The following is a 57,040-nucleotide window of genomic DNA, read 5'->3' on the forward strand; positions in this document are numbered from 1 at the left end:
GATCCGTGCGCTGCGGGCCCGCAGCTCCTCCCGGGGGCCTTCGCCGCCGCAGTACAGGACCAGGTAGGCCTCGACACAGTCGAGGGTGCGGCTGAGCGCCTCGGGGTCGGTGCAGTGGGTGTCGATCAGGGCGGCGCCGACGGCCTTGCCCTGCGCCGCGTCGAAGACCCGCTCCTGGAGGGCGTCCCGCAACCTGCGGGCCAGCGGCACCAGTTGCAGCTCGAACTCGGGGCGGGTCAGCGAGGTGGCCGTCACCGGGAAGATCGCGCGGCTCCAGATGGTGGCGAACCTGCGGAGTCTTCCCTCCGGTCCGTCCGGTTCGGCGCTCAACGCTTTTGTCCCACACCCGCGAACCCCGAGAAGGAGTAGGGGTCCTCCTCCTCGGGCGCCGTGTCGGGCCGCCAGTGCGGCATCGGCACCAGGCCGGGTTCCACCATGTCGTACCCCTCGAAGAACCGCGCGATCTCCTCGCGCGAGCGCATGATCAGTGGATTGCGGATGTCTTTGTATACACCGACCGTCCCGCCCGCTTGCTCGGGGGTAACCGGAATCCCTTCGTACGACGCGTGGGTCAGGACGAGCAGGCTGCCGGGCGCGAGGGCGTCCCTCAGCTCGGCGACGGCCGCGCAAGGATCGTACGCGTCCTCGACGAAGTGCAGGACGGCGACGAGCAATAGAGCCACCGGGCGGTCCAGGTCGAGGAGGGAGCCCACCTCCGAACTGCCCAGAATGTCGCGGGGCTTGCGCAGGTCGGCGTTGAGGACCGCGCAGCGTTCGTCGCCGTCGAGGACGGCCTTGCTGTGGGCGACGGCGACCGGGTCGTGGTCGACGTACACCACGCGCGCCTCGTCGCTGGCCTCCTGCGCCACCTCGTGGACGTTGCCGAAGGTGGGGATGCCGGAGCCGATGTCGAGGAACTGGGTGACGCCCCGGTCGACGGCGTGGCGGACCGCTCTGCGCATGAAGGCGCGGTTGGCCTGCATGACCTTCGGCAGGCCCGGCATGAACTCCATGGCCTTGCGGGCGGCCTCCCGGTCGACCTCGAAGTTGTGCGAACCGCCCAGGTAGTAGTCGTAGATACGGGAAACGCTGGGCATCGTGAGATCGATGCCGAGCGGGGCCCAGGCGGGACGCTCCATCAAGACTCCAAGGCATAGGGGGCACAGGGGCATAGGGGGTGGCGCGGGCGATCCGATGTTCGAGGGTGAGGCTACTGATCGTCCGCCAAGGGGGCGAGTCAAAACGGAAATCCGCCGTCCGTTCTCGGTCACCGCCCTTGGCACGTGCCCTGTCCCACGCCGAGGACCGGCCCGTCCCTCCTGGTGAGGGGGACGGGCCGGTCGGCCGTGCTTCCGTGGGGGGCTACTTGGGCGCGCCCACCGCCTTGCCGTCGGGGCTCGCGGCGTACCAAGTGCCGCCCACGCCCTGGCCGTTGGTGTCGCCCGGCTTCTTGTCGCCCGCGAAGGTGTACAGCGGCCAGCAGCCGATCGTCTGCTGTTTGCCGCCGTCCGGGCGGTCGTAGGTCATATAGCCCTTCGTCTTGATGCCCTCGGTGTCCGCCTTGTCGACGGGGGCGACGGCGGGCCACTTCTCGGCGCAGGCGCCGACGCAGTTGGACTTGATCGGCCAGGCCGAGTCCTTCGTGAAGCGGTAGACCGTCATGCCGTTTTTGTCCACGACGATCTCGCCGAGTTCCGGGTCCTTGCGGGTGGACAGGCCCGCGGGGTCGGCGGGGGCGGTTCCGGCCGTCGCGGGTGAGGCCTTCTTGCCGTCGGGGGCCGCCGCGTACCACGTGCCGCCCACGCCCTGGCCCTTGGCTTCGCCGGGCCCGGCGTCCTTCGCGTACCGGTAGACCGGCCAGCCGTCGATGGTGAGCTGCTTGGTGCCGTCGGCGGCGGTGACCTCGCCGAGCAGCGACCCGTCGACGCCCGGTGCGGCCTTGGCGCCGCTCGCGGCCACCGCCGGCCAGGTCTTGAGGCAGGCCGCGTCGCAGGTGGACCGGGGTGGCTGGGCGGTGTCCTTGTCGAAGCGGTAGAGCGTGCGGCCCGCGCTGTCGGTGACGACCTCGCCGAGCTTCTTGCTGTCCCACACGGCGAGTTGTCCGGCCGGCTTCGCCTTGGCGGCCGCGTCCTTGTCGGCGGCACCGGAGTCGGCTCCGTAGCCGTCGCCCGCGCCGTACCCGCCACCCTTGGCCGGGGCCTCGTTGCCCACGTTCTGGCCGTTCGGGGACTGCTCGCCCTGCTCCTGTCCGCACGCCGTCGTCAAGGCAAGCAGGGCCGCAGCCGTCGCTACGAGCGAGGCGCTCCGCCCGGCCCGCGGGGCTCGCCCACTTGGATGCCGCATCTGTGACTCCCGCTGTCCGCTGGGGTGTTGTGGCGCCTGTTGCGTCACACCTGGCCCTAGATACGGGCCGGGGTGACCCTCGCGTTCAACGGGCCCGCGCATTTCTTCGCGCGGCGGCGGACGTGGCGGCGGGCGTGGCAGCCGGGCCGACTGTGCGGCGCTCGGCCGAGAGGGGGCGCACTGCGTCAATCCCGCGGCAGCGACACATCCCCCCTTCGGGGGAAGTGGGAGCGTTCCGGCGTGCCTACAGCGGCCGGCGCCCATTATCTCGGTCGTGCATGGAACCTCGCCGACCTCATCCCCGCCAGGGCGTACTTCGATGGTGCCGCCGTCCGCTCGCGGGGCGGGCCCGGCGGTGTCCGGCGCGTGCGAAAGCGAGGCGGAGGGCCGCCCCGGAACCGGCGGCATCGGGGTGCTCCCGACGCGACCGAAGGCGATTCCCCCGTGCCGTTCGGGCGGGCGGGGGAGCCTGCCAGGGGTCGCCGGGCGGGCAGGGCGTCCGAAATACGCCCTGGTCACCCGCGTATGGGCACTCCTGGCGCTAACGTTGCTGCTCGGCACCTGCGCCGCCGCCGGCACGGCCGTGGCCTCCGACTGCGGGTACGCCTCGATCGACCAGGGCGGCGCCTCCTCGGGCGGCAACATCGCCGTGGCGGGCGACGGCGACTGCTGGGCCGGCCCCACACACCGGCCGAAGCCCCCGCCACCCGCTCCCCCGCATCCGCCGCCTCCTCCGCCACCACCCGCGCACGCGCCCCCGCCCCCGCCGCCCCCACCGAAGGCGCAGGCCGTGCAGCCGCCGCCGGCCGCTCCCGCAGCGAAGCCGAGTCCCGCTCCGCCCACGCCCAAGCCCACCCCGTCCAGGTCCGCCCCGAAACCGCCCCCCGCGCCGGGGCCGCCCGCTCCCGGCAGAACAACCAAGCCATCGCCATCCGTGACGTATCCGGCGTATCACCCCCCGCCGCGCACGCGTCCGCCGCGGCGCGGCCCGTCCCTCGTCTCCCTCACCCTGCTCATCACGGCGCCCGCGGTGCTCGCCGTCGCCGCGCTCCGTCCCCGCTGACCGCCGGAGGTCCCCATGTCGGAATGGCTTGTTCTCACCCTCGCGATGGTGGCCGCTTGCGGGGTCGTGCTCATCGTGACGCTCCTGCGCCACCGCAGGACCGGCGCGGACTACGACGCGTCGGAGACCCCGGACGTCATCGAGTACATGACGATGATGATCGGAGTCGTCTACGCCATCGTGCTCGGCCTGGCCATCGCGGGCGTCTGGGAAGCGCGCGGTGCGGCCCAGGAGCACGTGCGGGTGGAGGCCCAGGCGCTGCACGAGGTCTCGGAGCGGGCGCGGGTCTACCCGCCCGAGATCAGGGACCGGATCCGCGCCGATGTCCACACCTATGTCGGCCATGTCGTCACCACGGAGTGGGACGCGATGGCCGACAAGGGGCAGCTCACCGACCGCGGCGCCGATCTGCTCGCCCGGATCCGCCATGACGTCACGGACTACGAACCGAAGTCCGACTTCGAGGCACAGGCCTACCAGCCGCTGATCGACGAGGTGGCGGCCGCGGACGACGCGCGCAGCGCCCGCGCGGACAGCGTCGGGGCGACCATGCCCGGCGTGGTCTGGTTCGGCCTGATCATCGGAGGTCTGGTGACCATCGGCATGATCTTCGCGCTGCAGATCCGCCGCACCCCGCGCGAACTCCTGCTCGCCGGGCTCTTCTCGGCCCTGTTCGCCTTCCTGCTGTTCCTGATCTGGGACTTCGACGCCCCCTACAGCCGTGGCATCGCGGCGACGGCGGAGCCGTTCAGGGCACTGTTCCCGGGCATCGGCGGCTGAGGCGCCGGGACGCGACCCGCCCGTTGGCCGTCAAACGTGCTGCGTCGCGGCCCGGTCCGGCGCATTCTGGTGCCATGGCCTGGCAGACACCGATCGTCGTCCACCCGCCCGCCGCCGACGGCGGGCGGCGGATCACCGTGCGCGGGCAGGACGTCGGCGTCGCGCACGACGACCGCGACCTGGAGGAGTTCCTGCGCCGGGCGGGGCTGGGCGAGGCCGACATCGCGCTGGACGACCCCAGCCTCGTCGAGTGGCGCGGCGGCCCGCACGCATGGCCGCCGCGACAGCCCTGAGAACGGGCCCCGCACCCCTCAGTTCGCGCTTCGACCTGAGCGCAGTCGGGCGCGCAGGACCGCCGCACCGTCCCCCTCGAGGTCCTCGCAGGCCGCCGCGCGACCCGCCATCCCCATCACCAGCGAGAGGGTCGGCCCCCGCAGCAGATCCCCCGAGCCGGTGGTGAACGGCCCGTCCGTGGCCTCGACCCGCAAGCCCGCGATCGCCGTGTTGCTCGCGACGGTGAAATCGCGGCCGGCGAAGAACCGGGCCACGGCGGTCGTGGTGGCCACCGGGGTGTCCTCACCAGGCCCAGTGGCCGGCGGATGTCCTCGCCGTGGACGACGATCTCGCCCAGCCAGGCCGCAGTGTGTCGCGTCGGTCCGGCGGGCCCGGCGACGACTGCGCGAAAGCGCCGCAACGTCTCTTCGGGCGTAGCACCGCGGTGCTCTGCGAGCCGCCGGTCGTTGTGCGCGTCGGGGTCGAACCGCGCGGCCAGCATGCTCAGCAGCCAGCGCCACATCCCGGTGCCGGCACCTGCCGTCAGATGGGCCACGACCTCCTCCACGGTCCAGCGTTCACACAGCGATGTGGTCGCCCACTGGGCCTCGCTCAGCTCGGCGAGGTCTTGCGCGAGCGCCGACCGCTCGACGTGGATCGCCCGTTCCAGAGCCTTCCGAGTCTCCGAAACGTGTGGTTCAGCCATGGGGCAGCCTCCAGAGAGCGGGTGTCCTCCATCAGACTCCTGTCGCCGCCCGAACTCATCGGCCGCACCCGCGCGGCGGGCCCATGCGACCGGCAGTCGAACCGCCCCCTTGCCCGAACACCGCGAGTGGCACCCTCGGGTGCGCCACGCCGTGCCGTTCCCCTGTCCGGCGTACCGGATTGCCCCGTTCGCACGACACCGCTCGCGACCGCACGGGGGCCTCCCTAGCGTTCCGGTCATCGAGGTGCATTCCAGGCGTCGGCGGAAGAGGTCCGCGGCTGCTCCTCGGGGACCCGGAGGATCCACCATGCACGCGATACGCGTGGCTTCGGCCGCTCTGCTCAGCGCAACCGTCCTCACCCTCACGATCCCGCCCGCCTCGGCGGCCGTCACGGGCGACGACACGAACAACAACATCACCTCGTTCGGCTTCCGCGTCACCCCTTCCACCATCGCCGCGGGCGGCCAGGTCACGCTCAGCGTCGACGGCTGCGACGGCGACGCCAAGGTCACCTCAGGGATCTTCGACGACGCCCACATCCCCAAGGGTCAGACGTCCACCACGGCCCAGGTCTTCTGGGAGGCCAAACCCGGGGCGATGTACGAGGTGACGTTCGCCTGCAAGGGCGAGACCGGGAAGACCGACCTGACCATCGCCACGGGCCGCCCCGACGACAACGGCCGCCACGACCCGAACCAGGACCACCGGCAGAACCAGGTCCACAAGGGCGTCAAGGCCGGCGTCGGCGGCAGCCTCGGCGGACTCGACCTGCACGAGATCGCCATCGGCAGCGCGCTGATCCTCGGCACCCTCGGCGTCGCCTACCGCAGGACACGGCGCCGCACCGGCGAGGACGGCGCCTGACCCGCTCCGGCACGACGCCCCGGCACGGCTTCGCCCCCGGGCGTCTCCAGGACCCGGGGGCGAAACGGTGCCGTGCGACGCGGGGAGAGGGAGCCGGGCGGGGCGGCGCGGAAGGGGGACGCGCCGGAGCGCCCGGCGGCTCGGACCCGTCTCGCGGAGCGGCTCAGGTCCGGTTCTCGGAGCGGCGGCGCATCCAGAACACCCCGCCGCCGACCACGGCGGCCGCCACCAGGGCACCGCCGATGGCCATGTCGGTGCTGGTCGCCCCCGAGTGCGAGCTGCCGCCGAAGCCACCGCGCACACCGCCGTGGATGACCGTGAACGCGGCCGGGCGGGTGAGCGTCTTGCCGCCGCAGTGGGCCGTGATGTCGTAGGCCCCGGGGGTGGCGTGCCGGTGGATGACGGCCGTGGCGCTCGACGTGCTGCCGCCGGGGATGGCGTGCAGGTGCGTGTCCGGGAAGGCGTGCGAGGTGATCTTGCCGCCGGCCTGGCAGGACGAACCGTCGACCGTGACCGTCAGGTGCCCGCCCCGCGGGATCACGCTGGGCATGGCCACGATGTTGGTGGGGTCGGCCCAGGCGGACGCGGCCGGGGCGCCGAGCCCGACGACCGCGCCGGCCGCGGCGGCGACCGCGAGGGCACGAGTGGTACGCATACGAGAAGTACGCATGGAAATCCTCCGCGGAAGGCGCCCCGGGGGTACCGTCCCCGGTCGATCGGCGAGAGCGCCTCCCAGACTGACCCTCAGATGCGGCGCCCCGGCCCGCATTTCGGGGATCGGCCGTCCTGGTGAGCCGACACGCCGGGGCATGTCCGCGCGCGGGGCATCACCGCAGGTCACGGTCCGTCAGAAAAATCCTGGGCGGGGCGACTCGGATGGCGCACCCCGGCCGGGACGCCACCCGTTCGCGCCCGCCCTTTCGCATGCCGCGCGCACCGCGCTTAGCGTTCTCGTACGCGCAATGGACGCGGCGCGCCCGCCGCGTTGAGAGGGGATAGAGAATGCCTTCGTCCCATCCGGCCGACGAATTCGAGTTCCACGTTCCCCAGGAGGACGAAAAGCAGCGCAAGCGCGCCCCGTGGGGTGCGATGGCACTCGTTCTGCTGACCGGTCTCGCGCTGATCCGCAACGGTTCGGGGGAATTCGACGTGGGCCCGCCGCAGCCGGCGTCCGCCGCGGCAGCGGACCGCGCGCCGGACGCGGCGGCCGACGCCCCGGCCCCGCTGACGTTCTCGCCCGCCGAGCGCGTGCGCATCAAGGGCATCCAGGTGGACGCGCCGGTCATCGGGGTCGGGCTGGACGCGGAGGGGTGGGTGGACGCTCCACCGCCCGAGGACCCCAACCTCGCGGGCTGGTTCACGGGCGCCGCCTCACCGGGCGAGCAGGGCACGGCGGTGGTCGTCGGACATGTGGACAACCAGCAGGGCCCGGCCGTCTTCTACGGCCTCGGTTCCCTGAAGAAAGGGCAGCACATCGAGGTCAGGCGCAAGGACAAGAAGACCGCCATCTTCAAGATCTACGGCATCGAGGTGTTCGACAAGAGCGACTTCCCCGGAAAGCGGGTCTACGGAAACAGCGGTACTCCCGAATTGCGCGTCATCACCTGCGGCGGTGGTTTCTCCAAGCAGTCCGGTTACGACTCGAACGTCGTCGTCTTCGCCCGGCTGACCGCCGTGCGCTGACCCGGGGGCGCAGGAGCGGGTGGCGCGTCACACCATGTGGCGGCCCGGCACCGTGATGCGGTAGCCCGAGTCGAGCAGTTCCGGCAGGTAGGTGCGCAGCGCGAGGACGCTGCCCGAGCGGTCTCCGCCCGCGTCGTGCGAGAGCACCACGACGCCGGGCGCCGCGCCCGCGCGGACCCGGCGCACGATGGTCGCCGCGCCCGGCTCGGTCCAGTCGAGGGTGTCCACGGTCCAGGCGAGCGGTTCCATGCCGAGTTCGGCGCCCAGTTGGAAGGTGTTGCGGTTCCACGCCCCATAGGGGGCCCGGAACCACTCGGGGGGTTCGCCGGTCACGTCCTCGATGACCTCGCAGGTGCGCTCGATCTGCGCGCGCGTCCTGGCCCGGCTCAGCTTCGGCAGCAGCGGGTGGCTCCAGGTGTGGTTGCCGATCAGGTGCCCGTCGTCGGCCATCTCGCGCAGCAGGTCCGGGTGGTCGGCGGCCATCTCCCCGCACACGAAGAACATGGCGCGCACGTCGTGTGCGCGCAGCGTCCGCAGGATGTGCGGGGTGTAGGTGGGGTCGGGTCCGTCGTCGAAGGTCAGCACCATGGAGCGGTCGTGGCCGGGCATGCGCAGGATCGGTGCCTTGCGGACCCGGGGCAGGGCGCGTGCCGAGCGCGGGGGGCCGTGGCCCGCCATGGGCTGGAGGCGGTACGCGGAGGGCTTCATGGCGCTGCGGGCCGGCGGCCCCGCGGCGGGCCCGCCGCTCGGCGCGAGGGGCGCGGGGTCGGCCGTGCGGTCGGCGCCGACGCATCCGGCGGTCGCGGCGAGGCCGAGGGCCGCGGCGGTACGGAGCATGAGCCGACGCCCCGGGGTCAGCTGATCGTCTTTCATGACTAATCCGTCGCACGGTGGGCGGCCCCGGCGGCACACCAACACCGGGGCGGCCTCCGAAAGCACCCGATCAGCCGCCTGGGAGCGGTCGGACGCGACGGACCGGGGGACGGGCAGCGCGGGGCCGCTCTCCGTGGCGCGGCGCCTGCCCGCGGCCGGTCGGCGGGGCTCCGTTAACCTCACGGGGGTGAGCGAAGACCAGGTCCACCAGTTCGAACGCGGCACCGACGGGCCGAAGGTGATCGTCGTCGGGATCGACGGCTCCGACTCGTCGCTGCGGGCCGCCGCCTACGCGGCGGGCCTCGCCCGGCGGCAGCGGGCCCTGCTCGCCGTCGTGTACATCCAGCCGGTGCTCGCGGCGGGCGCGGCCCTCGGCGTGCCGGTCGCCGAGACCACCGACGAGATCGCCGAGGGGCTCATCGCGGAGATCCGGGACGCGGCCGAGCGGGTGAAGGACATATTCGACGTCCGTTGGGAGTTCCACACCTTCCGCGGCGACCCGTACAGCGGTCTGGTGACCGCGGCGGACGAGCTGAAGGCCGACGCCGTCGTCGTCGGCGCCTCCGAGCAGGCGGGCCACCGCATCGTCGGCTCGGTCGCCGTGCGGCTGGTGAAGGCGGGCCGCTGGCCGGTGACGGTCGTGCCCTGATGCGCCCCTGCCGAATGAACCCGGCCGCGCGAGGGGTGTGGCGTCTTCCGTAGGGGCGCGGGCTGGGCCATCATGATCCGCCATCAGCCGACTGCCGTCCGCGAAGAGGTGGAGCTCATGGCGGGACTCCGGATGGGGCAGGGCGTCCTGCGCCGCAAGCCCATCGAACACATCGAGGAGACAGAGGCGGGGGCGGGCGGCGGGCTGACCCGCTCCCTCGGGCTCTGGCAGCTCACCGCGATCGGCGTCGGCGGCATCATCGGCGCCGGCATCTTCACGCTGGCGGGCACCGTCGCCCACGAGAAGGCGGGGCCCGCGGTCCTGATCTCGTTCCTGGTCGCCGGGGTGGCGAGCGCGGCGGCGGCGTTCTCGTACGCCGAGTTCGCGGGCCTCATCCCGAAGGCGGGCTCCGCGTACACGTACGGCTATGTGGTGCTCGGCGAACTGGCCGGCTGGTTCATCGGCTGGGACCTGCTCCTGGAGTACACGGCCATCGTGGCGGTGGTCGCGATCGGCATCTCCGGCTACTTCAACTTCCTGATCAACGACATGGGCGCCGAGCTGCCGAAGTGGATGCTGGGCGCGCCCGGTACCGGCGACGGACACCGGGTCGATCTCTTCGCGGCGCTCCTGTGCCTGCTCATCGCGTATCTGCTCACGCTCGGCATCAAGAACGCGGCGCGCTTCGAGATGGTCGTGGTGGTCCTGAAGGTCCTCGTCGTGCTCGTCGTGATCGGGGTCGGGTTCTTCCACATCGACACGGGCAACTACGAGCCGTTCTTCCCCTTCGGCGTCAGCGGCGCGTTCACGGGTGCGGCCACCGTGTTCTTCGCCGTGTTCGGCTACGACGCCATGTCGACCGCGGCGGAGGAGTCCAAGGACGCCCAGCGGCACATGCCGAAGGCGATCCTGTACTCCCTGGCCGTCTCGATGGTCCTGTACGTCCTGGCGTGCCTGGTCCTCACCGGTATGCAGGGCTACAAGGACATCGACCCGGAGAGCGGCTTCTCCACGGCGTTCAAGTCGGTCGGGCTCGGCTCGCTCGCCGACGTCATCGCCGTCGGCGCCATCATCGGCATCCTCACCGTGATGTTCACCTTCATGCTGGGCGTCACGCGCGTGTGGTTCGCCATGAGCCGCGACGGGCTGCTGCCCAAGTGGTTCGCCAAGACGCACGAGACGCGGCACGTGCCGACCCGCGTGACGTGGATCGTGGGGTTCGCCTCGGCCGCCATCGCCGGGTTCCTGCCGATCGGCGAGGCGGCCGAACTGACCAACATCGGGATCCTGCTGGCGTTCGTCGTGGTGTGTGTCTCGGTGATCGTGCTGCGCTACAAGCGGCCCGAGCTGCCGCGCACCTTCCGCTGCCCCGGGATGCCGGTGGTGCCGGCGATCGGGGTGCTCTTCTCCGTCTGGCTCATCACGTTCCTCCAGTGGCAGACCTGGGTGCGGTTCGCCGTCTGGTTCGTCATCGGCCTGGCCGTGTACTTCGGCTACTCCTACCGCAAGTCGGAGCTGGCGAAGGCGGACCGGGGCGCCCGGTAGCGCCCGCCGCTACCTGCCCATCACCAGGCCGTCCTTGCCGGCGCCCCGGCCGAGGACGACGCGGCGGATCCGGTCGCGGACCTCGCGGACGTCCGCCCCGCGGCGCAGTGCCGCGTTGAGGTCGACCACGCGGCCGGCGTCGGTGTCGAACCACATCGGGAGGAACTCCGCCTTCTCCACCTTCCACCGGCCGCCCGGCGCGGCCGGTGGGGCGAAGGTGAAGCGGCCGACGGAGTTCTGGTTGCCGCGCGGGTCGTGGGCGCCCTCGTGGTTGCTCATGCTCCCGGCGATCTGGTCGCCCATGCCGTAGATGATCCAGGTGCCGCCCACCTTCTCGTACGCCTGGGGCACGTGGGCGTGGGTGCCGATGATCAGGTCGATGTCCGGCCGTTTGCCGGTGCGCGACGCCGTGAGCCGCTTGCCGAGGCGCAGTTGGCGCCGGTCGGGGGCGGTCTGCCACTCCGTGCCCCAGTGCAGGCTGACGACGACCACGTCGGCGCCCGCCTTCCGGGCCGCCCGCGCGTCCTTGACGATCTTCGTGCGGTCGATCAGGTCGACCGACCACGGCTTGCCCTTCGGCAGCGGGTGGCCGTTCGTGCCGTAGGTGTAGGCGAGGTGCGCGACTTTGGCGCCGCCCGCCCGCAGCCACGCCGGTCTCCTGTCCTCCGCGGCGGTGCGGGCCGAGCCCGCGTGCGCGACGCCCGCCCTGTCGAGCGCGTCCAGGGTGCGGCGCACTCCCGCCGCGCCGTCGTCGAGGGTGTGGTTGGAGGCGGTGGAGCACGAGTCGTACCCGGTGGCCTTCAGGGCGCGGGCCACCTGGGGCGGTGACTTGAAGTCGGGGTAGCCGCTGTAGTCGCCCCGGGGCCCGTAGACGGTCTCCATGTGGCAGATCGCCACATCCGCCGCGGAGACGATGCGTTTGGCGCCCGCGAACATCGGGACGAAGTCGTAGCCGTCGCCGTCCGCGTCGGCCCGGGCCCGGCGGATGATCGAGGAGTGCGGCAGGACGTCCCCGGAGGCGACGAGCGTGAAGTTTCGGCGCTGGGCCGTGCCGCCGCTCGCCGGGGAGTGGGCCGGGGTCGCGCCGGGGCGGGAGGCTTCCCGCCGGGTGGCCCAGTCACCGACCGCGCTGCCCGTGTCCGCCGTGCAGGATGCCGTGCCCGCGATCAGCAGGGCCGTGGCGGCGGCCGTGGCCGGGCGGCGTCTTCGCGTCCGGGGTGGGGGCTGCGGGCCTCTTGTGGTCCGTGTGCTGCGTGAGTTCTCCGCGCGCTGGCTCATCGATCAGGCTCCACGAATCTAGTCCTATCGGTCGATATGACTAGATGCACGGCTCTCTCGGTGAATCAAGGACCCTTGCCCCCGAGTCCCCGAAAAGGAGTCAAATCGCTGACCCCTGTGACGCGAACAACACACGGCCGCTCACCTGCGTGGAAACCGGGGCCCGGGTCAAGGCTCCGTAAAGCGCCTTGCTCAGCACCCCCCGCGGGTAATCGGCTGTCCTCATCCGTGTTCCGGATCGGGGCCGGAGGCCGGTGACGCGCACGGACCGGAGGAAGGCGGAGCGGGATGCCGTACGAGAGCAGAGGCGGCACGGAGGGGCCCAGGGGCGGCGACCTGAGGGTGCCCATGGCGTGGTTCTACGCCGAGTACATCGCCGACGAGTTGTTGCGCACCGGCGATCTGATGCCGCCCACGTCCTTCGAGTACCGCGCGGGGCGCGACGCGCTCGCCCTGACGATCTTCCTGTCGGACAGCGGCGGCGAACTGTCCGGGATCCGGGTGATCACGCAGCTGGAGACCTGGCTCTCCCTGACCGAGTACGACCAGGCCTGGCTGGAGTGGGTGCGCGGGCGCCTGGAGCTGGCCCTGGACGACGCCGCCGCGGCGGGCGGGCCGCACCCCGACGTGGAGCTGGCCGAACTGGCCTGGCGGTGGCTGGAGGAGACCGAGCTGCTCGCGCCGGACCTGGACGCCGTGCCGGGCGGCGGGGCGCTGCCGGGCGAGGAGGACGGGCCCAAGGTGTGGACGCCCGCGTGGCGGCTCGGGCTGCCGCTCGGACATCTGGCGATCCACCTGTTCTGAGGGTCCCGGCCACCCGCCCCCTCACTTCAGCAGGCGCGACAGTCTCCGGTCCGCCAGCGGCTTTCCGCCCGTCTGGCAGGTGGGGCAGTACTGGAGCGAGGAGTCGGCGAAGGACACCTCGCGGATCGTGTCGCCGCACACGGGACAGGGCTCACCGGTGCGGCCGTGGACGCGCAGGCCGCTCTTCTTCTCCGCCTTCAGGCGCCCGGCCGCCACTCCGCGCGAGCGCTCCACCGCCTCGGTCAGCGTGTCCCGCAGCGCCCCGTACAGCCCGTGGACCTCCGCCCCGGTGAGGCTCGACGTCAGCTTGAAGGGCGACATGCGGGCCGCGTGCAGGATCTCGTCGCTGTACGCGTTGCCGACACCGGCGATCAGGCCCTGGTCGCGCAAGGCGCCCTTGATCTGCCTCCGCTCCCCCGCGAGGAGAGCGGCGAACCGCTCCTCGTCGAAGTCCGGGGCGAGCGGATCGGGGCCGAGGCGGGCGATGCCCGGGATCTCCCGCGGCGCCTCGGTGACGTAGACCGCGAGGCGCTTTTGCGTGCCGGCCTCCGTCAGGTCGAAGCCCTCACCCGTCTCCAGGGCGACGCGCAGCGCGAGCGGGCCCTTGCCGGGGCGCGGGGTGGCGTCGGGGAGCGGGTCCTTCCACTGGAGCCAGCCTGCGCGCGCGAGGTGGGTGACGAGGTGGAGCCCGCCCGCGTCGACGTCCAGGAACTTGCCGTGCCGCGTCACGGCCGTGACGGTGCGGCCCTGGAGGGCGGTGAGCGGGGGGTCGTAGGTCTTGAGGACGCTCACCGCCACCGGCAGCACGCGCACGATCTCACGACCGATCAGATGATCCGTCAGAAAGCCCCTGAGGGCCTCGACTTCGGGCAGTTCCGGCATGGCTCTCCCTCAGACCCGCTCGTCCCTGGCGGGCACGATGAACTCGCACCACACGCATTTGCCGCCGCCGCGCGCGTCCACGCCCCACACGTCCGTGAGCCGGTCCACGAGGAGCAGCCCACGGCCCGAGACCCCCTCCTCCCCCGCCTCGCGGCGGCGCGGCAGGGCGCTGGAGGAGTCCTCCACGTCCACGCGCAGCCGCCGGTCGGCGCCGCTGAGCACGCGCAGGGTCACGATGGCGGCACCGCCGGTGTGCATCAGCGCGTTGGTGATCATCTCGTCGGCGACCAGCTCGATCTCGTCGGCGCGCCCGCCCGCGCCCCAGGCGCGTACCGCGGCCCTGATCATGTGGCGGGCCTCGGTCAGCGCCTCCGGGTCGTTCTGCGCCACGTGCTGGCGCAGCCGGCCGGCCGAGCGGGGCGCGTCGATGGCGTGGCGGCGCAGCAGGAGCAGCGCGGCGTCGTCGTCGCCGCCCCGGCCGTCCACGATGCCGCAGAGCCGGTCGGCGAGCTCGGACAGGTCGCGGGGGCCGCCGGCGGCGAGTTCGGCCAGTGCGCGCATGCCGTCGTCGAGGTCGGCGCCGGGTACTTCGACGAGTCCGTCGGTGCACAGCAGCAGGGTCTGGCCGGGTTCGAGTTCGAGGGTGGTGACGGGGTAGTCCAGTCGCCCGAACTCGGCGGAGAGACCGAGCGGCAGACCGCCGTCGACGGGCACTCTGCGGCAGGAGCCGTCGGTGAGCTGCAGGAGCGGGTCGAGGTGTCCCGCCCGTACGAGCTGCACCGCGCCGGTCGACAGGTCGGTCTCCGCGTACAGGCAGGTGGCGAAGCGTTCGGTGTCCAGTTCGTGCAGGAAGCTGGAGGCGCGGGCCATGACGGTGGCGGGCATGTGCCCCTCGCTGGCGTAGGCCCGCAGCACGATGCGGAGCTGGCCCATGACGGCGGCGGCGTGCGTGTCGTGGCCCTGGACGTCTCCGATGACGGCGCCGACCCGGCCCCCGGGCAGCGGGATCACGTCGTACCAGTCGCCTCCGATGTCCCGTCCGAGCGCCGCCGAGCGGTAGCGGACGGCGATCTCCGCGCCCGGCACACCGGGGATGGAGCGCGGCAGCATGGCCTGCTGGAGGCTCTGGGCGAGGTCCTTCTCCTGTTCGTAGAACATGGCGCGCTGCAGGCTCTGCGCGATGCTGCTGCCGAGCGCGACCAGGACGTTGCGCTCCTCCACGGTGAATGCGCTCTTGTGCTGGTAGAGCAGTCCGAGCGCGCCGATGGGGCGGGCCTGCGCGATCAGCGGCAGATACGCGGCCGCGGTGATGCCGAGTCCGGCGATGTGCGGCCACAGCAGCGGGTAGGACCGCGCGAAGTCCTCGGCGGACTCGATGTAGCGGGGCGCGAGGGTGCGCACGACCTCGCTCATCGGGTACGGCTCGTCGATGCGGGTCACCAGGGTGCCGGGCACGAAGCTGCCGACGGGGCCCTCGGCGACGAGGCGGATCCGTCCGGCCTCGACCAGGCCCATGACCAGGTTGGCGGCGCCGAGGTGCGCGAGGCCGTGGGTGTCCTTGAGGACGTCGATGACGTCCTGCACCGTGCGGGCGTGGGCCAGTGCCGCCGTGGTGCCCTGGACAATGCTGGTCGTGCGGCGCCGCTCGGCCTCCTCGTCGACGCGTTCGCGCACGGCGGGCGGGCTGTCGCCCAGCTCGCGGGTGGCGTCCCTGACGATGCCCACGATCCGGCGGGGGCGGCCGGTGGTGTCGCGTCGGATGCAGCCGTGCGTGTGCGTCCAGCGCAGGGCGCCGCCGCGCAGGCGCACCCGGAAGTACGCGCCGTAGGTCTGGCTGCCGTCCTTCAGGGCGTGCGCGACGATCTGGTCCAGGCGGTGCGCCTCGACCGTCGGGACGCGCGCGGAGAGGGTCTCGGGGCGTCCGTCGTACTCGTCGGGGCGCACGTCGAAGACCTCGTGGGCGGTGGCGTCCATGGACATCTGGCCCGTGTCGAGGTCCCAGTCGAAGCAGCCCATGCGCAGCGCGGCGCCGTACAGCTCCATGAAACAGTCGGCCGGCGCCGCGGCCGGCTGCGCACAGCGGCAGTGCCCCGCCGGGGGGTGCGCACCGGTGCCCGCGTCCATGGGGCCACGCTAGGCGGAGCCCCCGGCGCGCGCATGTGGGGGCGGCCGCTCGGCGTCACGATGGAGAACCGGGTCACCCGCCGTCACAATGGTGACGTGGAGTGGTTCACGGCGGATGCGTACGGACTGAGCCGGTCGATCTTCCAGCGGGGGCTCGCCGCGCTCTACCTCGTGGCGTTCCTGGGAGCCGCCCTGCAGTTCCGGGCGCTGCTCGGGGAGCGCGGGATGCTCCCGGTGCCCCGGTACGTGGCGCGGGTGCCGTTTTGGCGGGCACCGAGCCTGTTCCAGCTCCACTACTCGGACCGGTTCTTCGCGCTCTGCGCGTGGGCGGGCTGCGCGGTCGCGGCGGCGCTGCTCGCGGGCGCCGACCATCTGCTGCCGCTCTGGGGCGCCATGGCACTGTGGCTGATCCCCTGGGCGCTGTACCTCTCCATCGTGAACGTCGGCCAGACCTGGTACGGCTTCGGCTGGGAGTCGCTCCTCCTGGAGGTGGGGTTCCTCGCGGTCTTCCTCGGCAACGACCGCGTCGCGCCACCCGTCCTCGTGCTCTTCCTGCTGCGCTGGGTGCTCTTTCGCGTGGAGTTCGGCGCGGGACTGATCAAGATGCGGGGCGACGCGTGCTGGCGCGAGCTCACCTGCCTGTACTTCCACCACGAGACGCAGCCGATGCCGGGCCCGCTGAGCTGGTTCTTCCACCACCTGCCCAAGCCCGTGCACCGGGCGGAGGCCGCGGCCAACCACGTGACCCAACTCGTCGTGCCGTTCCTGCTCTTCACTCCCCCGCCCGTGGCGACCGCCGCCGCCGGCCTGATGATCGTCACCCAGCTGTGGCTCGTCCTGTCGGGCAACTTCTCCTGGCTGAACTGGATCACTGTCGTCGTCGCGGTGGCCGCCCTCGACCTCTCCCCCTGGCACACCCCGGCGCGGTACGCCCCGGCGCCGCTCTGGTACGAGGTGGTGGTCACGGCCGTCACCGCGTTGCTCCTGGCCCTCAGTTACCGCCCGGTGCGCAATCTGCTGTCCCGGCGCCAGGTCATGAACCGCTCGTTCGACCCGCTGCACCTCGTCAACGCCTACGGCGCGTTCGGCAGCGTCAGCCGTGTGCGCCAGGAGATCGTCGTGGAGGGCACGGCGGATCCGGTGCCGCGCGAGGACTCCGCGTGGCTCGCGTACGAGTTCAAGGGCAAGCCGGGGGACGTGCGCCGCTGGCCGCGCCAGTTCGCGCCGTACCACCTGCGGCTGGACTGGATGATGTGGTTCGCCGCGCTCTCCCCCGCCTACGCCCGCTCCTGGTTCGGCCCGCTGGTGGAGCGCCTGCTGGACGGCGACCGCGACACGCTGCGGCTGCTGCGCGCCTCCCCGTTCCCGCCCGGGGCGCCCCCCGCGTACATCCGCGCCCGGCTGTACCGCTACCGGTACACGACCTGGCGCGAGCTGCGCGAGACGGGCGCCTGCTGGGAGCGGACCTACGTCCGCGAGTTCCTGGCGCCGACACGGCTCGCCGTGTCGGAGCAGAGGCGGTAGAAGCGACGCGTCGGGGCGGCGGGGCGGGGCGGGCACCGGCGATGTCATGCCGGTGCCCGTGGGGCGCCTGCTAGTCGGCGCGCCGTCCGAAGCGCAGGGTGACCAGCTCGAAGGGGCGCAGCCGTACCGCCACCGTGTCGCCCGAGAGCGCTGGGGGCGTGGCGTCGGTCAGCGGGCGTTCCAGGAGGTCGGTCACGGTGACGTCCGCCGCCGGGAAGCCCAGGGCCAGCGTGGCCTTCGCGCGGCCGCCGTACGCCTCGTGGAAGCGGACGACCACGTCCCCGCTGCCGTCGTCGGCGAGCTTGACCGCCGTGACGACGACCGCGTCGTTGTCCACGCTCACCAGGGGAGCCACCGCGCGGCCGCCGGCCAGCCGGCGCTCGGGCAGGTTGACGCGGTAGCCCTCGCGCACCGCGTCGCCGATGTCGGCGCCCGGCACCAGCGCGTGCCGGAAGCGGTGCACGCCCTGGTCCGTCTCGGGGTCGGGGAAACGGGGGGCGCGCAGCAGCGAGACACGTACCGTCGTGGTCGTGCCCGCGTCCTCGGCGCGCACCGTGCGGGTGACGTCGTGGCCGTACGTCGAGTCGTTGACCAGGGCGACGCCCCAGCCCGGCTCCTCGATGTGCACGAAGCGGTGGTTGCACGCCTCGAACTTGGCGGCCTCCCAGCTCGTGTTGGTGTGCGTGGCGCGGTAGTAGTGGCCGAACTGCGTCTCCGACGCGTAGCGCTCCGCGTGGACGTCCAGCGGGAAGGCGAGCTTGAGGAACTTCTCCGTCTCGTGCCAGTCGACCTCGGTGTCGATGTCGAGGCGTCGCGCGCCGGGCGCCAGGGACAGCACCTGCGTCATGCGGGAGTCGCCGAAGGTGCGCGCGATCCGGACCGACGCGCCCTCCCCGGCCGTGACCTCATCGGCCCGCGTGAGGTCGGTGACGGTGTTGCGGTAGAACTCGTCGACGTCCCACGCGTCCCACATGTTGGGGAAGTCGGCGTGGAGCTGCGGCAGGTTCAGCGCCTGGCCCGGGGCGACGCTCTCGCGGTCGGCCACCAGGTCGTACGCGGAGACGACCAGGCCCCGGGCGTCGATCTCGACCCGCAGCAGGCCGTTGTCCAGGACGAAGCCGCCCTGGGCGCGCGAGGTGATCGCCGCCTCGCCGTCGCTCGTCGCGGGGGCGGCGCCGCCGGCGGGCACCCCGTGGCGGCTGTGCGGCGTGGAGTTGAAGACCAGGGCGTCGGTGCCCTCGCCCGCGAGGGCGCGCTGGGCCGTGTCGATGATGCCGTTCAGTTCCCGCGCGAGCGCCGCGTAGGTCGCGCGGGCCTCCCGGTGCACCCAGGCGATGGACGAGCCGGGCAGGATGTCGTGGAACTGGTGGAGCAGCACCGTCTTCCAGATGCGGTCCAACTGCTCGTAGGGGTAGGCGTATTCGGCGCAGCGGACGGCGGCCGTCGCGGCCCACAGCTCCGCCTCCCGGAGCAGGTGCTCGCTGCGGCGGTTGCCCTGCTTGGTGCCGGCCTGGCTGGTGAGGGTCGCGCGGTGCAGCTCCAGGTACAGCTCGCCCACCCAGACGGGGGCGTTCGGGTACTCGGCCTCGGCCTTCTCGAAGAACTGCGCGGGCGTCTCCCAGCGGACGGTCGCCGACCCCTCCAGGTCGCGCAGGCGGGCGGCCTTGGCGATCATCTCGCGGGTGGTGCCACCGCCTCCGTCGCCCCAGCCGGTGGGCGCCAGGGAGTGCCGGGCGACGCCCTTGTCCTTGAAGTTCTTCGCCGCGTGGGCGATCTCGCTCCCCTTCATGGAGCAGTTGTAGGTGTCGACGGGCGGGAAGTGCGTGAAGATCCGCGTCCCGTCGATGCCCTCCCAGTGGAAGGTGTGGTGCGGGAAGCGGTTGGTCTGCGACCACGAGATCTTCTGGGTGAGCAGCCACTTGGAGCCGGCGGCCTTGATGATCTGCGGGAGTCCGGCCGCGAAGCCGAAGGTGTCGGGCAGCCACGCCTCGTCGTTCTCGACGCCGAACTCGTCGAGGAAGAACCGCTTGCCGTGCACGAACTGACGGGCCATCGCCTCCGAGCCCGGCATGTTCGTGTCCGACTCGACCCACATGCCGCCCGCCGGCACGAACCGCCCGTCGGCGACGGCCTTCTTGACCTTCGCCCACACCTCGGGCCGGTGCTCCTTGATCCACGCCCACTGCTGGGCCTGGGACATGGCGAAGACGAAGTCCGGCTCGTCGTCGAGGAGCGCCGTCATGTTGGACGTCGTACGCGCGACCTTGCGCACCGTCTCGCGCAGCGGCCACAGCCAGGCGGAGTCGATGTGGGCGTGGCCGACGGCGCTGATGCGGTGCGCGGAGGGCTCGGCGGGCGTGGCGAGGACGCCTTCGAGCAGCGCGCGGGCGGCGGCGGCCGTGCCGTTCACGTCCTGGAGGTCGACGGCGTCGAGCGCCCTGCCGATCGCGCGCACGATGTCGTGGCGGCGCCCGGAGTCGGCGGGCAACTCGTGCATCAGCTCGCCGAGCACCTCCAGGTCGATGACGAGCTGCCACACCGTCTCGTCGAGGACGGCGAGGTCCATGCGCGCCAGCTTGTACTGGGGTTCGCTGCCCGCGGTCTCCTTGTCGCCCAACCGGGTGGGAAGGAAGGGGTGGTAGTCGAGGATGACGGGGTTGGACGCGGCCTCGATGTGCAGCCGCACCTCTTCGCCGCCCTCGGCGGGGGCGGCGATCCGCACCCACTGGTTGCGCGGGTTGAGGCCCTTCACGGGGGTGCCGTCGGGGCGGTAGACGAGGCCCTCGCACTGGAAGCCCGGCATGTTCTCGTCGAAGCCGAGGTCGAGGACCGCCTCGACGGTCCTGCCCGCCCACTCCTTCGGCACCGTCCCGGTCACCCGGAACCAGCTGGTCCCCCACGGCGCGCCCCACCGCTGCCCGACGGCGGTCGGCACCGGCTCGGCGGCCAGCCCTTCGGCGACCGGCACGGGCTCGCCCGGCGCGTTCCACACCGCGACGTCCAGCGGTACGGAGGCCGGATACACGGCGGGCCTGATGCGCTCGTCCAGAACGCGCTTGAGGCGGGCTTCGACCAGGGTGCGGTCGTCATGCATGAGGATCTCCCAGGAGAGGGGGGAAGTTCTTGGGCCCGTCCGGCGGTTGAGGACGAGCGCGGGGCGCGGTCTGCGGAGGTTGTACCGGCCTAACGGACCTCCTCCGGTGTCACGATGTCCGTGATGCCCCGCGCGGCGAGATGCTCCGCGTCGGCGGTCCGGCTCGCGAGGACGGTCGTCGGCCGGACGCCGTCCCGGGTGAGGCGGGCGAACGCCTCGAACACCGGCCCGCCGGGCGCACACGCCGACCGCCGCTCCAGGGCGTCGTCCACGACGAGCGCGGTGGTCCGGGCCGCCGGTGCGTACGTACGGCCCCGCCACTCCTTGGCGAGGCGTGCGACGGCCGCCCCGGCGGGCTTGACGCGGCCGTCGTTGGTGAGCAGACCCAGGCTGTACTCCAGCTCCGGGAAATCGGCGAGGTCGCGCGAGACGTCGTGGGAGCACCACCACGTCACGCCCCACACGTCCCGGCAGTCGAGCGCGGCCTCGATCGTGTCCTCGGTGAAGGAGGCCGCGTGCTCGGCGGGGATCAGCGGCGCGGGCGCGCCGACCTCCTGGAGCCAGACGGGCCGGTGCGGGTCGAGCGCCCAGGCCTTGGACAGCTCGATCAGGTACGCGGCGTGGGCGCGGGTGGCGGTGCCGGTGCGCCCGTGGCGCTGGGCGGTGCCGTTGAAGACCCAGGAGTGCACGGCGGTCATGGCGCCGAGCCGAGCGGCCTGGGCCGGGGTGAAGGGCTGGTCGTCCTGGTACCAGGCGGCGTCGTACTCGGCGTGCAGGTGCGGTTTGCCGGGGGCGCCCTCCTCGCAGGCGGCGAGGACGGTGCGCAGCCAGGCCTCGGCCTGTCGGGGGGTGACGCGGTCGGGGTCGGGGTGGGGGCCGGTTGAGAACTGGTTGATCTCGTTGCCGATGGTCATGCCGATGAAGTTCGGCCGTTCGGCGAGCGCGGCGGCGAGGGTGCGGAGGTAGGCGGCCTGCGCGGCCACCACGTCCGGGTCGGTGAAGAGGCTGCGCCGGTGCCAGGTCTGCGTCCAGGCGGGCAGGAAGTCGAAGCTGGACAGGTGGCCCTGGAGGCCGTCGACGTTGACGTCCAGGCCGCGTTCGCCTGCCGCGTCGGCGAGTTGGACCAGCTGCTCGACGGCGCGGGGGCGGATCAGGGTGCGGTTGGGCTGGAAGTACGGCCAGACGGGGAAGACCCGTACATGGTCGAGGCCGAGCGCGGCGATCGCGTCGAGGTCGGCGCGCACGGCGTCGAGGTCGAAGTCGAGCCAGTGGTGGAACCACCCCTGGGAGGGCGTGTAGTTGGCGCCGAAGCGCGGCGTGCCCGAAGGCGCTGGAGAAGGCAAGGCGGATCCCGGTTCTGGAGGAGGAGGCAGGTGGCTCAGCCCTTGACCGCGCCTTCGCCGACGCCGCGGAAGAAGTACCGTTGGAGGCACGCGAAGAGGACGATCAGCGGCAGTACGGCGATGACCGTGCCCGCGGCGACGAGGCGTTCGTCGTTGGCGAAGGTGCCGTGCAGGTAGTTCAGACCGATGGTGAGCGTGAACCGCTCCGGGTCGCTGAGGACGATGAGCGGCCACAGGAAGTCGTCCCAGGCGCCCATGAAGGCGAAGATCGCGACGACCGCGAGCGTGCCCTTGACGGCGGGCAGCGCGATCCGGGTGAAGCGCTGCCAGACGTTCGCGCCGTCCACGAACGCGGCTTCCTCGATCTCGTGGGGCACGTTGAGGAAGGCGTTGCGCATCAGCAGGACGTTGAGCGCGGAGACGCAGCCGGGCAGCAGTACGCCGATGAGGGTGTTGTTCAGGCCCAGCTCACGCATCGTCGTGAACTGGGCGATGATGATGCCCTCGACGGGCACCAGCATGGCCAGGATGAAGACGAGGGTGGCCGCCTTGCGGCCGCGGTAGCGCAGGCGGGCCAGGGCGTAGCCGGCGAGGGCGGCGCCGACGCAGTTGGTGACCACGTTGGCGGCGGCCACCTTCAGGGAGTTGAGGGCGTAGTCCCAGACGGGGATGGTGTCGGCGACCCGCTCGTAGTTGTGGAGGGTGGGGTCGGAGGGCAGGAACTTCGGCGGGGAGCCGAAGATGTCCTCGTGCGGCCCCTTCAGGGACGTGGACAGCTGCCACAGGAACGGGCCGATCATCAGCGCCAGGACGGCGAGCAGCAGTACGTAGCGCAGGACGACCTCCCAGCCGGGCATCCGGCGGCCGTTCTCGTCGGTGATCCGGCGACCGGGCGCGGCACGCGGCGCACGCTCCTCCGCCGCCGCCACCGCCGCCACCGCCGCGGGAAGCTTCTCGGTGGTGCTCACGCGTCCTCCTTCCGGTCCGCCCGCAGCACGAGCAGCATGAGCACGACGGTGACGGCGAAGACGACCACCGAGATCGCGGAGGCGTAGCCGACCCGTCCGGTCAGGCCGGTGCCCGTGCGCTGCACGAGCATCACCAGCGTGGTGTCCTCGCCCGCGGGGCCGCCGGTGGGCCCCGCCATCAGGTACACCTCGGAGAACACCTTGAAGGCGGCGACCGCGGAGAGCGCGCCGACGAGCACCATGGTGGAGCGCACGGCGGGCACGGTGACGCTGAAGAAGCGGCGTACCGCCCCCGCGCCGTCGACCGCCGCCGCCTCGTGCAGCTCACGCGGCACGTTGGCGAGCGCCGCCAGGTAAATGATCATGTAATAGCCGAGGCCCTTCCAGACCGTGACGGCCATGGCGCTGAACAGCAGCAGCCACTGGTCGTCGAGGAAGCCGACCTTGCCGACGCCCACCGCCTCCAGGACCGCGTTGACCAGCCCCCGCTCGTCCAGCATCCACACCCAGATCAGGCCGACGACGACGATGGAGGCGACCACCGGGGTGTAGAAGGCGGAGCGGAAGAAGGTGATGCCGGGGATGTGCTTCTGGACGAGCATCGCGAGCAGCAGCGGCAGCAGGACGAGGGCGGGGACGACCACGAGGACGTACAGCGTGCTGTTGCGCAGGCCGATCCAGAACATGTCGTCGTGCAGCAGCTCACGGAAGTTGGCGAGGCCCACGTACTCGCCGGGGATCAACGTCCTCTTGTCGGTGAAGGAGTTGTTCAGGGTGCTGACGAACGGGTAGAGGCTGAAGACGGCGACGACCGCGAGCCCGGGGGCGGCGAACAGCCAGGGGCTGGTGGGGAGTTGTCGTCTGATCCGGGCGGAACGGCGGCCGGTGGGCCGCCCGTCGGCCGCCCCTGGGGCGCGGCGGCCCGCGCCCGGCAGTCCGGTGGCTGTGGTGGTCTTCATGGCTGATGATCCCTGCTCATGGCCCGGCACGGCGCCGACGTTCTCTGGTCCTGGCTCGGCACGGCGCGCCGACGCCCCCTTGGTCGTGGCTCGGCACGGCGCCGACGCCCCCTTGGTCGCGGCTCGGCACGGCGCCGGCGCTCAGCTCTGCTTCAGCAGTCGGTCACAGTTCTTGACAGCGTTGTCAAGCGCTTCCCGGGGGCTTTCCTTGCCCTGGAGCGCCTTGGCGACGGAGTTGCGCAGCTCGACCTTCATCTGCTCGCTGAACAGGACCGGCGTGTAATTCACCGCGGTCTTGATGGACTTCGCGGCGGCGACGCGGACCCGAGTCTCCTCCTTGCCGTCCTGCCGGGTGAAGTAGGGGTCGTCGAGGGAGCCCCGCGTGCTGGGGAAGATCGCGACCTTCTTGGCGAACTCCATCTGGTGCTCGGCGTCGGTGACGAAGTGCGCGAAGGCGACGGCGGCCGGCGTCTGCTTGGTGCGGGCGTTGACCATGACGCCCATGACGTACATGTTGTCCTTGCCGGTGTTGCTGATCTGCGGGGTGATGCCGATGTTCTTGTAGAGCTTCGGGGCGTCCTTCTTGAACTTCTCCAGGTCCAGGGCGCTGCCGGGGTTCATCGCCACGGCCTCGGTGAGGAACTTCTTGCCGGTGGACTCCGGGGTCGCGGTCAGCGCCTGCCCGTCCAGCGCCTTGGCGTCGTACAACTTCTTGTACCGGGTGAGCAGTTCGACACCCTTGGCGTCGTTGAACGCGAAGCCGGTGCCTTCCTCGTTCATCAGGGGCACGCCGTAGCGCCCGAAGTCCTCGATGGTGGGGACGTTGGCGAGCGTGGCCACCTTGCCGTCGCTCTTCTTCGCGAGCCGCAGCGCCTGGTCGAAGAGCTGGTCGTACGTCTTCGGGGGCTTGTTCTCGTCCAGGCCCGCGTCCTTGAAGAGGCGCTTGTTGTAGAAGAGCGGCCCGGTGTTGAGGTACCACGGGAAGGCGTAGGTGCCCTCCGTGCCCGGTATCTGGTGGCTCTTCCAGGCCCCGGGGAGGTACTCCTTCTCGTACTTGCCCGCGGCCTTGTCGAGGTCGAGCGCGAGGCCGGCCTTGGCGAGCGGGGCGACCAGGTCGGGCGAGACGTTCACGACGTCGGGCAGGGTGCCCGCGGCGGCGTCGGCGCTGATCTTGTCGGCGTAGCCCTCGCCGGGCTGGTCGATCCACTTGACGTCGGTGCCGGGGTACTTGTCCTCGAACTCGGCGACGAGGCCCTCGAAGTAGGGCTTGAAGTTGGCCTTCAGGTTCCAGGTCTGGAAGGTGATCTCGCCTTCGATCTTGCCCGACGCGTCCGTGGAGCCACCGCCGTCGTCGCCGTCGCCACAGGCGCTCAGCGGCAGCAGGACGGCGAGGACGGCGCCCGCGGCGACCGCTCTGCGGGGAATACGGGAGATACGCACGGTGAAACGGCTCCTTTGCTCGGCCCAGCGCGAGACGGCGGTGACTGCGGCCGGCCAGGCCGGGCAATCGGCGCCGAGGCAGACCCTGCATCCAACCGTGGCGCGAAGTCAATGGATTCGGGGAGGCGAAATCGAAGATCCGTCGAACTGTGCGTCAACAGGCCAGGTCAGGTACGTGCGTTGACTGTCTTGCGGTGAAGGACTAATGCGCTTTAGGGTCTGATCGCTCAAGCGCTTTAGTGCGTGGCCGCTTTTGTACGCGGCGCCAGGAAAGGGGCAAGGGGTGCAAGGCAAGCGGTCACCGGCACGCCGGCCCACCATGAAGGACATCGCGCGCCGCGCCGGGGTCTCCGAGAGCGCCGTCTCCTTCGCGCTCAACGACCGGCCCGGCGTCTCGGACCTCACCCGCGACCGGGTGCGCAGGGTCGCGGAGCAGCTCGGCTGGCGGCCCAGCACGGCGGCGCGCGCCCTGTCCGGCGAGGGGTCGGCGACGGTCGGCCTGGTCGTGGCGCGGCCCGCGGCGACCCTGGGCGTCGACTCCTTCTTCCTCCAGCTGATCTCCGGCGTCCAACAGGTGCTGGCCGAGCGGCACTTGGGGCTGCTCTTCCAGGTGGTGGAGGACGTGGCCGCCGAGTGCGCGGTGTACCGCCGGTGGTGGGCCGAGCACCGGGTGGACGGTGTGCTGGTGGTGGACCCGCGCACGGACGACCCCCGGCCCGCGCTCCTGGACGAACTGGGGCTGCCCGCCGTGGTGACGGGCGGCGTGCCCGACCCCGACGCCGCCCACCCGGGGCTGTCGACCGTGTGGGCGGACGACGCGGGGGCCATGGCGTCGGTCGTGGGCCATCTCCACGCGCTCGGCCACCGCCGCATCGTGCACATCGCGGGCCTGGCGGGGCTCGCCCACACCGAGCGCCGCATCCGCACCCTGCGCGCGGAGGCGGCGAGCCGGGGGCTTTCCGGGGTGCGTTCGGTGCCGACCGACTACTCCGACGCCGAGGGCGCCGCCGTGACCCGGCGCGTGCTGCGGTCCGCCGAGCCGCCGACGGCCCTGGTGTACGACAACGACGTGATGGCCGTGGCCGGGGTCGCCGCCGCGGCCTCCCTGGGTTTCACCGTGCCGGGCGACGTGTCGGTGGTGGCCTGGGAGGACTCGGCGCTGTGCCGCATGGTGCATCCGTGGCTCACGGCCCTGTCCCGGGACACCGTGGCGTTCGGGCGTACCGCGGCCCGCGAGCTGCTGGCCCTCCTCGACGACGGGCCGGCGGCGACCGTGCAGGTGCCGCTGCCGCGGCTCATCGAGCGGGAGAGCACGGGGCCGGTACGGGGCGGGTGAACGCGCCCGGGCGCTGTCATCCTGGAGTGCCGCCCGGGCCGGGGCCGGTCATGCGCCCGGCCGCACCGGGCGCGCGGCAAGGCCCACGGGCGAGGAAGGTGGACGAACATGCCTCGCTCCCATCGGCGGAAGGACACGACGCATGGCGGACCACTTCCCCACCGTCGGTGTCGAGGAGGAGTACTTCCTCGTCGACGCCTCGCAGCGCACCGTGGCCGCGGCGGCGCCCCTGGTCCTGGCCCGCGCGAGGCCGGCGCTCGGGGACCTGGTGTCGGGTGAGGCCTCGGCGTACCAGGTGGAGGGCAAGACACCCCCCTGCCGGACCCTGGACGGGCTCCGCGACGAGCTGCGACGGGTGCGCGGTGCCCTGGTCGCCGCGGCGGCGCGGGAGGGCCTGCGTCCCGTCGCGTCGGGCACACCGCTGCTGGGCATGCGCACGCCGGTACCGCTCAACGGCGACCCGCACTACCTCCCCCAGTTCGAGATGTACCGCTCCTTGTACGACACCTTCGCCTTCTGCGGGCTGCACGTGCACGTCCAGGTCCCCGACCGGGAGACCGCCGTCCTGGTCGGCAATCATCTGCGGCCCTGGCTGCCCGTCCTGGTGGCGCTCTCGGCGAACTCGCCCTTCTGGGAGGAGCGGGACAGCGGCTACTGCAGCTGGCGCACGCTCGGCTCCGCGCGCTGGCCCGTGGCCGGTCCCCCGCCCTACTTCTCCTCGGCCGCGCACTACGACGCGCTGGCCGTCTCGCTCCAGGAGGCCGGCGCGACCCGCGGGGAACGCTCCCTGTACTGGGACGTGCGGCCGTGCGCGCATCTGCCCACCGTGGAGATCAGGGCGATGGACGTGCCCGCGACCGTCGAGGAGGCGGCGGTCCTCGCGGTGCTGGTGCGGGCGCTGGTCGTGCGGGCCCTGGAGCGGGTGCGGGGCGGCGACCCCGGGCCCGCCATGGAGGAGGCGCTGCTGCGGGCCGCGTACTGGCGCTGTGCCCGCGACGGTCTGGGCGGCCAGGGCCTGGACCCGCGGACCAACCGGCTCGTGCCGGTCGCCCACCAGGTCAGACGGCTTGTGGAGCACGTCAGGCCGGTCCTGGAGGAGCATCACGAGTTGCCCCGGGTGCGGGCGGTGCTGCGCCACCTCCTCACGCACGGCGGCGGCGCCGAACGCCAGCGCGCCGTGCACGCGCGCGGGGGCAGCCTGCGCGAGGTCGTCGACGACCTCGCCGCCCGCACGGCCGCGGGCCGGACGCCGGACGCCTCGCACCGGCCGAGGCTGCCCGGCACCGAACGGACGGCGGCGAACTGACGCCCCCGGGCGGACGGGGCGGGCCGGGCGGCCACGGCAGGTGGGCCAGGATCGGCAGGAGCGGCTCCGCCTCGTGCCGGCCGGTCGAAGGTCCCGCGCGGCTCGGGGTGGTAACCGGCCATGGTCGCGAACAGGTGCGCGTCCTCGCCGGCGTCCCTCCCAGCCGGCGGCCAGGGGGAGTCAGCCGCCGTCGGGGCGCTCTGCCTCAAGGGCGGCCAGGCGGGTGGCCGCGGCGTCGGCTTCGGCGGCGCCGATCCGCGTGTAGATGGCCACCGCCTGCCGCAGATCGGCGAGGGCGGCTTGTCGTCGGCCGTCGACCTCCCGGCAGTGGGCCGCTCCTTCGAGTGCGTGCGCTTCGTCCAAGGGGCTGCGCACCAGGCGCGCCAGGCGCAACGCCGCCAGATGTGCCTCCAGCGCGGCGCGCGGTCCCGCGGTCTCGGCGAGAAGAGCTCCCCTGCTGTTCAGTACCTCCGCCTCGCCCTGCGGATCTCCCATGCCCTTGAACAGGCCGAGAGACAGGTCCAGCAGGTCGAGGGCTTCGGCCAGGCTTCCCCTGCGGTGGCGGGCCACACCGATGCCGTGCAGGGTGTGGGCTTCGCCCGGGCGGGCTCCCAGCGCGCGGTACAGGGCGAGGGCCTCGGCCAAGAGGACGGCCGCTTCCTCGTGGTCCCCGGTGCGCAGCCGGACCCGGCCGAGGCTGCGCAGGGCATTGGCCTGACCGTGCCGGGCGCCGAGGGAGCGGAAGAGCCGCAGCGCCTCGTGCAGCACGGCGGAGGCCGACGCGTACTCCCCTGTCAGCAGCCGCACTTGGCCGAGGTTGCGCAGGGCGTGGGCCTCGCCGATGGGAGCGCTCAACTCCCGGTACAGGGCGAGCGCTTCTTCCAGGAGTCCGGCCGCTGAGGCGTAGTCGCCGGTCATTTCCCGTACGCGGCTGAGGGCCCACAGCGTATTGGTCTCGCCCAGCCGGGTGCCCAGCGCGCGGAAGATGGCGAGGGCTTCTTCCAGCGACTCGGCGGCGGCCTCGTAGTCCCCGGTGGCCCGCCGCAACCGCCCCAGATCGTGCAGGGTGTTGGCCTCGCCGTTGCGGTCGCCCAGCGCCCGGTACAGGCGCAGCGCCCGTGCCAGGACGGCCGTGGCGGTGGTGTAGTCGCCGGTGAGCTGGCCGATCCAGCCCTGCGTCCGCAGCGTGTTCGCCTCGCCGAGACGGCTGTGCTGCGCGCGGTACAGCCGCAGCGCCTGCTCCAACAGGGGCTGTGCGCCCGCGTAGTCCCCGGTGACCTGTCTGACCCACCCGAGGTCGCGCAGCGTATTGGCCTCGCCGAGAGGGTGGCGCGCGGTGCGGAAAAGGTCCAACGCCTGTGCCAGCGCGGGTTCCGCGGCCGCGTAGTCGCCGGTCAGTTGCAGGGCGCGCCCGAGGTCGCGCAGGGCGTTCGCCTCGTCGTGGGGGTCGTGGTCCCGTGCGGCGGTGGCCGCGGCCCGGTGCAGCGCGACTGCTTGCGGCCAGGGTCCTTCCCGGTGCAGAAAGGCCGCCAGGAGATGCGTGAGCGACACGGCGTCCGAGGGCCGCGGACCGGTGAGCCCTTTCTTGACGCAGGCCAGCAGGTTGGGGCGTTCGGTGCGCATCCAGGCCAGGGCCTGTTCCCGGCTCCCGAAGGCCGGTGGCTCCGCGCCCGTGCCGGAAGGGCCGCTGTCGCCGGGGCGCGGCGTGGTCGTGAGCTTCTGATCCGCGCGGTGGGCGGCACGCCGGTAGTGGCCGAAGAGACGTTCCAACGCCTGGGCCCGGTCGGCGCGGGGCTCGCCCTCGGCCAGCGTGGCGGCATACGCGCGCAGGAGGTCATGGGCGCGATAGCGGTACGGCGCGGGGGATTCGACCAGGTGATCGACGTAGAGGGCTTCCATCTGCCGGCGTACGACGGTCAGGGGAAGGTCTCCGAGAGCGGCGGCGGCGTGCAGGTCCAGGTCGGGCCCGGGGTGCAGGCCCAGGCGGCGGAACAGGTGCTGTCTCTCGGCGGGCAGCACGAGGTAGGACAGGTCGAAGGCGGCGCGCACCGCGCGGTCCCCCGCCTCCAGTTCCCCCAGCCTGTCCTGGGCGGCCGCGAACTCTTCGAGGAAGGCCGCGAGAGGCCAGGCGGGGTGGTGGGCGAGCCGTGCTCCCAGCAGGGTGATGGCCAGGGGAAGGAACCCGCACAGACGCACCGCCTCCGCGACCGCGCCGGCGTTCGACGCGTCGAGTGCGCGGCGAGCCACCCGGGTGAACAGGGCGGCGGCGGTGTCGGGCGGCAGCGGCTCGACGGAGAGCGGCCTGGCCCCGTCCAGAGCCAGTAGGCGGCGGCTCGTGACCAGGACGAGGCAGCCGTCGGACGCCGGCAGGAGCGGTTCGACCTGCGCGGCGCCCACGGCGTTGTCCAGCACGAGCAGGACCCGTTTGCCGGCCAGCCGGTCACGCCACAGGGCGGAGCGCGCCTGGAGGCCGTCGGGGAGGTACTGGGGGGCGACGCCGACGCCGTACAGCAGCGTCGCGAGAACGTCGGCCGGTTCGGCGGCGGGCTGCCCCGGCGTGTGGCCGTACAGGTCGACGAACAGCCGGCCGTCGGGGAAGCGGTCGGCCAGCAGGTGGGCCGCCCGCGTCACCAGGGCGGTCTTGCCGACCCCCGGCATCCCGTCCACCGTGTGCACACTCACCACGCGCGTCCCGCCCGGGTCCGCGGCCCGCAGCAACGAACGCAGTTCCTGATCCCGGCCGGTGAAGGCCGCGACATCCCGGGGCAAGGTGTGGAGCGCGGTCACCGGGGCGGGAGCGGCATACGTGACGTGGTGCAGGTCCCGCCCCGCCATGTACACACGGGACTGGTCGTGGGCGCTCGCTTCGACGCGGACCCGCCACTCCTCGCCCTCCTCGGCGGCGGACGCGTTCACGAACCCGTGACGTGCTGATCTCTGCCGGCCATGACGCCCCTGTCGTCTCCGTGGGCGGGCGTTCCCGCACCGTCCGGGACGCCCCATCATCTCCGGCGGGAAGCGGCGGCAACAAGGGGACGTCCGCGGGCGAAGGTGGCGTTCACATGAATCACCCGGTGGTCGCTGGGTACTGACGGGAGATGGCGGCGGGCAGCGGACGGCCGTGGAGGGGACGGCCGTCCGGGCCGGTCGCCGGCCCCGGAGAGGGGCCCGGACGCGCCTGCGCCCCTCGCCGTGGGGGCGGGGGGCGCTGGGCGAAGCGGACGGACCGGAGCGGTGCCGGTCAGTCGATACCGGGGAGGATGTGGGGCTCGGCGAGGTCGTCCTCGTAGCCCGCGAGGCGAATGGGGGCCGCCTTGGACCACGCCTCCAGGTTGCGGAGCTTGTGGGGTCTCACGGCCCGCTCGCCGCCGCGTTCCGCCGGTCGTTTCTCGTGCTTCGTCAGTTCTGGTGTCACCGCGCACTCCTTTGTGTCGCGTAAGGGAAGGCCAAGGGCAGTACGGTCGCGGTGGCGCCGATATGTGGCGGGACCGCGGCCGTGGTCGCCGGCCTGTCCCCGGGGCGGCCGAAGGATGCTTGTGGATCCCTCGTGGCCGCCCGTTCGACCCAGGTTAACCAAATGAGCGCGCCTGTGCTCGATGGAAGCTCAAGACCAGGCAAATTCCGGACAGCGGAAGGGGCCCGGACCAGGGACGCCGCGACCTGCTGTGACGGCTACCACTTGCCGGGCGCGTAGTCCTTGAGGAAGACCCCGTACAGGTCCTCGCCGGCCTGGCCGCGCACGATCGGGTCGTAGACCCGGGCCGCGCCGTCGATCAGGTCCAGCGGGGCGTGGAAGCCCTCCTCCGCGAGGCGCATCTTGTCGGGGTGCGGGCGCTCGTCGGTGATCCAGCCGGTGTCGACCGCCGTCATCAGGATGCGGTCCTTCTCGAACATCTCCTGCGCGCTGGTGCGCGTCAGCATGTTCAGGGCGGCCTTGGCCATGTTGGTGTGCGGGTGGCCCGCGCCCTTGTAGCCGCGGCCGAAGACGCCCTCCATGGCGGAGACGTTCACGATGTAGGCGCGGCCCTCGTCGTTCGCCGCGGCGGCCGCCGCCATGGCGGGACGCAGGTGGCTGATGAGGATGAACGGCGCCGTGGAGTTGCACAGCTGGACTTCGAGCAGCTCGACCGGGCCGACCTCGTCGACGGTCTGGACCCAGCTGTTGGTGTCGTGCAGGTCGGGCACCAGGCCGCCCGCGTCGATCGCCGTACCCGCCGCGATGCGCTCCAAGGACGCCGAGCCGGTGACCAGAGCGAGTCCGGTGACGTCGTCGGCGGTCAGCGCGCCGCCCCCGACGACCGGCAGCGCGGCCACGGCGCCCGAGCCGAAGGTGCCGATCACCTCGGAGGCCGGCAGCTCACCGGCGGGCAGCGGCGCGGACTCGGCGGCGACCAGCTCGCTGTAGGCCTGCGGGGAACGGCGTACGGTCTGCGCGGCGTTGTTGATCAGTACGTCGAGGGGCCCCTCGGCGGCGACCGACTCGGCGAGCGCGACGACCTGGGCCGGGTCGCGCAGGTCGATGCCGACGATCTTCAGCCGGTGGATCCACTCGTCGCTGTCGGGCATCGCCTTGAAGCGGCGGATCGCGTCGCTCGGGAAGCGGGTCGTGATCGTCGTGTGCGCGCCGTCCCGCAGCAGCCGCAGCGCGATGTACATGCCGATCTTGGCGCGGCCGCCGGTGAGCAGGGCGCGCTTGCCGCTCAGGTCGGTGCGGGCGTCGCGGCGCGCGCGGTTCTCGGCGGCGCACGCCTGGCAGAGCTGGTGGTAGAACGCGTCGACCTCGACGTACCGCGTCTTGCAGGTGTAGCAGGAACGCGGGCGCTGGAGTATCCCCGCGATCTCGCCCTGCGCCGAGGAGGAGGGCAGCACGCCGGCCGTCTCGTCGTCGATGCGGTCGGCGGAACCGGTCGCGGTGGCCTCGGTGACCGCCCGGTCGTGGGCGGTCTTGGCGGCGCGGCGCTCCTGGCGGCGGCGCTGCTTGACCGTGCGGTAGATCCCGGCCGTCGCCCGGCGCACCGCGATGGCGTCGGGATGGTCGACGTCCAGCTTGTCCAGCTCGTCGAGCACGCTCAGGCAGACGGCGAGACGGTCCGGGTCGATGCCGGGACCGTACGCGACGGTCTCCTCCTGGCTTTCGTCTGTCACCGTCATCGCCGTTGCCCTCGTGTCATTCCGTGCCGCGGCGCCCTGGTCGTCCGCGGAAGCTCCAAAAGCGGAACTTTACGTAGCACCGGGCCCGGTCACCAAACCCGTGCCGCCACGCCCGCCGCACACGGCCGCCGCAGGCGCTACCGAGGGTCAGCGGACGCTCACTCGACGCGCTGCCCCTTGCCCAGCGCGATCACCCCGGCCTTCGACACCGTGTACAGCTCCTCGTCGCGTTCCGGGTTGACGCCGATGGTCGCGCCCGGCGGCACGTCGATGTTCTTGTCCAGGACGGCGCCGCGGACCACCGCGCCCCGGCCCACCCGTACGTTGTGGTGCAGCACCGAGCCCTGCACGACCGCGCCTTCCTCGATGGTCACACCGGGCGAGAGGACGGAGCGGGTGACCTGGCCGCGGATGACGCACCCCGGGCTGACGATCGACTCCCCCGCGATGCCGCCCGCGCAGAACCTGGCGGGGGGCAGGCCGCTGGAGTGGGTGTAGATGGGCCAGTTCCGGTTGTCGAGGTTGAAGACGGGCTGGTCGGAGATCAGGTCCATGTGGGCGTCGTAGTACGAGTCCAGGGTGCCGACGTCACGCCAGTAGCCGTGGTCGCGCAGGGTCTCGCCGGGGACGTGGTTGGCGTCGAAGTCGTACACCTGGGCGAGGCCGCGTTCGGTGAGCAGGGGCAGGATGGAGCTGCCCATGTCGTGGGCCGACTCCTCGTCCTCGGCGTCCTGCTGGAGCGTGTCGACGAGTGTCTTCGTGGTGAACAGGTAGTTGCCCATGGAGGCGAAGACCTGGTGCGGGGAGTCCGGCAGGCCCGGCGGGTCGGCGGGCTTCTCCAGGAAGCGTTCGACGCGTGTCCCGTCGCGCGCGGGCGTGATGATGCCGAAGGAAGAGGCCTCGGCGCGCGGCACCCTGATGCCGGCGACGGTGACCGCCGCGCCGTTGTCGATGTGCTGCTGGAGCATCTGCCGCGGGTCCATGCGGTAGACGTGGTCGGCGCCGAACACCGCGATGTAGTCGGGCTGTTCGTCGTGGACGAGGTTGAGCGACTGCAGGATCGCGTCCGCGCTGCCCAAATACCAGCGCGGGCCGAGGCGTTGCTGGGCGGGCACAGGGGTGACGTAGTTGCCGAGCAGGCTGGACATGCGCCACGTCGTCGTCACGTGCCGGTCCAGGGAGTGCGACTTGTACTGCGTCAGGACGCACACGCGCAGGATGTCGGCGTTGACGAGGTTGGACAGGACGAAGTCCACGAGGCGGTACGTCCCGCCGAACGTGACCGCCGGTTTGGCCCGGTCGGCGGTGAGCGGCATCAGCCGCTTCCCCTCTCCGCCCGCGAGCACGATGCCGAGCACCGAAGGACCACCGCGCATCCCAGTCTCCTACCTGTCGACCTGATGGGTCTCGCCGATGATCCGTCGGCCGTCGGGCCGCCCGCCGGCGCGCAGGACCTCCTCGTACACCTCCACCGTGCGCCGGGCCACGGCGCCCCAGGCGAACTCGTCCTCGGCCCGGCGGCGTCCGGCCGCTCCCATCGCCGCGGCCCGCCCGGGGTCGCCGGCCAGTTCGTTCAGCAGTACCCCGAGATCACGCTCGAAGCCTTCGGGGTCCTTCGGCTCGTACGGGACGAGCAGCCCTGTCGCCCCGTCCTGGACGACCTCGGGGATGCCGCCGACCCGGGAGGCGACGACGGCTGTGCCGCACGCCATCGCCTCGAGGTTGACGATGCCCAGCGGTTCGTACACCGAGGGGCAGACGAACACGGTGGCGTGCGTGAGGAGTTGGATCACCTGGGGGCGGGGCAGCATCTCGGGGATCCATCGGACGCCGGCGCGGTCGCGGCTCAACTCCTCGAAGAGGAGCCGGAACTCGGCGTCCGTCTCGGGGGTGTCGGGCGCTCCTGCGCACAGGACGAGCTGGACGCCGTCGTCCAGGGCGCGGGCGGCGCGCAGCAGGTGGGGCACGCCCTTCTGCCGGGTGATGCGCCCGACGAACAGCACATAGGGACGCCCGGGGTCGATGCCGAGCCGCTCCAGGACGTGCGTGCCCGGGTCGGGGCGGTACAGCCCGGTGTCGATGCCGTTGTGCACGACGTGGACCTTCGCCGGGTCGAGTGCGGGGTAGCAGGCGAGGATGTCCTCGCGCATGGCACCGGACACCGCGATCACCGCGTCGGCGGACTCGGCGGCGGTCTGCTCGGCCCAGCGGGAAAGGGCGTATCCGCCGCCCAGTTGCTCGGCCTTCCAGGGGCGCAGGGGCTCCAGGGAGTGGGCGGTCAGCACATGCGGGACGCCGTGCAGGAGCTTGCCGAGATGGCCCGCGAGGTTGGCGTACCAGGTGTGGGAGTGGACCAGTTCGCGGCCGTCCAGCGCGGCGGCCATGGCGAGGTCCACGGAGAAGGTGCGCAGCGCGTCGTTGGCGTCGCCGAGGGCGGGCCAGGCCCGGTGCCGCAGCACTCCGTCGCCCGCGCCGTCGCCCCAGCAGTGCACGTCGAGGTCGACGAGGGAGCGTAACTCCCTTGCCAGGAACTCGACATGGACGCCCGCGCCGCCGTACACGTCGGGCGGGTACTCCCGGGTGAGCAGTCCCACTTTCACGGAGAACCCTCCGTCGTCCGCCTGAGGTCGGCCACGCCCCCTCATGGTCACCCAGACACGGCTCAGGGGGAAGACCGCGTCGGCGGCCGTTCGAAGCAGCAGTCGCCGCACACGCCGCCGGCGGGGCAGCGGTAGTAGAGGCAGCAGCTGCGACGCCGGAAGGCGGCGGGGTCCAGGGCGCCGGTGGTGCGCAGGTCGGGGTGGTCGAACAGCACCTCGGCGAGGCGGAGGGCCCGCTCCCCCACGCCCTCGCGCCGCTCCCGCGCCGCCCAGCCGCGCAGTTCGCGCGCGGCGCCCGCGAGCGCGGAGCCCGCGTTGCCCCACAGCAGCCCCGCGGAGATCCGGTACCGGGCGCGCAACGCCTCGGCGAGCGGGACGAGATGGGCCCTCTGCACGGCGTCCCGTACGGTCGCGGCGGCCGCGTCCGGGTCCGCGCCGACGGGCAGGGCGCGTACGTCACCGAGCCACAGGTCGTCCGGCGAGGTGGCCCGCGCGTCCCAGCGCAGCCGGGCGGGGTCGAGGTCGGGCACCGCGCCGTACAGCGCCGCGCAGCCGAGCCCGACCGACCAGACCCGGGCGGCGAGCCCCAGGTGCGCCACGGAGACCGCGACGCGCTCCTCGGGGGCGCCGAGGCGCCGCGCGACCTCGGCGACGCGCGAGGACAACGGGTCCGGGCCCGCCGGCGGCGCGTACACCTGCGAGAACGCGACGGCGCCCTCGGGTGCGGGTCCTTGCCGCAGGGCGAAGAAGCCGCCGACGGAGCGGAGTTCTGCCAGGTCGATACGGGTGGTCACGACAGCAGTACAGCAAGTGGCGCGCCGCTCGTGGCCGCCGGGGTGGCCGTCCGCGCCCTCCGGCGCCCGCCCCTCGCCCCTGAGAGGGCTCCCCGCCCTGGGGAGGACGCGGCCGGGGGCGTACTCCATCGGCAGTAGGACCCAGTGCCTGCTCAGGGACGACGACGCGGGCCGATTCGCGCGGCATCGTGGTAACCATGGAAGCCGACCGTTCGCCTCGCCGGGACCACCGGACACACCGCGCGCCGCGGAGCACCTCATGAGTGCCCTCGCGCTGTCCGTGCTGCTCTCCCTCGTCTCCGCCGTGGCGTACGCCGGCGGGGCGATCCTGCAGGAGCGGGTCGCGGCGACGACCCCGGACCAGCGGTACGCGCCGCTGCGCCGCGGCGCCTGGTGGACCGCGATCGCCCTGAACGGCCTGGGCGCGCTGCTGCACGTCGTGGCGCTCGCCTACGGCCCGCTCAGCCTCGTGCAGCCGCTGGGCGCCCTGACCATCGTCTTCGCGCTGCCCCTGGCGGCCGTGTTCGTGCGCCGCCGGGCCGGGGCCACCGCGTGGCGCGGCGCGGTCATGGCGACGGTGGGACTCGCCGGGCTCCTCTCCCTCACCTCGGCGGCGGACTCGCGGTCGCTGGGCGGCGCCGACCGCCTGCTGCTGGCCCTGATCACGGGCGGCGGCGTGCTGGCCCTCGCGGTGGCGGCGCACGCCGCGCACCGCCATCCCGTGGTGCGCAGCGTGCTCCTGGCCTGTGCGGCGGGCGCGGCCTTCGGCATCGCCTCGGTCTTCACCAAGACCGTGGCGGTGGACTGGGGCCAGGAGGCTGCGCTCGTCCGGCAGCTGCCGAGCCTCGCCGTGATCGCGGTGCTTGCGGCGGCCGGGGTGCTGCTCTCGCAGGCCTCGTACCGGGGCGCGGGCCTCGCGGCGCCGCTGGCGACGGTGACGGTCGTGAACCCGGTGGTCGCGGCGGCGGTCGGCCTGACCCTCTTCGGGGAAACCTTCCGCTACGGCACCCTGGGCGCCGTCCTGGCGCTCGGCTGCGGGGTCGTCGCCGGAGGCGGGCTGCTCCTGCTGACCACCGAGCGGATCGCCCGGGAGGCCTCGCCCGTACCGGAGGGCGAGACCGTGTCCGAGGGCGCGGGCCTGCCGGTAGGGCGGGGCGAGCCGGCCGTGCCGCGACCGGTGCCTGGGCCTGTCCCGGCCGGGCCGCGCCTCGCGTACGGGGCGCTTCCGGCCGTGCCGTCCCAGCCCGCCCCGTCGTCCCAGGCCACCCCGTCGTCCCAGGCCACCCCGTCGTCCCAGGCCACCCCGTCGTCCCAGGCCACCCCGTCGTCCCAGGCCGCGCAGGTGGCTCGGGTGGCGCGGACGCGTCGCCGGGCCGCGCACCGGCACGCGAGGCACCGCGAGCGGATGGTGTTCTGAGGGGGCTGGGCCCAGACGGGTGCGCCCGCGGTCGGCTGCGTGTGCCTGTCTCGGGCATGTACGTCCGTCTCAGTCGCGTACGCCCGCTTCAGATGCGTACGCCCCGGGCCCGCAGGTAGGCCAGCGGGTCGATGTCGGAACCGAAGCCGGGCCCCGTCCGCACCTCGAAGTGGAGGTGCGGGCCGGTGCTGTTGCCGGTGGAGCCGGACCGGGCGATGCGCTGCCCCGCGCCGACCTGCTGTCCGGCCCTCACGGAGAGCGCCGAGAGATGCCCGTACTGGCTGTACCTCCCGTCGGCGTGCCGGATGACCACCTCGTAGCCGTAGCTGCCGCCCCAGCCCGCCGAGACGACCCGCCCCGCGGCGATCGCCTTCACGGAGGTCCCGGTGGGCACCGGGAAGTCGACGCCGGTGTGGTAGCCCTTCGACCAGGAACCGCCGGCGGCGCGGTACGGCGTGCTGGGCGACGCGGCGACGGGCGCGGAGGCGGCGGACGGCGGGGCGGGCCTGGCCTTCTCGGTGCGGGGGGCGGGGTGGGAGGCCCGCGGCTTCTCCCGCGCCTTCTCGGCGGCCCGCTTCTCGGCGGCCTTCTTCTCCGCCGCCCTCTTCTCCGCCGCTTGCCTCTCGGCGGCTCTCCTCTCGGCGGCCTTCCTGTCGGAGGTCCGCTGCCGGGCCCGGTCGTCGGTGTGCCGCTCGGCCTGGTCCGCCCTGTGGGGGGCGCGAACGCCCTGGCCGTGCACGGAGAGCCGTTGCCCCGGCGTGATGAGGTCGGGGTCGTCTCCGATGACGCGCCGGTTGGTGTCGTACAGGCGCTGCCAGCCGCCCCGCACCCGGCGTTCGTCGGCGATCCCGGAGAGGGTGTCGCCGCGTACGACGGTGTACATCCGCGCGCTGCCGGCGGTGGACTGCGGGGTCACCTCCGGTTTGACGTCCCTGACGTCCCTGACGTCGCGCGTGGCCGGCCCGGTCGCCCGCTTGACCGGTTGCGGCTTGCTCGCGGCGCGGGCCTCGGTGACCTCGGGCGTACCGTCGCCCCTGGTGAGGCCGGCCTTCGCGGAGCACACCGGCCAGGCGCCGGGCCCCTGCGCGTCGAGGACCTTCTCGGCGACGGCGATCTGCTGGCTCTTGGTGGCCCGGTCGGCGCGCGGCGCGTGGACCGTGCCGCCGTACGCCTCCCAGGTGGACTGCTTGAACTGGAGGCCGCCGTAGAAGCCGTTGCCGGTGTTGACGCTCCAGTTGCTGCTGGACTCGCAGGCCGCCACCTTGTCCCAGGTGTCGACGCCGGCGGCGCCGGCCCCGCCCGCGACGGTCAGCGGGAGCGCCATGCCGGCGCCGCCCGCGGTGACCGTGAGCGACGCGCGGTTGATGCGGTTCGGCTGATACCGGCGATGCCGGCCCCGTACGGCCATGGCGAGCCCCCTCGGACACACGTCATCACGGATTGCGCTCAGCGGACACACGACAAGCCCGCAAGCTAGCGGGTCGGACCAATCCGTGACAAGGGCCGGACGCCAAAGGGGAGTTGAGGGTTCAGGAGCTCAAATGTCCTGCGAGCCACCGGAGTTGGACTTGCTGCTGGTAGGGGCCGCCGCCCTCGTGGTCGTTGAAGCCGTAGACCTCCATCGAACGCTCGCTGCCCGCATAGGCGTTGTGGGCGGCGAACACCGTGGAGGGCGGGCACGTCTGGTCCTCCAGGGCGGTGGAGAACAGGGCGGGCGCCCGTCCGCGCGCGGCGAAGTGCACGCCGTCGAAGTAGGAGAGGGTCCGCAGGACGCGCTCCTCCCCGCCCCGACGGGCCTTCAGGTACTGGCCGATCTCCCGGTAGGGCATCCGGTCGGTGAGCGTCGTCGCCCTCGGGAAGTCGCACAGGAACGGCACGTCGGAGGCGATGGCGGCCAGGTCGGGCACGAGACCGCCGACCGCGAGGGCGAGGCCGCCGCCCTGGCTGACGCCGAGTGCGGCGACCCGCGAGGCGTCCACGAGCGGATGGGCGCGCACCGCCTCGACGGCGCGCACCGCGTCGACGTACAGACGCCGGTAGTAGTACTCGTGCGGGTCCTCGATGCCGCGCGTCATGTACCCGGGGTGGGCGGGCCCGCTGCCCACCGGATCCGGCGTGTCGCCCTGCGCCCAGCCTGCGCTGCCCTGGCCCCGGGTGTCCATGACGAAGTGCGCGTAGCCGGCCGCGGCCCACAGCAGGTGCATGTGCGGCAGGCCGCGTCCGCCGCCGTATCCGATGTACTCCACGACGGCGGGCAGCGGCTCATCGGCGTCGGCCGGCAGGACCAGCCAGCCCTTCACGGGGTGCCCGCCGAATCCGGCGTACGTGACATCGAGGACCCGCACGCCCTTCAACGGCAGCTCCACCGCGTCGAACCGTACGTCGAGATCGTGCTGGCGGGCCTCCAGCAGCGTCTTCTCCCAGAAGGCGTCGAAGCCCTCGGGCTCGGGCAACTCCGGTCGGTAACGGCGCAGTTCGTCGAGGGGCAGGTCGAACTGGGGCACGGGCGGCTCCTCCTCAGGACAAGGTGTCGGAGCCTCACGCTATGCCAGTCGTACGGTGTCGTGCAGTGGCCAATCACTGCCGCACGCGAAGGGGCGGGGCACGGTGGCCCCGCCCCTGGACACGCGGAGGTGTCAGGACAGCGGCCCCGGCTGGGGCTGGGGCTCGGGCACCGGGTCGGGGCCGGGCGGCTTGGGGACCGGCGAGGGCGAGGGCTGCGGGGTGGGCCGCGGCTCGGGGTGCGGGACGGGGTCCGGGTCCGGGAAGGGCCTCTCCGGTTCGGGGAGCGGTCCCGGCGGAACGGGGTCAGGGAACGGATGGGTCATGTGCGATCCTCCAGCCAGTGGTTCGTCGGCTTCTCCCCCGCCTACCCGGGTCCCCCGGCCCCAAGCCTGACATCATTCGGCCCCAGGCGCCCCAGTGGCATCGCCCCACGGTGCCACGGCGCGGACGAACGGGTGACTCCACGACTACCGCGCCACGCCGCTCCGCCCTGGAACCCACCCGCCCCACCCGTATCGACCCCGGCGTTTCAGCCAGTCCCCGCCTCCGCGTCAGGCCCGTGCCGACGGTGTTCGGGGGGTGAGGGGCCCGGGGGCGCAAGGGCCGAGGTACGTCCGGAATCGAGCGCGTTCGATTCGGTGGGGGCGTCGTTGGTCCGGGCAGCGCCGAGCCGTCCCGGTCGGTGCCGTCCTTCAGGAGGGATACGGATGACTGTGACCGACACGTCGAACGCCAACGCCGAGATGCCACCCCCGCCACCGCCCGCCGTCATCACCTTCGAGGGCAAGGCGGGCCAGAACCCCCTGGCCGACGCCGGTTTCGGCGCCCTGTGCCGGCGTCTTCCGTCCGTCCTCGGCCACACCGCGCGCATGGCGTGGGCCGTCGACCGGCCGAGCGTCGTACTGCTCCTGGTGTGCCAGGCCCTGACCGGCGTCGCGGCCGCCGTCGTCCTCACGTTCACCGCCGGGGCGATGACGCACGTCCTGGGGACCGGCACGGTGTCCGAACGCCTGCACGCCGCCCTGCCCGCCCTGATCGTCGTGGCTGTCGCCTCGGGCGTCGGCCGCACCAGTGGCGCCCTGGCCTCCTACGCCGACGGCCGGATCACTCCCCTGCTGACGACGGAGGCCGACGTCGCCCTCGTCGCGGCCGTGTGCCGGGTGGAGTCCTCCGCTTACGGCGAGGACGGGTTCGCCGACCGGCAGGAGGCCGCCGAGGTCGGCGTCACCCGGACCCGGCTGATGGTCCAGGACGCCCAGCGGTTCATGTCCGCGCTGATCCGCATGGTTGCCGCGGGCGGGGTGATCACGGCGCTGCACCCCCTGATGCTGCCCCTGCTCCTGCTGGCCGTGCTCCCCGCCGGCGCCGGGGCCGTGCTGTCCGCCCGCGTCGACTACGAGACCCACTACCTCAACGTGGGCGACCGCAACGTCCGCTCCATGATGCGCTGGTGGGCCACCTACTCCCGCTTCGGCGACGAGGTCCGCGCGAACGGCATGACCGGCTACCTCCTGTACTGGTACGGCGCCCTGTCCGACCGGATCGACCGCCGCACCCTGACCGCGGCGCCCCGCATGCTGCGCATCGTCCTCGCCACCAGCGCCCTCGGCGGGCTCTTCCTGCTGGCCACCTGGGCCACCCTCGCGTGGCTGGCCGCGACCGGCAAGGTGGCCCTGCCCGTCGCCGCGACGGCCGTCGTCGCCGTCCAGACGACCCTGGCCGCGCTCTCCCAGTTCGTCATCCACGGCGCCGCCATGTTCCACACCTCGCTGTATCTGGCGGACATGCGGTCCTTCCTCGACATGGCGGGCGAGCGCGCCCCCCAGCGCGGGGACGCCACCATCCCCGAGCGCGTGGACGAGATCCGGCTCGACGAGGTCGTCTATCGCTACCCCGGCAAGGAGGAACCGGCCGTCGCCGGCGTCTCGCTCACCCTGCGCCGCGGCGAGATCCTGGCCGTCGTCGGGGAGAACGGCTCGGGCAAGTCGACGCTGGCCAAACTGATCACCGGCATCCTCCTCGCCGACAAGGGCCGCGTCCTGTGGGACGGTATCGACCTCGCCGAGGCCCAGCCGGACGCCGTGTGGAAGCGCACCGCGCTCGTCCCGCAGAACTTCGCGTGCTGGCCGCTGCGCGCCCGCGAGAACATCACCCTCGGCCAGCCGAAGACGTACGACGACGGGCCCGTGTGGGAGGTGATCGACGCCGTCGGCATGCGGGAGGCGATCGAGAAGCTGCCCAAGCAGCTCGACACCCTACTCGCCAAGGAGCTGTGGGGCGGCGCCGAGCTGTCCGGCGGGCAATGGCAGCGCCTCGTCTGCGGCCGGGCGCTGTACCGGCGGACGCCGCTGCTCATCCTGGACGAGCCGACCTCGCAGATGGACGCCCGCGGAGAGCACGCCATCTTCCTGGAGATCAAGCGCATCGCCGCCGAACGCATGACGATCGTGGTCACCCACCAGCTGGAGAACACCCGCCTCGCCGACCGCGTCCTCGTCATGGACCAGGGCCGCGTCATCGAGGACGGCGACTACGAGAGCTTGGTGGGCGCCGGAGGCCTGTTCGCCGAACTCGTCGCCTTGGCCAAGGACCGCTGACGTCCCGGCCGGCCCGGCGGGACGTCCCTCGATTCCCACCGGCCGGTGGTACGGACGTAGGCGTGGATCACGGAGAGCATCGCCAGGACGAGGAGGGGCCCGGCCACCCACGGGTGGCGGGCCATGTCCGTCGGCAGCCAGCGGTAGGAGAGCAGGAGCGCGGCGAAGACGACCGTGCCGTGGGCGACCAGCCGCAGCCCCGACCGGTCCCAGCCGCGGTCGAACGTGCGCAGCGCCGCCTCGATCGTGAGCGCGAACACCACGCCCGCGATGAGGTCCACCCCGTAGTGGTAGCCGAAGCCCAGCGTGGCGCTGAGCGTGGCGATCAGCCAGAACGTGCCCGCGTGGCGCAGCAGCCTCGGCCCCTTGCGGGAGTGGATGAAGATCGCCGTCGCCCACGCCGTGTGCAGGCTGGGCACGCAGTTGCGGGGGGTGAGTCCGTCGTAGAGGACCGGGTGCGGGGAAGTGAACGGCGGCGGTGTGTTCGGCCACAGGTCGGCCACCGCCCACTGCACGCCGCCGGTGCCGGAGGTGCCCGGGCCGTAGGCGAAGATCGGTCCGACCACCGGGAAGATCATGTAGATGGCGGGGCCGACGAGCCCGATGACCAGGAAGGTGCGGACGAGGTGGTGCCTCGGGAACCGGCGCTCGACGGCCACATCGCGCAGCTGGTGGAAGGCGACGACGATCGCGGCCACCGCGAGTTGGGCGTAGACCAGGTCGAGGATGTGGGTGGGGACGGGACCGGAGGCCCTCAAGAGCCGGCCGGCCAGCCAGGAGGGGTTGCCGAGCGCGTGATCGGCGGCGGCCACGTAAGGGTCGAGCACCGTCGGGCGGGTCTTCGCCGTGATGAGCAGCCAGGTGTCGCCGGTCTTGCGGCCGGCCACCAGGAGGAGGCCGAGACCGACGCCCTTCAGCAGCAGGGCGCGTTCGCCTCCGGTGCGGCGCGTGAGGGCGATGACGGCGCAGCCGAGCATCACCCACAGCGCGCCGTTGCCGAAGAACTGGTCCTCGGGTGTCTCGGCGCCGGCCGCCCAGCGCACCAGGATGAAGACGGCGTCGATGCCGATCGCGGCACCGGCCGCGATGAACCGCTCCCGCCAGGTGAGCACCACCATCATCAGGATCAGGCCGCCGTACAGCGGTCCCGGCTTGGGCGGGAGCACCACCTCGCGCACCTGGTTGGTGAGCGGCCCCGGCTCGCCGCCGTAGTGGCGCGCGGCGATCTCCAGCGCGACGAGGAACCCGAGGGCCACCGCGCCTGCCGCGGCCCACAGGACCACCCGTGGCTGACGGCACGCGGCGAGGAGGGCTCTGCGGTCTATTCGGGGCAACACGGTACGGCTTCCTGGCGGTGGCGTGGAGGGCGATGAGGGTGCTCATCAGCACCGATCATGCCACCGGCCCCGTGCGGCGATTCGGGCGGCTTCGCACCGATCGCGCCGGGGCGGGAATCGGGCGGGCCGGCGCCCCCGGTGGGCCGGCCTCGGTCAGGGCGGCGCCTCCCAGCCGGGACGCCATCGCAGGACGCCGTGAGGCCCCCGCTGCAAGGGCATCGGGGGCCTCATGTGACGGGCGGGCCGTCAGGCGGCGGTCGCCGCTTCCGTCTCGAAGGCGCGCAGCAGATCCGCGGCGACGCTCACGGCGATGGTCGCCGGCTCCTTGCCGGTGATGTCGGCGATCCCGATCGGGGTCTTGATCCGGTCGATGGTGGCGTCGTCGTGCCCGCCCTCGGTGGCGAGGCGCTTGCGGAACCGCACCCACTTGGCCGCCGACCCGATCAGCCCGATGGAGCCGAGGTGATCCGTGCGCAGGGCCGCGTCGCACAGAGCGGCGTCCTCGGCGTGGTCGTGGGTCATGATCAGGACGTGGGTGCCGCGCGGCAGCCGCTCCAGCACCTCCTCGGGCAGCAGCGGCGTGTGGTGCGTGTGCACCTGCGCCACCGCGTCCGCCAGGACGTCGAGCCGTTCCTCGCCGAGCATGTCGGAACGGGAGTCGATCAGGTGCAGGTCGAGGTCCTGGCGGGCGAGGATGCGCGCCAGTTCCAGGCCGACGTGCCCGACCCCGAAGATCGCCACGGCCCGCACCACCGGGAGCGGTTCGAGCAGCACCGAGACCGTGCCGCCGCAGCACTGCACACCGTGCTGGTTGGTGACCTTGTCGTTCAGGGCGAAGTCGATCAGCTCCGGCTCCCGCACGGACGCGGCGATCATCTCCCGGGCCCGGTCGATGGCGACGGCCTCGACGTTGCCTCCCCCGATCGAGCCCCAGGTCCGGGTGTGCCCCACGACGAGTTTGGCGCCGGCGTCGCGCGGGGCGTGGCCGCGCACGGTCGCGACGGTCACGAGCACGCCGGACTCGCGGCGTGCCCGCAACCGCGCGACCGCGGCGACCCAGGTCATGTCAGGCACCGCTCAGCGCTTCCGCGTCGGCACGGACATCCGCCACGACCCGGTCGTCCCCGGCCCGCCCGATGCCGTCCACGCCCTCGGCGCCGACCTGCTCCGCCAGGCGGGCCCCGCCCTGACGCGCCTCCTGGATCGCCCAGTACACCGCCTCCGGCGTCGCGGGTGAGGCCAGCTCGACGCCGACGCCGCTCGGCCCGAACGCGGCGGCGGCCTGCCGCAGCGCCTCGCGCACCGAGAACGCCAGCATCAGCGGCGGCTCACCGACCGCCTTGGAGCCGTAGACCGCGCCCTCCTCGGTGGCGTTCTCCAGCAGCCTGACGTTGAACTCCTCGGGCATCTCCGAGAAGCTCGGCAGCTTGTACGTGCTGGCCGCCTGGGTCTGGAGCCGGCCGCGGTTGGGGCCGTCACCGGTGTCCCAGCGCAGGTCCTCCAGCGTCAGCCAGCCCGCGCCCTGCACGAACCCGCCCTCGACCTGACCGATGTCGATCAGCGGGGAGAGGCTGTCGCCGACGTCGTGCACGATGTCCACGCGCCGGATGCGGTACGCGCCGGTGAAGCCGTCCACCTCCACCTCGGTCGCGGCGGCGCCGAGGGCGAAGTACTTGAACGGCGAGCCCCGGAACGTCGTGACATCCCAGTGCAGGCCCTCGGTGCGGTAGAAGCCCGCCGCCGAGAGCTGGACCCGCTGGATGTACGCGGTGCGCACCAGGTCGTCCCAGGCCAGCTCCTTGTCGCTGCCGAGGCTGCGGGCGATGCCCTCGACGATGCGTACGTCCGAGGCGTTCGCGCCCAGCTGGGAGCCGGCGACCTGGAGCAGCCTGTCGCGCAGCTGCTCGCAGGCGTTCTTGATCGCGCCGCCGTTCAGGTCGGCGCCGGAACTGGCCGCGGTGGCCGAGGTGTTGGGCACCTTGTCGGTCCGCGTCGGGGCGAGCCGGACCTTGTGCAGCGGGATGCCCAGCGTGGTCGCGGCGACCTGCATCATCTTGGTGTGCAGGCCCTGGCCCATCTCGGTGCCGCCGTGGTTGATCAGGACCGAGCCGTCCTTGTAGATCAGCACCAGCGCGCCGCCCTGGTTGAAGGCGGTGAGGTTGAAGGAGATGCCGAACTTGATGCCGGTGACGGCGAGCGCCCGCTTGGTGTGCGGGTGCGCGGCGTTGAAGGCGGCGATCTCGCGCTTGCGTGCGGCGACGCCGCCGTCCTCCTGCACCTGCCGCCAGACGGTGGAGATCCGTTCGGCCTGCGTGACCGGCTGGCCGTACGGCGTGGTCTGGCCCTGGCCCGGCCGGTAGAAGTTGCGCTCGCGCAGCTCCATGGGGTCAAGGCCCAGCCTTGGTGCGACGCGGCCGAGGATGTCCTCGATCACCAGCATGCCCTGGGGGCCGCCGAAGCCGCGGAAGGCGGTGTTGGAGACCGTGTTGGTCTTGGCGATGCGGCCGGCGACGCGGGCGTTGGGGATCCAGTACGTGTTGTCGATGTGGCACAGCGCGCGGGCGAGGACGGGCTCGGACAGGTCCAGGCTCCAGCCGCCGTCCGCGGTCAGGGTGGCGTCCAGGGCCTGGATGCGGCCCTCGGCGTCGAAGCCGATCTTCCAGGTGGAGTGGAAGCCGTGCCGCTTGCCGGACATCGTCAGGTCCTGGGTGCGGTTGAGCCGGAACCGCACCGGGCGGCCGGTCAGCTTGGCGCCGAGCGCGGCGACGGCCGCGAAGCCGTGCGGCTGCATCTCCTTGCCGCCGAAGCCGCCGCCCATCCGCAGACACTGCACGGTCACCTCGTGCGAGGGCACGCCGAGCACGTGCGAGACGATCTCCTGCGTCTCGGAGGGGTGCTGGGTGCTGCTCTGGATGAACAGCTGCCCGTTCTCGTCGACCTGGGCGAGCGCGGCGTGCGTCTCCAGGTAGAAGTGCTCCTGCCCGGCGAACTGGAACTCGCCGGTGAACACGTGCGCGGACTCGGCGAAGCCCGCGTCGATGTCGCCGGTCTCCATCAGGGGCGTGGCCCCGTGGAAGCTGCCGGCCGCGATGGCCTCCTGGAGCGTGACCAGGGAGGGCAGCTCCTCCAGCTCCACCTCGACGGCCGCCGCGCCGAGCCGGGCCGCCTCCAGGCTCTCGCCGAGCACCCAGGCGACGGCGTGGCCGTGGAACATGACCTCGTCGGGGAAGAGCGGTTCGTCGTGCTTCATGCCGGCGTCGTTGACGCCGGGCACGTCGGCGCCGGTGAGGACGCGGACCACGCCGGGCACGGCCAGCGCGGGCTCGGTGCGCAGCGCGGTGATGCGGCCGCGGGCCTTCATGACCTGCACCGGGTAGGCGTGCAGGACGTCCTTGGTGCGCTGGACCAGGTCGTCGGTGTACAGCGCGGTGCCGGTGACGTGCTGGAAGGCGCTTTCGTGCGGCAGGGCGACGCCGACCAGGGGCTTCTCGGGACGTTCGGACAAATGGCTCATGACTTCGCCGCCTCGGGGGTCTGTGCGTGCAGCTTCAGCAGGCTCTGGCCGAGCATCGCGGAACGGTAGAGGGAGCTGGCGCGGTGGTCGTCCATCGGCGTTCCCTCGCCCCGCAGTACGCGCGCGGCGGCCTCGACGGTCGACGGCGACCACGGCTCGCCCTCCAGGGCCGCCTCGGTGGCGAGCGCGCGGATCGGGGTGGCGGCCACGCCGCCCAGGCCGATGCGGGCCTTGCGGACGACGCCGTCCTCGATGTCGAGCGCGAAGGCGACCGCCACGCTGGAGATGTCGTCGAAGCGCCGCTTGGCGATCTTGTGGAAGGCCGTGACGGGTGCCAGCGGCCGGGGGACGCGCACCGCGCGGATCAGCTCGCCGGGGCGGCGCACGCTCTGCCGGTAGCCGGTGAAGTAGTCCGCCAGCGGCACCTCGCGCTCGCCGTCGGCGTCGGTGAGGACCACCGACGCCTCCAGCGCGAGCAGCACCGGCGGGCTGTCGCCGATGGGCGAGCCGGTGCCGAGGTTGCCGCCGAGGGTCGCTCCGTTGCGGATGAGGCGGGAGGCGAACTGCGGGAACAGGTCGGCGAGGAGCGGGACTTCGCCGTCCAGGCGGCGCTCGATCTCGGTGAGCGTGAGCGCCGCGCCGATCTCGATGGAGTCGGCCTCGACGCGCAGCTCCCGCATCTCGGGCAGCCGGTCGATCGCGATCACGCAATGCGCGCGCCGGGCGCGGATGTTGACCTCGACGCCCCAGTCGGTGGAGCCGGCGACGACGACCGCGTCCGGCCGTTCGCGCAGCAGCTCCAGTGTCTCGGCCAGGGTGTCGCGCCGCAGGAAGGTGCTGTCGTCGCGGGTGTACTCGGTGGCGACCGGGGCGGGCGGCGCCTGCTCGCGGCGCTGGGCCAGCGGGTCCTCGTCGGTGGGCTCACCGACGGCGAACGCGGCGTCGCGGATGGGGCGGTAGCCGGTGCAGCGGCACAGGTTTCCGCTCAGCGCGTGCAGGTCGAAGCCGTTCGGGCCGTGCTCGGCGTCGGCGCCGTCGAGCGCGCCGTCGGCCGGTTCCGGGTGGGCGCAGCGGTCGGGCCGGTAGTACTCGGAGGCCATGCTGCAGATGAATCCCGGGGTGCAGTAGCCGCACTGGGAGCCGCCGCGGGCCGCCATCTCCGCCTGCACCGGGTGCAGGGCCGAGAAGGCGCCGGGGGCGCCGCCGGTGGCGAGGCCCTCGGCGGTGACGACCTCCTGGCCGTCGAGCGCGGCGGCCGGGATCAGGCAGGCGTTGACCGCCACCCAGTCGGTGGGCTTGTTCACCCCGGGGCGGGCCACGAGGACCGAACAGGCGCCGCACTCGCCCTCGGCGCAGCCCTCCTTGGTGCCGGTGAGGCCGCGCTCGCGCAGGAAGTCCAGCGCCGTGGTGTGCGGCGCGGCCGGTGAGATCGGTGCTTCTGTCCCGTTGACCGTGATCCGCGCCTCTACCATGACAGGCCACCCATTCGGTGCGTGATCGGTCGGTTCATGATGTTCGCCAATTTTCAGGCAGCTTTCTGTGTTCAGACGCGCCACGCGAAAGGGGTGGGCGCCGGGCGGCACGGCCGGGAGCGGCGTGCCGGAAAGGGCGTGACGGGAGGAACCGGGGATGCGCCGCGAAGGGGCTGCATCAGGCCCTGGACTGCATCAGGACTGCATCAGGTGGGACGTGCCGCGGAAGGGCACGTCAGGACGGCGCGTTCAGCAGCCGTGCGCGATCCGACCCGGGACCCAGGCGGTGCACTGGGCGAGGCGACCGAGATCAGAGCTGGTGTACATCCGTCGATCGCCTCCTTCGGGTGTCATGGGTCGACGTTGACCGCAACGTACTGGCCACGGGCGCGCAGGTCAACGGGTTGACAAATCTCACGATACTCTCTGCGCGCCCGGATCGCCCCAGGGGCGGACCACCTCTGTGGACCCGTGTGAGCAGGTCAAAGGCCTGTGACTCCGCGCACCGCGGGACGCGCGTACGGCCGAGGGCGATGAGCCGGGCGGTGACCCGAACGCCTCGCTGCTGTTGGCAGGGCCGCGCCGGTGTGGGTTTGCTGGCCGTCCGGGCGCGCGTGGCGTCGTGACCGGTTTCGCATGACGCCGACGGCGCGGGGAACCCGCGTGCCACAACCGCTGCAACCCCCACCCACTGCTACCCCACCAGCTGCCGCGAGGAGAGAGCCATGCGCGCACTGACGTGGCACGGAAGGCGCGACGTACGGGTCGAGACCGTGCCGGACCCCGTGCTGAAGGAACCGACCGACATCATCGTCCGCGTGACGTCTACGGGCATCTGCGGTTCGGATCTGCATTTGTACGAGGTGATGGGTCCCTACCTCGACGCCGGTGACATCCTGGGCCACGAGCCCATGGGGATCGTCGAGGAGATCGGCTCGGCCGTGACCGAGGTCGCGGTCGGTGACCGGGTCGTCGTGCCGTTCAACGTCTCGTGCGGCGACTGCTTCATGTGCAATGCCGGACTGCACTCGCAGTGCGAGACGACGCAGAACCGCGACCAGGGCACGGGCGCCTCGCTGTTCGGCTACACCAAGCTGTACGGACAGGTGCCCGGCGGGCAGGCGGAGCTGTTGCGCGTGCCCTTCGGCAACACCCTCCCCATCAAGGTCCCCGAGGGTCCGCCCGACGACCGGTTCGTCTACCTCTCCGACGTGCTGCCCACCGCGTGGCAGGCCGTGGAGTACGCCGCCATCCCGCCCGAAGGCACCGTGACCGTGCTCGGTCTCGGTCCGATCGGCGCGATGGCCGCCCGGGTCGCCCTGCACCGCGGGGCGAGTCTGGTGGTGGGCGTCGATCTGGTCCCCGAGCGGCTGAGCCGGGCCTCTCGGGACGGCGTCAAGGCGCTGGACCTGCGCCGTCACGGCAAGGACATCGGCGAGGCGGTGCGCGAGCTGACCAAGGGCCGCGGCACGGACGCCGTCATCGACGCCGTCGGCATGGAGGCCCACGGCGCGCCGCTGGTCAAGGCGGCGCAGTGGGGCGTGGGCATGCTGCCCGACGCGGTCGGCGCCAAGGTGATGGCGAAGGCGGGCGTCGACCGCCTGGGCGCGCTGTACGCGGCGATCGACATCGTCCGCCGCGGCGGCACGATCTCCCTGTCCGGCGTGTACGGCGGGGCGGCCGACCCGCTGCCGCTCCTGACGATGTTCGACAAGCAGCTCCAGCTGCGCATGGGTCAGGCCAACGTCAAGCGCTGGGTCGACGACATCCTTCCGCTGCTGAGCGACGACGACCCGCTCGGCGTCGACGGCTTCGCCACGCACCACCTCTCCCTGGAGGAGGGCCCGAAGGCGTACGCGACCTTCCAGGCGAAGGAAGACAGCATGATCAAGACCCTGCTGCGGCCGTGACCGGGCCGACCAAGGAGTCCGAAGTCCGCCCGTCCTCCGCGCGTCCCCGCCGGGGGGCCGACGACCTCAGCGGGCGGTCGGCCGTCGTGACGGGCGGATCGCGCGGCCTCGGCCTGCTCCTGGCGGACCGGCTGGCCGCCCGGGGCTGCGCCGTCACGCTCGCCGCGCGTGACGGCGGGGAACTGGGCCGGGCCCGCGCCAAGCTGCTCCACCGGCGCCCCGGGGCGCGGGTGCGTACGGCGGTCTGTGACGTACGCGAGCGGGCCGAGGTACGCGAGCTGTTCGCGGACACCGGCAAGGCTTTCGGCGGCGTGGACCTGGTGATCGCGAACGCCGGCATCATCCAGGTCGCCCCGCTGGAGTCGCTGCGGGCGGAGGACTTCGAGGACGCGATGCGCTCGATGTTCCACGGAGCCCTGCACACGTCGCTGGAGGCCCTCCCCCATCTCAGGGACAGCCCCGGCGGCGGACGCCTCGCGCTGATCTCCTCCGTCGGCGGGCTGCTCGGCGTGCCGCACCTGCTGCCCTACGCGTGCGCCAAGTCTGCGATCGGCACCCTCGCGGAGGGGCTGCGGGCGGAGACGGCGGGACGCGGGGTGAGCGTGACGGCCGTGTACCCCGGTCTGATGCGCACCGGCTCCCATCTGCGCGCCCGGTTCGACGGTGAGCAGCGCGCGGAGTACGGGTGGTTCTCGACGCTGGCGGGCACTCCGCTGGTGTCCATGAGCGCGCCCCGTGCCGCCGAGCGGATCGTGCGGGCCACCGTGCGGCGCCGGGCGCGCCTCGTGCTCACCCCGGCGGCGCGCGCCGCCGACCTGGCGCACGGGATCGCCCCGGCGACGACCACGCGGCTGAGCGGTGTCGCCGCGCGTCTGTTGCCCGCCGCGCCCGTCCACCGTCGCGGGCAGCGCGAGGGCGAGGACATCGACCCGCCCGAAGGACCGGTCTCCCGCGCCGTCCAGCGCCTCGGAAGCGCGCTGAACGAACGTGCCGCCGACGCCTACAACGAACGGGACGGGGGCACACGCGGGGGGTGAGCCCGGCGTACGGGCACAAGGGGGGCCGGAACCGGGCGATGCGCCCGAAAGAAGGTCATCGGGGCGGCGACCGCCTCCGATGGCCACGAGAAAGTGAGGTCAACCATGCCGGCTGGATCCAGCAACAAGCGTGAGCGTCAGTACGAGCACATCAAGGAGAGCGCCGAGGAGCGCGGCGCGTCCAAGAGCCGGGCCAAGGAGATCGCGGCCCGCACGGTCAACAAGGAGCGGGCCCGCTCCGGTGAGGCCAAGACCGCGAGCAGGACGTCGGTGAAGGACCCGAAGTCCGCCTCGCAGCGCGGCGGGGAGCGGTCGCACAGCGGCGCTCAGAGTCCCACCAAGGACCAGCTCTACGAAGAGGCCAAGAAGAAGAACATCGACGGCCGTTCCTCGATGAACAAGCAGGAGCTGAAGAAGGCGCTCGGACGCTGAGAAGCGCGGCGCGGGCGCCGAGCGGGCGCTGAGCGACGGTGGGCCCACAGGATGCTGTGGGCCCACCGCTGCTCGCGGCACGCCTCGGTGCGCGGGGTCGCCGGCCCCTACCGGATCGGACCGGATGCTTGTGTGGTCGTCGCGCGGGCACTCAGCAGTGGCCGCCGTCCAGCGAATGGGAGATTGCCGATGCGTGCCGTGACCGTCCGCCCCTCGACCGCCGATTCCCTGGAGGTGCGCGACATGCCCGAGCCGGTGCCCGGCGAGGGCGAGCTGCTGGTGGATGGCCTCGCGGCCGGGGTCTGCGGCACCGACAAGGAGATCGTCGCCGGGGAGTACGGTGCGGCGCCGCCCGGCGAGGACCGGCTGATCCTCGGCCACGAGTCGCTGGGGCGGGTGCGCGAGGCACCGGCGGGCAGTGGGTTCACGGCCGGTGACCTGGTGGTCGGGGTGGTGCGCCGCCCGGACCCGCAGCCCTGCGGCGCCTGTGCGCGCGGCGAATTCGACATGTGCCGCAACGGCCGCTACACCGAGCGCGGCATCAAGGAGCGGCACGGCTACGCCAGTCGGTCCTGGACCGTGGAGTGCGACTACGCCGTCAGGCTCGACCCCGGTCTGGAGACGGTCGGGGTGCTGCTGGAACCGACCACCGTGGTGGCCAAGGCGTGGGAGCAGGTGGAGCGGGTCGGCGGCCGGTCCTGGTTCCAGCCGCGGCGGGCGCTGGTCACCGGCGCGGGGCCGATCGGTCTGCTGGCCGCGCTGCTCGGCGTGCAGCGCGGACTGGACGTCCACGTGCTCGACCAGGTCACCGAGGGGCCGAAGCCGGAGCTGGTCGCCGACCTCGGCGCGACGTACCACAGCGAGGACATCGGGCGGGTGACCGACGCGATCCGTCCCGACGTGGTGATCGAGGCGACCGGGGTGGGTTCGCTGGTCTTCGAGGCGATGGCGGGCACGGCGACGTACGGCGTGGTGTGTCTGACCGGCGTCTCCCCCACCGGGCGGCGGCTGTCGGTGGACGCCGGATCGCTCAACCGCGACCTGGTGCTGGAGAACGACGTGGTCGTGGGCTCGGTCAACGCCAACCTCCGCCACTACCACCAGGGGGCCAAGGCCCTGGCCAAGGCGGACCGCGGCTGGCTGGAACGGATGATCACCCGGCGCGTGCCCCTGGAGCGCGCCGCCGAGGCGTTCACCCCCCAGGACGACGACATCAAGGTCGTCCTCACCCTCGACTGACCCCTCAGCTGAGGACGGCGTGCCCCGCGGCCCCGCTCCCGACCGGCGTGCGGGTGCTGTGGGCGAGACGGGCCGTGCGGGTGGCGACGTCGACCGTGTACGCGTCGACGGTCATCGCCCGCTCGGACACCTTCAGCACCATGAAGCCGTGGTCGGAGAAGTTCTGCCAGGCGGCGGGGTGGGTGAAGTGGGCCTTGCCGTCACCGGCCTTGCCCGCGGCTCCGCACACGATCTGCCGCGTGCCGCCGGTGCGGGTGGTGGGCTCCAGGATCTGCAGCGTGTGGTCGTGCCCGGACAGGATGAGGTCGGCGCGCCCGCACACCACCTCCTCGTACAGCTCCTTGAGGTGGATGCCGCTGGTGTAGTGGCCGATCACGAAGCCGTCGTACGAACCGGCGCTGCCGTGCTTGCCGTTGTTGAGGTACGGGTGGTGCCCGAGGACGATCTTCCAGCGCGCCCGGGACGCCTTGAGCGCGCCGTCCAGCCAGCTGCGCTGGGCCCGCATGTAGGGGCCGTTCCAGTGGTAGTGCGGGTCGGGCTGGGCGACGTAGGAGGAGACGGGGTTGGTGTCGAGGGCGAAGAACTCCACCAGCGGATCGCCCTCGCCCGCCGCGGGCAGCGCCACGTTGTAGTAGCGGCTCGGCATGTACCAGCGGGGCGAGCCCTTGGCGTAGGAGACCTCGCGGTCGCCGCGTGCGGGGTCGCCGCCGCTGCCGGGTATCAGTCCGGAGCAGTCGTGGTTGCCGAGGACCATCAGCCACGGCACGTCGAGGCCGGAGTTGGGGTCCTCGAACTTGGTGCGGAACTCCGTGTCGTGGTCGGACTCGGGGCCGTTCTCGTAGATGTTGTCGCCGAGACCGACCGCGAGGCCGATCCCTTCGGCGCGGCAGACCTCACGCGCCGCGGCGGCCACCGCGTACTGCGCCTCCTCGCCCGTTCCGGCGTCGCCGGTCAGGAGCACCGCGTACTCCCCCGAGCGGCCGGGACCGGTCGGCAGCGGGAACTTCCCGGTGCCCGCCGCGGCGGCGGCCCGCGTCCCGCCCGGCAGGGCCGCGAGCACCGCGGCGCCCGCCACCACCCCGCCGAGCACGGTGCGCCGCCGGAGCGCCCGCATCTCGCGGACCCGCTCCCCCACCGGCCCCTGGGCGAGCGCCGGGTCGGCCCCCAGCCACTGGTCCTCCGTCATGTCCGCGTTCGGCGGTATCAACTCGTCGTCGCACATGGGGGGTTTCTCTCACGGGAGAGCATGGGGAGGGTGGGGAATCGATGAACTCCTGGTGGACGTCCGGACACGAGCGGAGGTCAGCGCGCCGCCTCCACGACGCCCGCCCCCGCCGTCGGCTCGCCGCCCTTGGCGAACTGCGTGCGGTACAGCTCCGCGTAGCGCCCCTCCAGGGCCAGCAGTTCCTCGTGCGTGCCCCGTTCGACGACGCGGCCCGCCTCGACGACGAGGATGAGGTCGGCGGAGCGGACCGTGGACAGACGGTGGGCGATCACCACGGCGGTGCGCCCTTCGAGGGCCTCGGCGAGGGCCTCCTGGACGGCGGCCTCGGAGGTGTTGTCGAGGTGGGCCGTCGCCTCGTCGAGGATGACGACCCGCTGCCGGGCCAGCAGGAGCCGCGCGATGGTCATGCGCTGCCGTTCGCCGCCGGAGAGGCGGTAGCCGCGCTCGCCGACCACGGTGTCGAGCCCGTCCGGCAGGGAGCGCACGAGGTCCTCGAGACGGGAGCGGCGCAGCACGTCCCACAGCTCGTCCTCGCTCGCCCCGGGCCGGGCGAGCAGCAGATTGTCGCGCACCGACTCGTGGAAGAGGTGCCCGTCCTGGGTGACCATGCCGAGGGTGGCCCGCAGGGACTCGGCGGTCACCTCCCGTACGTCGACGCCGCCGATGCGCACCCTTCCCTCGTCCGTGTCGTACAGCCGCGGGAGCAGTTGCGCGATGGTCGACTTGCCCGCGCCGGAGGAGCCGACGAGGGCGACCGTCTGGCCGGGTTCGGCGCGGAACGACACTCCGTGCAGGACCTCGTCGCCGCCGCGGGTGTCGAGCGAGGCGACCTCTTCGAGGGAGGCGAGGGAGACCTTGTCGGCGGCGGGGTAGCCGAAGCGGACGTCGTCGAACTCGACGGAGACGGGGCCCTCGGGAACCGGCACGGCGTCCTTCTTCTCCGCGATGAGCGGCTTCAGGTCAAGGATCTCGAAGACCCTCTCGAAGCTGACGAGGGCGCTCATCACTTCGACGCGGGCGCCGGCCAGCGAGGTCAGCGGCGCGTAGAGCCGGGTGAGCAGCAGGGCGAGCGAGACGACGGCGCCGGCGTCGAGGGCGCCCTCCAGCGTGTAGTAGCCGCCGAGGCCGTAGACCAGGGCGAGCGCGAGCGCCGAAACGAGCGTGAGCGCGGTGATGAACGTGGACTGCGCCATCGCGGTGCGTACGCCGATGTCCCGCACCCGCCGGGCCCGCGCGGCGAACTCGGCGGACTCGTCGTCGGGCCTGCCGAAGAGCTTGATCAGGGTGGCGCCGGGCGCCGAGAAGCGCTCGGTCATCCGGGTGCCCATGGCGGCGTTGTGGTGGGCGGCCTCCCGCTGGAGGCCCGCCATCTTGGATCCCATGCGGCGGGCGGGCACGACGAACACCGGGAGCAGCAGCAGCGCCAGCAGAGTGATCTGCCACGAGAGAGTGAGCATGACGGCGAGCGTCAGCACCAGGGTGACGATGTTGCCGACGACTCCGGAGAGCGTGTTGCTGAAGGCCCGCTGCGCGCCGATGACGTCGTTGTTGAGGCGGCTGACCAGGGCGCCCGTGCGGGTGCGGGTGAAGAAGGCGACGGGCATGCGCTGGACGTGGTCGAAGACGGCGGTCCGCAGGTCCAGGATGAGTCCTTCGCCGAGGTTCGCCGACAGCCAGCGGCTCACCAGCCCGAGGCCCGCCTCCGCGAGCGCGATGGCCGCGATCAGCAGGGCGTACCGCACCACGGTCGAGGAGTCCGAGCCGCGGACGATGGCGTCGACCACCTTGCCCGCGAGGACGGGCGTCGCCACGGCCAGCAGCGCGGTGACGACGCTCAGCAGCACGAACTGCCAGATGCGCCTGCGGTGGGGCCGTGCGAAGGCGCCGATGCGGCGCAGCGTGGCACGGGCGAAGGGTCGGCGGTCCTGCTGCGCGTTCATCACGCTGTGCAGCTGGACCCAGGCGGTGGTTT

At 72.6% G+C, this 57,040-nt stretch carries 45 protein-coding genes and 1 pseudogene (2 of these 46 running past the window's edge); 16 read left to right on the forward strand and 30 right to left on the reverse strand.

The genetic code is table 11. The features are described from left to right. The 3 genes from ABZ385_RS00325 to ABZ385_RS00335 form a co-directional block, all read right to left on the reverse strand. Nucleotides 1-330, reverse strand: partial view of an EAL domain-containing protein gene (locus ABZ385_RS00325; protein WP_358908812.1) — the 5' portion only. The gene continues 1,815 nt to the left of window position 1, outside the view; only the first 330 of its 2,145 coding nucleotides appear in the window; the start codon lies at nucleotides 328-330; the stop codon falls past the left edge of the window. Next, nucleotides 327-1,139: an SAM-dependent methyltransferase gene (locus tag ABZ385_RS00330; RefSeq protein WP_358700206.1), complete on the reverse strand. Its 813-nt coding sequence runs from the start codon at nucleotides 1,137-1,139 to the stop codon at nucleotides 327-329. The genes ABZ385_RS00325 and ABZ385_RS00330 overlap by 4 nt, the downstream gene beginning before the upstream one ends. 223 nt (nucleotides 1,140-1,362) lie before the next feature. Further along, nucleotides 1,363-2,343: an SCO0930 family lipoprotein gene (locus ABZ385_RS00335; RefSeq protein WP_358908814.1), complete on the reverse strand. Its 981-nt coding sequence runs from the start codon at nucleotides 2,341-2,343 to the stop codon at nucleotides 1,363-1,365. A 1,078-nt stretch (nucleotides 2,344-3,421) separates the two neighbouring features. Here ABZ385_RS00335 and ABZ385_RS00340 point away from each other — a divergent pair. Both ABZ385_RS00340 and ABZ385_RS00345 read left to right on the forward strand, forming a co-directional pair. Next, nucleotides 3,422-4,186 carry a hypothetical protein gene (locus tag ABZ385_RS00340; RefSeq protein WP_358590650.1) on the forward strand — a complete coding sequence of 255 codons (765 nt, stop codon included), beginning with the start codon at nucleotides 3,422-3,424 and terminating at the stop codon, nucleotides 4,184-4,186. A gap of 74 nt (nucleotides 4,187-4,260) precedes the next feature. Then, on the forward strand, nucleotides 4,261-4,479 hold the full coding sequence (locus tag ABZ385_RS00345) for a hypothetical protein (protein ID WP_358590651.1): 219 nt from the start codon (nucleotides 4,261-4,263) through the stop codon (nucleotides 4,477-4,479). Between the two features lie 18 nt (nucleotides 4,480-4,497). On the opposite strand, the gene ABZ385_RS00350 is transcribed toward ABZ385_RS00345, so the two are convergent. Both ABZ385_RS00350 and ABZ385_RS00355 read right to left on the reverse strand, forming a co-directional pair. After that, on the reverse strand, nucleotides 4,498-4,752 hold the full coding sequence (locus ABZ385_RS00350) for a hypothetical protein (protein WP_358909322.1): 255 nt from the start codon (nucleotides 4,750-4,752) through the stop codon (nucleotides 4,498-4,500). A gap of 62 nt (nucleotides 4,753-4,814) precedes the next feature. Then, nucleotides 4,815-5,582 (reverse strand): annotated as a pseudogene (locus ABZ385_RS00355) (maleylpyruvate isomerase N-terminal domain-containing protein); the annotation flags it as partial. On the opposite strand from ABZ385_RS00355, the gene ABZ385_RS00360 reads away from it, so the two are divergent. After that, on the forward strand, nucleotides 5,473-6,030 hold the full coding sequence (locus ABZ385_RS00360) for a hypothetical protein (protein WP_358590655.1): 558 nt from the start codon (nucleotides 5,473-5,475) through the stop codon (nucleotides 6,028-6,030). The pseudogene ABZ385_RS00355 and the gene ABZ385_RS00360 sit on opposite strands and share 110 nt — an antisense overlap. A gap of 163 nt (nucleotides 6,031-6,193) precedes the next feature. On the opposite strand, the gene ABZ385_RS00365 is transcribed toward ABZ385_RS00360, so the two are convergent. Next, the gene (locus ABZ385_RS00365) at nucleotides 6,194-6,685 is read right to left on the reverse strand and encodes a hypothetical protein (protein ID WP_358585091.1); all 492 of its coding nucleotides are present in this window, start codon (nucleotides 6,683-6,685) and stop codon (nucleotides 6,194-6,196) included. 347 nt (nucleotides 6,686-7,032) lie between these two features. Between ABZ385_RS00365 and ABZ385_RS00370 the strand changes: the two genes are divergently transcribed. Then, nucleotides 7,033-7,713 carry a class F sortase gene (locus ABZ385_RS00370; protein ID WP_358585089.1) on the forward strand — a complete coding sequence of 227 codons (681 nt, stop codon included), beginning with the start codon at nucleotides 7,033-7,035 and terminating at the stop codon, nucleotides 7,711-7,713. Between the two features lie 27 nt (nucleotides 7,714-7,740). Here ABZ385_RS00370 and ABZ385_RS00375 read toward each other — a convergent pair whose 3' ends face one another. Then, on the reverse strand, nucleotides 7,741-8,586 hold the full coding sequence (locus ABZ385_RS00375) for a polysaccharide deacetylase family protein (RefSeq protein ID WP_358585087.1): 846 nt from the start codon (nucleotides 8,584-8,586) through the stop codon (nucleotides 7,741-7,743). Nucleotides 8,587-8,773: 187 nt separating this feature from the next. On the opposite strand from ABZ385_RS00375, the gene ABZ385_RS00380 reads away from it, so the two are divergent. Next, nucleotides 8,774-9,235, forward strand: a complete 462-nt coding sequence (locus ABZ385_RS00380; RefSeq protein ID WP_358699997.1) for a universal stress protein — start codon at nucleotides 8,774-8,776, stop codon at nucleotides 9,233-9,235. 117 nt (nucleotides 9,236-9,352) lie between these two features. Then, nucleotides 9,353-10,780 carry an amino acid permease gene (locus ABZ385_RS00385; protein WP_358585083.1) on the forward strand — a complete coding sequence of 476 codons (1,428 nt, stop codon included), beginning with the start codon at nucleotides 9,353-9,355 and terminating at the stop codon, nucleotides 10,778-10,780. 9 nt (nucleotides 10,781-10,789) lie between these two features. Here the strand turns inward: ABZ385_RS00385 and ABZ385_RS00390 are convergent, their stop codons facing one another. Continuing rightward, nucleotides 10,790-12,058, reverse strand: coding sequence for a CapA family protein (locus ABZ385_RS00390; RefSeq protein ID WP_358908816.1), 1,269 nt, complete (start codon nucleotides 12,056-12,058; stop codon nucleotides 10,790-10,792). Between the two features lie 288 nt (nucleotides 12,059-12,346). On the opposite strand from ABZ385_RS00390, the gene ABZ385_RS00395 reads away from it, so the two are divergent. After that, nucleotides 12,347-12,862, forward strand: a complete 516-nt coding sequence (locus tag ABZ385_RS00395) for a hypothetical protein (RefSeq protein ID WP_358585080.1) — start codon at nucleotides 12,347-12,349, stop codon at nucleotides 12,860-12,862. A gap of 21 nt (nucleotides 12,863-12,883) precedes the next feature. On the opposite strand, the gene ABZ385_RS00400 is transcribed toward ABZ385_RS00395, so the two are convergent. Together ABZ385_RS00400 and ABZ385_RS00405 are read right to left on the reverse strand one after the other, a co-directional pair. Next, on the reverse strand, nucleotides 12,884-13,744 hold the full coding sequence (locus tag ABZ385_RS00400) for a DNA-formamidopyrimidine glycosylase family protein (protein WP_358908818.1): 861 nt from the start codon (nucleotides 13,742-13,744) through the stop codon (nucleotides 12,884-12,886). 9 nt (nucleotides 13,745-13,753) lie between these two features. Then, entirely contained in the window at nucleotides 13,754-15,787 is a 2,034-nt protein-coding gene (locus tag ABZ385_RS00405; RefSeq protein WP_358909281.1) for a SpoIIE family protein phosphatase, read from the reverse strand. Between the two features lie 177 nt (nucleotides 15,788-15,964). Between ABZ385_RS00405 and ABZ385_RS00410 the strand changes: the two genes are divergently transcribed. Continuing rightward, complete coding sequence (locus ABZ385_RS00410; RefSeq protein WP_358908820.1) at nucleotides 15,965-17,392, forward strand: lipase maturation factor family protein; 1,428 nt, start codon at nucleotides 15,965-15,967, stop codon at nucleotides 17,390-17,392. A 70-nt stretch (nucleotides 17,393-17,462) separates the two neighbouring features. Here the strand turns inward: ABZ385_RS00410 and ABZ385_RS00415 are convergent, their stop codons facing one another. The 5 genes from ABZ385_RS00415 to ABZ385_RS00435 form a co-directional block, all read right to left on the reverse strand. Next, the gene (locus ABZ385_RS00415; protein ID WP_358908822.1) at nucleotides 17,463-20,486 is read right to left on the reverse strand and encodes a glycoside hydrolase family 38 C-terminal domain-containing protein; all 3,024 of its coding nucleotides are present in this window, start codon (nucleotides 20,484-20,486) and stop codon (nucleotides 17,463-17,465) included. A gap of 89 nt (nucleotides 20,487-20,575) precedes the next feature. Next, nucleotides 20,576-21,829, reverse strand: coding sequence for a glycosyl hydrolase (locus ABZ385_RS00420; protein WP_358908824.1), 1,254 nt, complete (start codon nucleotides 21,827-21,829; stop codon nucleotides 20,576-20,578). Nucleotides 21,830-21,864: 35 nt separating this feature from the next. Then, a complete protein-coding gene (locus ABZ385_RS00425; RefSeq protein ID WP_358909283.1) occupies nucleotides 21,865-22,686 on the reverse strand; it encodes a carbohydrate ABC transporter permease in 822 nt (273 codons plus the stop codon). Between the two features lie 107 nt (nucleotides 22,687-22,793). After that, nucleotides 22,794-23,756 (reverse strand): sugar ABC transporter permease, encoded by a 963-nt coding sequence (locus ABZ385_RS00430; protein ID WP_358585070.1) that lies wholly within the window; start codon nucleotides 23,754-23,756, stop codon nucleotides 22,794-22,796. Nucleotides 23,757-23,897: 141 nt separating this feature from the next. Further along, entirely contained in the window at nucleotides 23,898-25,196 is a 1,299-nt protein-coding gene (locus ABZ385_RS00435) for an extracellular solute-binding protein (protein ID WP_358908826.1), read from the reverse strand. A 319-nt stretch (nucleotides 25,197-25,515) separates the two neighbouring features. Between ABZ385_RS00435 and ABZ385_RS00440 the strand changes: the two genes are divergently transcribed. Together ABZ385_RS00440 and ABZ385_RS00445 are read left to right on the forward strand one after the other, a co-directional pair. After that, a complete protein-coding gene (locus ABZ385_RS00440) occupies nucleotides 25,516-26,532 on the forward strand; it encodes a LacI family DNA-binding transcriptional regulator (RefSeq protein ID WP_358585067.1) in 1,017 nt (338 codons plus the stop codon). Between the two features lie 142 nt (nucleotides 26,533-26,674). Beyond that, nucleotides 26,675-27,838 (forward strand): glutamate--cysteine ligase, encoded by a 1,164-nt coding sequence (locus ABZ385_RS00445; protein WP_358908827.1) that lies wholly within the window; start codon nucleotides 26,675-26,677, stop codon nucleotides 27,836-27,838. 180 nt (nucleotides 27,839-28,018) lie between these two features. Here ABZ385_RS00445 and ABZ385_RS00450 read toward each other — a convergent pair whose 3' ends face one another. From ABZ385_RS00450 to ABZ385_RS00475, 6 genes are all read right to left on the reverse strand, one after another. Then, on the reverse strand, nucleotides 28,019-30,754 hold the full coding sequence (locus ABZ385_RS00450) for a tetratricopeptide repeat protein (RefSeq protein WP_358908829.1): 2,736 nt from the start codon (nucleotides 30,752-30,754) through the stop codon (nucleotides 28,019-28,021). A 325-nt stretch (nucleotides 30,755-31,079) separates the two neighbouring features. Further along, nucleotides 31,080-31,253 carry a hypothetical protein gene (locus tag ABZ385_RS00455; RefSeq protein WP_358585063.1) on the reverse strand — a complete coding sequence of 58 codons (174 nt, stop codon included), beginning with the start codon at nucleotides 31,251-31,253 and terminating at the stop codon, nucleotides 31,080-31,082. A 257-nt stretch (nucleotides 31,254-31,510) separates the two neighbouring features. Further along, nucleotides 31,511-32,989 (reverse strand): SDR family NAD(P)-dependent oxidoreductase, encoded by a 1,479-nt coding sequence (locus tag ABZ385_RS00460; RefSeq protein WP_358908831.1) that lies wholly within the window; start codon nucleotides 32,987-32,989, stop codon nucleotides 31,511-31,513. A gap of 158 nt (nucleotides 32,990-33,147) precedes the next feature. Continuing rightward, nucleotides 33,148-34,365, reverse strand: a complete 1,218-nt coding sequence (glgC, locus tag ABZ385_RS00465) for a glucose-1-phosphate adenylyltransferase (RefSeq protein ID WP_358908833.1) — start codon at nucleotides 34,363-34,365, stop codon at nucleotides 33,148-33,150. Nucleotides 34,366-34,374: 9 nt separating this feature from the next. Then, nucleotides 34,375-35,589: a glycogen synthase gene (gene glgA, locus ABZ385_RS00470; protein ID WP_358908835.1), complete on the reverse strand. Its 1,215-nt coding sequence runs from the start codon at nucleotides 35,587-35,589 to the stop codon at nucleotides 34,375-34,377. 62 nt (nucleotides 35,590-35,651) lie between these two features. Further along, a complete protein-coding gene (locus ABZ385_RS00475) occupies nucleotides 35,652-36,383 on the reverse strand; it encodes an IucA/IucC family C-terminal-domain containing protein (RefSeq protein WP_358908836.1) in 732 nt (243 codons plus the stop codon). A 259-nt stretch (nucleotides 36,384-36,642) separates the two neighbouring features. On the opposite strand from ABZ385_RS00475, the gene ABZ385_RS00480 reads away from it, so the two are divergent. Continuing rightward, a complete protein-coding gene (locus tag ABZ385_RS00480; RefSeq protein ID WP_358588249.1) occupies nucleotides 36,643-37,800 on the forward strand; it encodes a DMT family transporter in 1,158 nt (385 codons plus the stop codon). 88 nt (nucleotides 37,801-37,888) lie between these two features. Here the strand turns inward: ABZ385_RS00480 and ABZ385_RS00485 are convergent, their stop codons facing one another. From ABZ385_RS00485 to ABZ385_RS00495, 3 genes are all read right to left on the reverse strand, one after another. Beyond that, nucleotides 37,889-39,208 carry a transglycosylase family protein gene (locus tag ABZ385_RS00485; RefSeq protein ID WP_358588251.1) on the reverse strand — a complete coding sequence of 440 codons (1,320 nt, stop codon included), beginning with the start codon at nucleotides 39,206-39,208 and terminating at the stop codon, nucleotides 37,889-37,891. Nucleotides 39,209-39,329: 121 nt separating this feature from the next. Then, nucleotides 39,330-40,304, reverse strand: coding sequence for an acetylxylan esterase (locus ABZ385_RS00490; protein WP_358908838.1), 975 nt, complete (start codon nucleotides 40,302-40,304; stop codon nucleotides 39,330-39,332). A 132-nt stretch (nucleotides 40,305-40,436) separates the two neighbouring features. Then, nucleotides 40,437-40,628 (reverse strand): hypothetical protein, encoded by a 192-nt coding sequence (locus ABZ385_RS00495; RefSeq protein WP_358588256.1) that lies wholly within the window; start codon nucleotides 40,626-40,628, stop codon nucleotides 40,437-40,439. 384 nt (nucleotides 40,629-41,012) lie between these two features. Here ABZ385_RS00495 and ABZ385_RS00500 point away from each other — a divergent pair, with 384 nt between their 5' ends. Further along, on the forward strand, nucleotides 41,013-42,902 hold the full coding sequence (locus tag ABZ385_RS00500) for an ATP-binding cassette domain-containing protein (RefSeq protein WP_358908840.1): 1,890 nt from the start codon (nucleotides 41,013-41,015) through the stop codon (nucleotides 42,900-42,902). Here ABZ385_RS00500 and ABZ385_RS00505 read toward each other — a convergent pair. The 4 genes from ABZ385_RS00505 to ABZ385_RS00520 form a co-directional block, all read right to left on the reverse strand. After that, nucleotides 42,836-44,185 (reverse strand): phosphatase PAP2 family protein, encoded by a 1,350-nt coding sequence (locus tag ABZ385_RS00505; RefSeq protein WP_358909285.1) that lies wholly within the window; start codon nucleotides 44,183-44,185, stop codon nucleotides 42,836-42,838. The genes ABZ385_RS00500 and ABZ385_RS00505 overlap by 67 nt on opposite strands. A gap of 300 nt (nucleotides 44,186-44,485) precedes the next feature. Next, nucleotides 44,486-45,304, reverse strand: coding sequence for a xanthine dehydrogenase accessory protein XdhC (xdhC, locus tag ABZ385_RS00510; RefSeq protein ID WP_358588260.1), 819 nt, complete (start codon nucleotides 45,302-45,304; stop codon nucleotides 44,486-44,488). A 1-nt stretch (nucleotide 45,305) separates the two neighbouring features. Then, nucleotides 45,306-47,753 (reverse strand): xanthine dehydrogenase molybdopterin binding subunit, encoded by a 2,448-nt coding sequence (gene xdhB, locus ABZ385_RS00515; protein WP_358588263.1) that lies wholly within the window; start codon nucleotides 47,751-47,753, stop codon nucleotides 45,306-45,308. After that, nucleotides 47,750-49,225 carry an FAD binding domain-containing protein gene (locus ABZ385_RS00520; RefSeq protein WP_358698840.1) on the reverse strand — a complete coding sequence of 492 codons (1,476 nt, stop codon included), beginning with the start codon at nucleotides 49,223-49,225 and terminating at the stop codon, nucleotides 47,750-47,752. Before ABZ385_RS00520 ends, xdhB begins: the two co-directional genes overlap by 4 nt. Nucleotides 49,226-49,950: 725 nt before the next feature. On the opposite strand from ABZ385_RS00520, the gene ABZ385_RS00525 reads away from it, so the two are divergent. From ABZ385_RS00525 to ABZ385_RS00540, 4 genes are all read left to right on the forward strand, one after another. After that, nucleotides 49,951-51,135, forward strand: coding sequence for an alcohol dehydrogenase catalytic domain-containing protein (locus tag ABZ385_RS00525; protein ID WP_358908841.1), 1,185 nt, complete (start codon nucleotides 49,951-49,953; stop codon nucleotides 51,133-51,135). Nucleotides 51,136-51,221: 86 nt separating this feature from the next. Continuing rightward, nucleotides 51,222-52,172 (forward strand): SDR family oxidoreductase, encoded by a 951-nt coding sequence (locus ABZ385_RS00530; protein WP_358909287.1) that lies wholly within the window; start codon nucleotides 51,222-51,224, stop codon nucleotides 52,170-52,172. A gap of 105 nt (nucleotides 52,173-52,277) precedes the next feature. After that, nucleotides 52,278-52,604: a plasmid stabilization protein gene (locus ABZ385_RS00535; RefSeq protein WP_358908843.1), complete on the forward strand. Its 327-nt coding sequence runs from the start codon at nucleotides 52,278-52,280 to the stop codon at nucleotides 52,602-52,604. 189 nt (nucleotides 52,605-52,793) lie between these two features. After that, nucleotides 52,794-53,843 (forward strand): glucose 1-dehydrogenase, encoded by a 1,050-nt coding sequence (locus tag ABZ385_RS00540; protein WP_358589859.1) that lies wholly within the window; start codon nucleotides 52,794-52,796, stop codon nucleotides 53,841-53,843. 4 nt (nucleotides 53,844-53,847) lie between these two features. Here ABZ385_RS00540 and ABZ385_RS00545 read toward each other — a convergent pair whose 3' ends face one another. Further along, complete coding sequence (locus tag ABZ385_RS00545; protein WP_358908845.1) at nucleotides 53,848-55,065, reverse strand: metallophosphoesterase; 1,218 nt, start codon at nucleotides 55,063-55,065, stop codon at nucleotides 53,848-53,850. 80 nt (nucleotides 55,066-55,145) lie between these two features. Continuing rightward, nucleotides 55,146-57,040 carry the 3' portion of an ABC transporter ATP-binding protein gene (locus ABZ385_RS00550; RefSeq protein WP_358908847.1) on the reverse strand. Its footprint extends 10 nt past the window's final position, so only the last 1,895 of its 1,905 coding nucleotides appear in the window; its start codon lies off the right edge, out of view; it ends in the stop codon at nucleotides 55,146-55,148.

It is taken from the genome of Streptomyces sp. NPDC005898, assembly GCF_040629635.1.
Lineage (GTDB): Bacteria > Actinomycetota > Actinomycetes > Streptomycetales > Streptomycetaceae > Streptomyces.

Excerpts from the sequence above, each read along its gene's own strand:
- ABZ385_RS00330 (WP_358700206.1), bottom strand. The coding sequence starts at position 1,139 with ATGGAGCGTCCCGCCTGGGCCCCGCTCGGCATCGATCTCACGATGCCC.
- ABZ385_RS00335 (WP_358908814.1), bottom strand. The coding sequence starts at position 2,343 with ATGCGGCATCCAAGTGGGCGAGCCCCGCGGGCCGGGCGGAGCGCCTCG.
- ABZ385_RS00340 (WP_358590650.1), top strand. The coding sequence starts at position 3,422 with ATGTCGGAATGGCTTGTTCTCACCCTCGCGATGGTGGCCGCTTGCGGG.
- ABZ385_RS00345 (WP_358590651.1), top strand. The coding sequence starts at position 4,261 with ATGGCCTGGCAGACACCGATCGTCGTCCACCCGCCCGCCGCCGACGGC.
- ABZ385_RS00360 (WP_358590655.1), top strand. The coding sequence starts at position 5,473 with ATGCACGCGATACGCGTGGCTTCGGCCGCTCTGCTCAGCGCAACCGTC.
- ABZ385_RS00365 (WP_358585091.1), bottom strand. The coding sequence starts at position 6,685 with ATGCGTACCACTCGTGCCCTCGCGGTCGCCGCCGCGGCCGGCGCGGTC.
- ABZ385_RS00370 (WP_358585089.1), top strand. The coding sequence starts at position 7,033 with ATGCCTTCGTCCCATCCGGCCGACGAATTCGAGTTCCACGTTCCCCAG.
- ABZ385_RS00375 (WP_358585087.1), bottom strand. The coding sequence starts at position 8,586 with ATGAAAGACGATCAGCTGACCCCGGGGCGTCGGCTCATGCTCCGTACC.
- ABZ385_RS00385 (WP_358585083.1), top strand. The coding sequence starts at position 9,353 with ATGGCGGGACTCCGGATGGGGCAGGGCGTCCTGCGCCGCAAGCCCATC.
- ABZ385_RS00390 (WP_358908816.1), bottom strand. The coding sequence starts at position 12,058 with ATGAGCCAGCGCGCGGAGAACTCACGCAGCACACGGACCACAAGAGGC.
- ABZ385_RS00395 (WP_358585080.1), top strand. The coding sequence starts at position 12,347 with ATGCCGTACGAGAGCAGAGGCGGCACGGAGGGGCCCAGGGGCGGCGAC.
- ABZ385_RS00400 (WP_358908818.1), bottom strand. The coding sequence starts at position 13,744 with ATGCCGGAACTGCCCGAAGTCGAGGCCCTCAGGGGCTTTCTGACGGAT.
- ABZ385_RS00405 (WP_358909281.1), bottom strand. The coding sequence starts at position 15,787 with ATGGAGCTGTACGGCGCCGCGCTGCGCATGGGCTGCTTCGACTGGGAC.
- ABZ385_RS00415 (WP_358908822.1), bottom strand. The coding sequence starts at position 20,486 with ATGCATGACGACCGCACCCTGGTCGAAGCCCGCCTCAAGCGCGTTCTG.
- ABZ385_RS00425 (WP_358909283.1), bottom strand. The coding sequence starts at position 22,686 with ATGCCCGGCTGGGAGGTCGTCCTGCGCTACGTACTGCTGCTCGCCGTC.
- ABZ385_RS00430 (WP_358585070.1), bottom strand. The coding sequence starts at position 23,756 with ATGAAGACCACCACAGCCACCGGACTGCCGGGCGCGGGCCGCCGCGCC.
- ABZ385_RS00440 (WP_358585067.1), top strand. The coding sequence starts at position 25,516 with ATGAAGGACATCGCGCGCCGCGCCGGGGTCTCCGAGAGCGCCGTCTCC.
- ABZ385_RS00445 (WP_358908827.1), top strand. The coding sequence starts at position 26,675 with ATGGCGGACCACTTCCCCACCGTCGGTGTCGAGGAGGAGTACTTCCTC.
- ABZ385_RS00460 (WP_358908831.1), bottom strand. The coding sequence starts at position 32,989 with ATGACGGTGACAGACGAAAGCCAGGAGGAGACCGTCGCGTACGGTCCC.
- glgC (WP_358908833.1), bottom strand. The coding sequence starts at position 34,365 with ATGCGCGGTGGTCCTTCGGTGCTCGGCATCGTGCTCGCGGGCGGAGAG.
- ABZ385_RS00480 (WP_358588249.1), top strand. The coding sequence starts at position 36,643 with ATGAGTGCCCTCGCGCTGTCCGTGCTGCTCTCCCTCGTCTCCGCCGTG.
- ABZ385_RS00485 (WP_358588251.1), bottom strand. The coding sequence starts at position 39,208 with ATGGCCGTACGGGGCCGGCATCGCCGGTATCAGCCGAACCGCATCAAC.
- ABZ385_RS00495 (WP_358588256.1), bottom strand. The coding sequence starts at position 40,628 with ATGACCCATCCGTTCCCTGACCCCGTTCCGCCGGGACCGCTCCCCGAA.
- ABZ385_RS00500 (WP_358908840.1), top strand. The coding sequence starts at position 41,013 with ATGACTGTGACCGACACGTCGAACGCCAACGCCGAGATGCCACCCCCG.
- xdhC (WP_358588260.1), bottom strand. The coding sequence starts at position 45,304 with ATGACCTGGGTCGCCGCGGTCGCGCGGTTGCGGGCACGCCGCGAGTCC.
- xdhB (WP_358588263.1), bottom strand. The coding sequence starts at position 47,753 with ATGAGCCATTTGTCCGAACGTCCCGAGAAGCCCCTGGTCGGCGTCGCC.
- ABZ385_RS00520 (WP_358698840.1), bottom strand. The coding sequence starts at position 49,225 with ATGGTAGAGGCGCGGATCACGGTCAACGGGACAGAAGCACCGATCTCA.
- ABZ385_RS00525 (WP_358908841.1), top strand. The coding sequence starts at position 49,951 with ATGCGCGCACTGACGTGGCACGGAAGGCGCGACGTACGGGTCGAGACC.
- ABZ385_RS00535 (WP_358908843.1), top strand. The coding sequence starts at position 52,278 with ATGCCGGCTGGATCCAGCAACAAGCGTGAGCGTCAGTACGAGCACATC.
- ABZ385_RS00540 (WP_358589859.1), top strand. The coding sequence starts at position 52,794 with ATGCGTGCCGTGACCGTCCGCCCCTCGACCGCCGATTCCCTGGAGGTG.
- ABZ385_RS00545 (WP_358908845.1), bottom strand. The coding sequence starts at position 55,065 with ATGTGCGACGACGAGTTGATACCGCCGAACGCGGACATGACGGAGGAC.